At 59.9% G+C, this 57671-nt stretch carries 46 protein-coding genes, 1 tRNA gene, 2 rRNA genes and 2 pseudogenes; 25 read left to right on the top strand and 26 right to left on the bottom strand.

Features of this window, described 5'->3' with window-relative positions; all coding sequences use genetic code 11:
* Window positions 1-172: 172 nt before the first annotated feature.
* A complete protein-coding gene (locus tag V8P86_RS15290) occupies window positions 173-1531 on the bottom strand; it encodes a dihydroorotase (protein WP_336328153.1) in 1359 nt (452 codons plus the stop codon).
* A gap of 49 nt (window positions 1532-1580) precedes the next feature.
* Window positions 1581-2252, bottom strand: coding sequence for a lipoyl protein ligase domain-containing protein (locus V8P86_RS15285; RefSeq protein ID WP_336328152.1), 672 nt, complete (start codon window positions 2250-2252; stop codon window positions 1581-1583).
* Between the two features lie 108 nt (window positions 2253-2360).
* Here V8P86_RS15285 and pan2 point away from each other — a divergent pair, with 108 nt between their 5' ends.
* The 9 genes from pan2 to V8P86_RS15240 all read left to right on the top strand — a co-directional run bounded on the left by pan2 (window position 2361) and on the right by V8P86_RS15240 (window position 14038).
* A complete protein-coding gene (pan2, locus tag V8P86_RS15280; protein ID WP_336328151.1) occupies window positions 2361-3581 on the top strand; it encodes a proteasome-activating nucleotidase Pan2 in 1221 nt (406 codons plus the stop codon).
* A gap of 87 nt (window positions 3582-3668) precedes the next feature.
* On the top strand, window positions 3669-4166 hold the full coding sequence (locus V8P86_RS15275) for a ubiD operon protein (RefSeq protein WP_336328150.1): 498 nt from the start codon (window positions 3669-3671) through the stop codon (window positions 4164-4166).
* Window positions 4163-5653 carry a UbiD family decarboxylase gene (locus V8P86_RS15270; protein WP_336328149.1) on the top strand — a complete coding sequence of 497 codons (1491 nt, stop codon included), beginning with the start codon at window positions 4163-4165 and terminating at the stop codon, window positions 5651-5653. The genes V8P86_RS15275 and V8P86_RS15270 overlap by 4 nt, the downstream gene beginning before the upstream one ends.
* On the top strand, window positions 5650-7014 hold the full coding sequence (locus V8P86_RS15265; protein ID WP_336328148.1) for a UbiD family decarboxylase domain-containing protein: 1365 nt from the start codon (window positions 5650-5652) through the stop codon (window positions 7012-7014). The genes V8P86_RS15270 and V8P86_RS15265 overlap by 4 nt, the downstream gene beginning before the upstream one ends.
* Before the next feature lie 216 nt (window positions 7015-7230).
* Complete coding sequence (locus V8P86_RS15260) at window positions 7231-8901, top strand: acetate--CoA ligase (protein ID WP_336328147.1); 1671 nt, start codon at window positions 7231-7233, stop codon at window positions 8899-8901.
* A gap of 27 nt (window positions 8902-8928) precedes the next feature.
* Entirely contained in the window at window positions 8929-10095 is a 1167-nt protein-coding gene (locus V8P86_RS15255; RefSeq protein ID WP_336328146.1) for an acyl-CoA dehydrogenase family protein, read from the top strand.
* A 2-nt stretch (window positions 10096-10097) separates the two neighbouring features.
* Entirely contained in the window at window positions 10098-11873 is a 1776-nt protein-coding gene (locus V8P86_RS15250; protein ID WP_336328145.1) for an acetyl/propionyl/methylcrotonyl-CoA carboxylase subunit alpha, read from the top strand.
* 6 nt (window positions 11874-11879) lie between these two features.
* Window positions 11880-13577: an acyl-CoA carboxylase subunit beta gene (locus tag V8P86_RS15245; RefSeq protein WP_336328144.1), complete on the top strand. Its 1698-nt coding sequence runs from the start codon at window positions 11880-11882 to the stop codon at window positions 13575-13577.
* Window positions 13574-14038: a MaoC family dehydratase gene (locus V8P86_RS15240; protein WP_336328143.1), complete on the top strand. Its 465-nt coding sequence runs from the start codon at window positions 13574-13576 to the stop codon at window positions 14036-14038. Before V8P86_RS15245 ends, V8P86_RS15240 begins: the two co-directional genes overlap by 4 nt.
* Before the next feature lie 26 nt (window positions 14039-14064).
* On the opposite strand, the gene V8P86_RS15235 is transcribed toward V8P86_RS15240, so the two are convergent.
* Entirely contained in the window at window positions 14065-14787 is a 723-nt protein-coding gene (locus tag V8P86_RS15235; protein WP_336328142.1) for a class I SAM-dependent methyltransferase, read from the bottom strand.
* An 85-nt stretch (window positions 14788-14872) separates the two neighbouring features.
* On the opposite strand from V8P86_RS15235, the gene V8P86_RS15230 reads away from it, so the two are divergent.
* From V8P86_RS15230 to V8P86_RS15215, 4 genes are all read left to right on the top strand, one after another.
* The gene (locus tag V8P86_RS15230; protein WP_336328141.1) at window positions 14873-16936 is read left to right on the top strand and encodes an AMP-binding protein; all 2064 of its coding nucleotides are present in this window, start codon (window positions 14873-14875) and stop codon (window positions 16934-16936) included.
* 190 nt (window positions 16937-17126) lie between these two features.
* Entirely contained in the window at window positions 17127-17456 is a 330-nt protein-coding gene (locus tag V8P86_RS15225) for a hypothetical protein (protein ID WP_336328140.1), read from the top strand.
* 416 nt (window positions 17457-17872) lie between these two features.
* The gene (locus tag V8P86_RS15220) at window positions 17873-18784 is read left to right on the top strand and encodes a serine/threonine-protein kinase RIO2 (RefSeq protein ID WP_336328139.1); all 912 of its coding nucleotides are present in this window, start codon (window positions 17873-17875) and stop codon (window positions 18782-18784) included.
* A 180-nt stretch (window positions 18785-18964) separates the two neighbouring features.
* Window positions 18965-20005: an NAD(P)/FAD-dependent oxidoreductase gene (locus V8P86_RS15215; RefSeq protein WP_336328138.1), complete on the top strand. Its 1041-nt coding sequence runs from the start codon at window positions 18965-18967 to the stop codon at window positions 20003-20005.
* Window positions 20006-20143: 138 nt separating this feature from the next.
* Here the strand turns inward: V8P86_RS15215 and V8P86_RS15210 are convergent, their stop codons facing one another.
* Window positions 20144-20587, bottom strand: a complete 444-nt coding sequence (locus V8P86_RS15210) for a universal stress protein (protein WP_336328137.1) — start codon at window positions 20585-20587, stop codon at window positions 20144-20146.
* Between the two features lie 86 nt (window positions 20588-20673).
* On the bottom strand, window positions 20674-22008 hold the full coding sequence (locus tag V8P86_RS15205) for a 5'-deoxyadenosine deaminase (protein WP_336328136.1): 1335 nt from the start codon (window positions 22006-22008) through the stop codon (window positions 20674-20676).
* Between the two features lie 97 nt (window positions 22009-22105).
* On the opposite strand from V8P86_RS15205, the gene hpt reads away from it, so the two are divergent.
* Window positions 22106-22678 (top strand): hypoxanthine/guanine phosphoribosyltransferase, encoded by a 573-nt coding sequence (gene hpt, locus V8P86_RS15200; protein ID WP_336328135.1) that lies wholly within the window; start codon window positions 22106-22108, stop codon window positions 22676-22678.
* Between the two features lie 92 nt (window positions 22679-22770).
* Here hpt and V8P86_RS15195 read toward each other — a convergent pair whose 3' ends face one another.
* Genes V8P86_RS15195 through V8P86_RS15185 form a run of 3 tightly spaced genes read right to left on the bottom strand, consistent with a single transcriptional unit; the run spans window position 22771 to window position 26551 of the window.
* On the bottom strand, window positions 22771-23763 hold the full coding sequence (locus V8P86_RS15195) for an ABC transporter permease (RefSeq protein ID WP_336328134.1): 993 nt from the start codon (window positions 23761-23763) through the stop codon (window positions 22771-22773).
* Window positions 23763-24869 carry an ABC transporter permease gene (locus V8P86_RS15190; RefSeq protein ID WP_336328133.1) on the bottom strand — a complete coding sequence of 369 codons (1107 nt, stop codon included), beginning with the start codon at window positions 24867-24869 and terminating at the stop codon, window positions 23763-23765. The genes V8P86_RS15195 and V8P86_RS15190 overlap by 1 nt, the downstream gene beginning before the upstream one ends.
* Window positions 24869-26551: an ABC transporter ATP-binding protein gene (locus V8P86_RS15185; RefSeq protein WP_336328132.1), complete on the bottom strand. Its 1683-nt coding sequence runs from the start codon at window positions 26549-26551 to the stop codon at window positions 24869-24871. Before V8P86_RS15185 ends, V8P86_RS15190 begins: the two co-directional genes overlap by 1 nt.
* 405 nt (window positions 26552-26956) lie before the next feature.
* Here V8P86_RS15185 and V8P86_RS15180 point away from each other — a divergent pair, with 405 nt between their 5' ends.
* Window positions 26957-28018: a BMP family ABC transporter substrate-binding protein gene (locus V8P86_RS15180; RefSeq protein WP_336328131.1), complete on the top strand. Its 1062-nt coding sequence runs from the start codon at window positions 26957-26959 to the stop codon at window positions 28016-28018.
* 350 nt (window positions 28019-28368) lie between these two features.
* Here the strand turns inward: V8P86_RS15180 and V8P86_RS15175 are convergent.
* Window positions 28369-28710: pseudogene (locus V8P86_RS15175) on the bottom strand (molybdopterin cofactor-binding domain-containing protein).
* A gap of 59 nt (window positions 28711-28769) precedes the next feature.
* Here V8P86_RS15175 and V8P86_RS15170 point away from each other — a divergent pair.
* Complete coding sequence (locus tag V8P86_RS15170; RefSeq protein ID WP_336328130.1) at window positions 28770-28964, top strand: hypothetical protein; 195 nt, start codon at window positions 28770-28772, stop codon at window positions 28962-28964.
* A gap of 146 nt (window positions 28965-29110) precedes the next feature.
* Window positions 29111-31060, top strand: coding sequence for an archaea-specific SMC-related protein (locus tag V8P86_RS15165; protein WP_336328129.1), 1950 nt, complete (start codon window positions 29111-29113; stop codon window positions 31058-31060).
* 28 nt (window positions 31061-31088) lie between these two features.
* Here V8P86_RS15165 and rdfA (V8P86_RS15160) read toward each other — a convergent pair whose 3' ends face one another.
* Window positions 31089-31721 carry a rod-determining factor RdfA gene (gene rdfA / locus V8P86_RS15160; RefSeq protein ID WP_336328128.1) on the bottom strand — a complete coding sequence of 211 codons (633 nt, stop codon included), beginning with the start codon at window positions 31719-31721 and terminating at the stop codon, window positions 31089-31091.
* Between the two features lie 651 nt (window positions 31722-32372).
* Between rdfA (V8P86_RS15160) and V8P86_RS15155 the strand changes: the two genes are divergently transcribed.
* Both V8P86_RS15155 and V8P86_RS15150 read left to right on the top strand, forming a co-directional pair.
* A complete protein-coding gene (locus tag V8P86_RS15155) occupies window positions 32373-33506 on the top strand; it encodes a thiolase family protein (RefSeq protein ID WP_336328127.1) in 1134 nt (377 codons plus the stop codon).
* Window positions 33507-33584: 78 nt separating this feature from the next.
* Window positions 33585-35459 (top strand): methyl-accepting chemotaxis protein, encoded by a 1875-nt coding sequence (locus V8P86_RS15150; RefSeq protein ID WP_336328126.1) that lies wholly within the window; start codon window positions 33585-33587, stop codon window positions 35457-35459.
* 17 nt (window positions 35460-35476) lie between these two features.
* On the opposite strand, the gene V8P86_RS15145 is transcribed toward V8P86_RS15150, so the two are convergent.
* The 5 genes from V8P86_RS15145 to V8P86_RS15125 all read right to left on the bottom strand — a co-directional run bounded on the left by V8P86_RS15145 (window position 35477) and on the right by V8P86_RS15125 (window position 42133).
* Window positions 35477-37036: a long-chain-fatty-acid--CoA ligase gene (locus V8P86_RS15145; RefSeq protein ID WP_336328125.1), complete on the bottom strand. Its 1560-nt coding sequence runs from the start codon at window positions 37034-37036 to the stop codon at window positions 35477-35479.
* A 61-nt stretch (window positions 37037-37097) separates the two neighbouring features.
* Window positions 37098-37433, bottom strand: a complete 336-nt coding sequence (locus tag V8P86_RS15140) for a hypothetical protein (protein WP_336328124.1) — start codon at window positions 37431-37433, stop codon at window positions 37098-37100.
* 97 nt (window positions 37434-37530) lie between these two features.
* Complete coding sequence (locus V8P86_RS15135) at window positions 37531-39879, bottom strand: TRAP transporter permease (RefSeq protein ID WP_336328123.1); 2349 nt, start codon at window positions 39877-39879, stop codon at window positions 37531-37533.
* Window positions 39880-39938: 59 nt separating this feature from the next.
* Window positions 39939-40991, bottom strand: coding sequence for a TAXI family TRAP transporter solute-binding subunit (locus V8P86_RS15130; RefSeq protein ID WP_336328122.1), 1053 nt, complete (start codon window positions 40989-40991; stop codon window positions 39939-39941).
* Between the two features lie 152 nt (window positions 40992-41143).
* Window positions 41144-42133: an esterase/lipase family protein gene (locus tag V8P86_RS15125; protein ID WP_336328121.1), complete on the bottom strand. Its 990-nt coding sequence runs from the start codon at window positions 42131-42133 to the stop codon at window positions 41144-41146.
* A gap of 331 nt (window positions 42134-42464) precedes the next feature.
* Here V8P86_RS15125 and V8P86_RS15120 point away from each other — a divergent pair, with 331 nt between their 5' ends.
* Window positions 42465-43628: an acyl-CoA dehydrogenase family protein gene (locus tag V8P86_RS15120; RefSeq protein WP_336328120.1), complete on the top strand. Its 1164-nt coding sequence runs from the start codon at window positions 42465-42467 to the stop codon at window positions 43626-43628.
* 12 nt (window positions 43629-43640) lie between these two features.
* On the opposite strand, the pseudogene V8P86_RS18965 reads toward V8P86_RS15120, so the two are convergent.
* Window positions 43641-44812 (bottom strand): annotated as a pseudogene (locus tag V8P86_RS18965) (MFS transporter).
* 188 nt (window positions 44813-45000) lie between these two features.
* Here V8P86_RS18965 and V8P86_RS15105 point away from each other — a divergent pair.
* Window positions 45001-45759: an IclR family transcriptional regulator gene (locus tag V8P86_RS15105; protein ID WP_336328119.1), complete on the top strand. Its 759-nt coding sequence runs from the start codon at window positions 45001-45003 to the stop codon at window positions 45757-45759.
* Between the two features lie 235 nt (window positions 45760-45994).
* Here the strand turns inward: V8P86_RS15105 and V8P86_RS15100 are convergent, their stop codons facing one another.
* From V8P86_RS15100 to V8P86_RS15090, 3 genes are all read right to left on the bottom strand, one after another.
* Entirely contained in the window at window positions 45995-47914 is a 1920-nt protein-coding gene (locus V8P86_RS15100) for an archaea-specific SMC-related protein (protein ID WP_336328118.1), read from the bottom strand.
* A gap of 45 nt (window positions 47915-47959) precedes the next feature.
* Window positions 47960-48559: a rod-determining factor RdfA gene (gene rdfA, locus V8P86_RS15095; RefSeq protein WP_336328117.1), complete on the bottom strand. Its 600-nt coding sequence runs from the start codon at window positions 48557-48559 to the stop codon at window positions 47960-47962.
* Window positions 48560-48717: 158 nt separating this feature from the next.
* Window positions 48718-49920 (bottom strand): acyl-CoA dehydrogenase family protein, encoded by a 1203-nt coding sequence (locus tag V8P86_RS15090; RefSeq protein ID WP_336328116.1) that lies wholly within the window; start codon window positions 49918-49920, stop codon window positions 48718-48720.
* Between the two features lie 116 nt (window positions 49921-50036).
* Here V8P86_RS15090 and V8P86_RS15085 point away from each other — a divergent pair, with 116 nt between their 5' ends.
* Together V8P86_RS15085 and V8P86_RS15080 are read left to right on the top strand one after the other, a co-directional pair.
* A complete protein-coding gene (locus tag V8P86_RS15085) occupies window positions 50037-50486 on the top strand; it encodes a MaoC family dehydratase (RefSeq protein WP_336328115.1) in 450 nt (149 codons plus the stop codon).
* A 237-nt stretch (window positions 50487-50723) separates the two neighbouring features.
* Complete coding sequence (locus tag V8P86_RS15080; protein ID WP_336328114.1) at window positions 50724-51038, top strand: hypothetical protein; 315 nt, start codon at window positions 50724-50726, stop codon at window positions 51036-51038.
* Between the two features lie 17 nt (window positions 51039-51055).
* On the opposite strand, the gene V8P86_RS15075 is transcribed toward V8P86_RS15080, so the two are convergent.
* On the bottom strand, window positions 51056-51892 hold the full coding sequence (locus V8P86_RS15075; protein ID WP_336328113.1) for a phosphatase PAP2 family protein: 837 nt from the start codon (window positions 51890-51892) through the stop codon (window positions 51056-51058).
* A 155-nt stretch (window positions 51893-52047) separates the two neighbouring features.
* A tRNA-Cys gene (locus V8P86_RS15070) sits at window positions 52048-52123 on the bottom strand.
* Window positions 52124-52706: 583 nt separating this feature from the next.
* Here V8P86_RS15070 and V8P86_RS15065 point away from each other — a divergent pair.
* The gene (locus tag V8P86_RS15065) at window positions 52707-53030 is read left to right on the top strand and encodes a hypothetical protein (RefSeq protein ID WP_336328112.1); all 324 of its coding nucleotides are present in this window, start codon (window positions 52707-52709) and stop codon (window positions 53028-53030) included.
* Window positions 53031-53072: 42 nt separating this feature from the next.
* Here V8P86_RS15065 and V8P86_RS15060 read toward each other — a convergent pair whose 3' ends face one another.
* Window positions 53073-53993, bottom strand: a complete 921-nt coding sequence (locus V8P86_RS15060) for a response regulator (protein WP_336328111.1) — start codon at window positions 53991-53993, stop codon at window positions 53073-53075.
* A gap of 303 nt (window positions 53994-54296) precedes the next feature.
* Between V8P86_RS15060 and V8P86_RS18960 the strand changes: the two genes are divergently transcribed.
* Window positions 54297-54431: a DUF7503 family protein gene (locus V8P86_RS18960; RefSeq protein ID WP_442909411.1), complete on the top strand. Its 135-nt coding sequence runs from the start codon at window positions 54297-54299 to the stop codon at window positions 54429-54431.
* A gap of 9 nt (window positions 54432-54440) precedes the next feature.
* Here V8P86_RS18960 and V8P86_RS15055 read toward each other — a convergent pair whose 3' ends face one another.
* The 4 genes from V8P86_RS15055 to V8P86_RS15045 all read right to left on the bottom strand — a co-directional run.
* Window positions 54441-56564, bottom strand: coding sequence for a hypothetical protein (locus tag V8P86_RS15055; protein WP_336328110.1), 2124 nt, complete (start codon window positions 56562-56564; stop codon window positions 54441-54443).
* Between the two features lie 117 nt (window positions 56565-56681).
* Window positions 56682-56903, bottom strand: coding sequence for a DUF7987 family protein (locus tag V8P86_RS19100; protein WP_503629732.1), 222 nt, complete (start codon window positions 56901-56903; stop codon window positions 56682-56684).
* Window positions 56904-57093: 190 nt separating this feature from the next.
* Window positions 57094-57216, bottom strand: a 5S ribosomal RNA gene (gene rrf / locus V8P86_RS15050).
* A 117-nt stretch (window positions 57217-57333) separates the two neighbouring features.
* Window positions 57334-57671 (bottom strand): 23S ribosomal RNA (locus V8P86_RS15045); the annotation flags it as partial.

The following is a 57671-nucleotide window of genomic DNA, read 5'->3' as shown; positions in this document are numbered from 1 at the left end:
TCGAGGTGCTATACGGGTACAAAGAAAGGAGATTGCACTCCCTGAACACCCGATTTCGAATAAACAGTCAGCACGTTTTTATGATACTGAGCCGTAACTTTAGCTGGCGTGTCTGGGCACGCGCCGCTGTCGTCGTCTCGATACGCAACGGCGGAATTCGCCGTTGCGATTTTTATTCAGAACCGCCTGTGTCTGGATCGGCAGCTGCCGAGTCAGTCTCGTTCGACTGGCCAGTCGCCTGGTCTGCTCTATCAGCCGAGCGGACGTTCTGACCGCGAGCCTCGCCGAAGGAGTCGTCGGCGCGTTCGTAGGCCATCTCACCGCGGAGCATCGTCCACTCGGGGAAGATGCCGTCCCAGCCCTCGAACGGTGTCCACTCGCATTTGGAGTGAAGATCCTCGGCTCGGATCGGTTCGATGTCGTCGGGGTCGACCAGTACGAGGTCGGCATAGTTGCCGGCCTCGACACGCCCACGATCCGGGAGGTCGAACACGTCCGCAGGACTCGTCGCGGTCAGATCACGAACGCGCTCGAAACTGAGTCGACCCTCGGCGGCCTCGACCAGAAGAAGCGGGAGGACCGTCTCGACACCGGGGACGCCACTGGGTGCCGACCAGATATCGGCATCCTTCTCGGCGGCCGTATGCGGGGCGTGATCGGTCGCGATCATATCGACCGTGCCGTCGGCAACTCGGTCGTAGACCTGCTGGCGGCGGCGCTCTCGACGGAGCGGCGGGTTCATCCGGCCGTGGGTTCCCAGGTCGTCGAGGTCGCTGCGAGAGAGAAAGAGATGATGCGGCGTGACTTCACAGGTCATCCCGGTCTCGGCTGCGATATCGATCCCCTCCGGCGTGCTGGTGTGAGCGATATGGATCTGTGCGTCTCGCTGCTCGGCCAGCGCACAGGCCCGGCGGACCGCCTCCTCCTCGGCGCGGGCGGTCCGGTAGGCGCTCCACGCGTCCGCATCAGTTCGGTCGCGGGCGCTGTCGTTGAACAGCGTCGCGTCCTCGGCGTGGACCGTCACGGTCGTGTCCGCGTCGATGGCGCGTTCGAGCGCGTCGGTGAACAGTTGGCCGTCGATTCCCATATCGCCCGTCGAGTCCGCGAGAAAGACCTCACCCAGTGCGAACAGGTCGCGCTCGAAGAGGTCGTCCGGCTTCCACTCGGCCGTGACGCCGCCGTTGATGCCGTAATCGACCAGCGACTGGTCGGCGTATTCGGCCTTCTCGTCGTATCCCGGGCCGTCGACCGTCGGTGGATCGGTGTTTGGCTGGTCGACGACGGTCGTCACCCCGCCCGCAGCGGCGCTTTTGCTCCCGGTCGTCCACGTCTCCTTGTGGCTGAACCCAGGTTCCCGAAAGTGGACGTGCACGTCGATCATCCCGGGCAGGAGTCGCTTGCCAGCGGCGTCGATACGCTCCTCGTCGTCGGAGTCGAGTGTGCCGGCCTCCGCGACGGCGTCGATCCGTTCGCCGCTGATCCGGACATCGCAGCGACGCCCGTCGGCGAGGGTCGCGTCTTCGATGAGCATACCAGTCGTCTACACGCCCGCCCTCGTAAGTCTCCCGGACCGCCCCGACTCACACCTCCTCGACCGTCACGTCACCCGCAGCGAAGTGCTCCTCGATGACGGTAACAACTGTTTCCGAATCGCTGACGCCGCCGGCGCGGGCGATGCTGCCAGTCGCATCCGACTCGAAGGGGATGTCGAGGGCGTCGTAGATCGGACCGAGCACATCGGCAATCTCCTCGTGATCGCTGACGACGACAATCCCAGCAACGACGGCCACGTTACGACGAACGCGCTGGGCGAGTCCGACAATCTTGCCATTCGCAGAGAGCGAGTGCGTCCCTGGACAGAAGGAGCCGTCAGGTTCGCCCTCGGCGGCATCGACGCTGAGGTCGGCGAGCGCTCGCTTGAAGCGCTCGGTCGTTCGCTCGTAGCGCTCGGTGATCCCCGACCGCGCGTCGTCGATGGGTGTCGCGAGGACGAACGACACCGTCGTTCCGGTGAAATAGACCGCGTGGCCGCCTGTCGTCCGTTCGATGGTCGGAATGTCTCTGGAGCGGGCGTGCTCGCGGGCGCGGTCGTAGCCCGACTTCGAGCTGTCGCGGCGGCCGAAGGCGACGTGTCTCGGCGGCCGCCAGACCCGGAGGTGTCGACTCGACCGGTCAGCCGCCAGTTCGAGCAGACTGCGCGAGCGCTCGCGGTCCTCCTTCGGATTCCCAGCACGGCCCCGGACGACGTACACACGTGTGAATTGTCCACGAGTAACAAAAATCCCGGTGCGACGCGGGTGGTGGTTCTTCCCGGTGCCGAAGAACCTATATTTACCGGCTTCCAAAGTCCAGACATCCAAATGTCTCGCAGTCCGTCACTTCCTGAGCGCCCGCGCCTTGATCTCGACCCGGACATGTCGCCGGACGAGCGACTCGAAGCGCTTCGGAGTCACTTCGAAGACGTCTTAGAAGTTCACGAACAGCTCGAAACGCAGCTCGACCGGGCGAATACGCGTCGGGAGAATCTCACCGGGAAAGTCGACCGACTCGAACGCGAAAACGAGACGCTGAAATCCTCCTCGCTGTACATCGCGACCGCCGAGGAGATGCTCGACGATGGCGTCATCGTCAAACAGCACGGTAACAATCAGGAGGTGTTGACCGAGGTTTCGCCGGGGATCCGCCAGGAACTCGAAGCCGGCGACCGCGTCGCGATCAACGACTCCTTCGCGGTCCAGTCGGTGCTCGATCCGGAGACGGACGCGCGGGCGCAGGCGATGCAGGTCGACGGCAGTCCGGACGTGACCTACGACGACATCGGCGGCCTCGAAGAACAGATTCAGGAGGTCCGCGAAGCCGTCGAGCAACCGCTGGTCAACGCCGAACAGTTCCGCTCGGTCGGCATCGAACCGCCCAGCGGCGTCCTCCTGCACGGTCCGCCGGGAACCGGGAAGACGATGCTCGCCAAAGCGGTCGCCAACGAGACCGACGCCACCTTCATCAAGATGGCCGGCTCGGAGTTGGTTCAGAAGTTCATCGGCGAGGGCGCGCGACTCGTCCGGGATCTGTTCGAACTCGCGAGCGAAAACGAACCCGCCGTCATCTTCATCGACGAAATCGACGCTATCGCCTCGAAACGGACGGAGTCGAAAACGTCCGGCGACGCCGAGGTCCAGCGGACGATGATGCAACTGCTCAGCGAGATGGACGGCTTCGACGACCGCGGGGAGATTCGGATCATCGCCGCGACCAACCGCTTCGATATGCTCGACCGCGCGATTCTCCGCCCCGGCCGGTTCGATCGACTCATCGAGGTTCCCAAACCCAACTGGGACGGCCGCGAACGGATCCTCGATATCCACACCGAGGGCATGAATCTCGCCGACGACGTGGACCTGAAAGCACTCGCCTCCGATACGGAGGGCTTCTCCGGGGCTGAACTTGCCTCCCTGGCGACCGAATCCGGGATGTTCGCCATCCGTGACGAGCGGACGGAGATCAGATACGAAGACTTCGAGAACGCACTCGAGAAGGTCCAAGAAGACGAGGAAGCCGCCGGAACGCCCATCGCATTCGCCTGAGCGGCCCGCAGTCTCTATTTTGTAACGACACCAGCAACTGTTATACCACTTGCCGGTAAAGTTCCGAGAGAGAACAGTACTGCAGAGATGTCGAGTCATTATATTACGGCAGAGGAACACCTCCCGACAACCGTCCCGGCCGAGACGAGCCTCCAGATCACCGATGCGCAGACGAAACGCATCTTCGAGGCGCAGGTCCGGATTGCGCAAGATCCCGATGCGCTGGTCAATCCGGAGCCGCTGACGGTCGTGACGGGGCCACACGAGAGCGATAGCGAAACGTGGTACGTCCAGTTACTCGACGACGTTGAACTCGGCATCGACGAGCCCTTGCTGCGCTCGCTCGCGGACGAACAGGAGTCGAACTCGAACATCGTCAACACGCGGTCGGACGACCTCAAGGTCCTCCTACGATATCTCGTCGAATCGGGTGAGTACGGATCGACGGCAGAAGCGCTTCGGACAATCGTCTTCGAGCGTCTCGCCGAGGAGCAATCCGACTTGCTGCGGGCGTACGAAGAGATCCGAACCGAATTCGAGACCGACCCATTACGTGACTGCCTGCCGGACCGAGAGGAGTCATGAGCGCCCAGTCGTTCCGTGAGTATCTCGGCCGCCTCGAAACACGTAGTGTCGAGCAGTCGGTCTCCTGGGATCTCGAAGCGAGTGCGATAACGATGCTGGCGAACCACGACGATGGACCGGTCCCCATCTTCGAGTCGGTCGGGTCGTCGACCGACGCGATGCTGGTGGGCGACCCGTACCGTGGTTCGCGAACCCGCCCCTGGGATCGGCCCGCGATGGGAGTCGGACTCCCGACAGGGCTATCCGGTCAGTCCTACTACGACCGCGTGATCGACCGCCTCGAACGGCCTCGGGAACCACAGGTGATCGACCCGGCGGATGCTGGCTGCAAAGAACACGTCTGGACGGGGCAGGAGTTGAATTTATTGTCGTTTCCCTGGCCGTACATCCACCAGGGCGACGGCGGGCGGTACTCGAATTTGCACACCGTCATCGCACCGGACCCGGACACGGATTGGGGGAGTTGGTCTCGGCACCGCATGATGATTCACGACGAGGGACAGGCGAGCCTGTTGTTGTCGGCCGGCGAGCAGGTCCCGAATCGCTACTATTACGAGTATGAACCGCGCGACGAACCGATGCCGGTCGCCGTCGCCATCGGTGCCGAGCCAGCGGTCGAGTGTAGCGCAGACATGTGGATTCCAGCGGGCAAAAGCGAAGCCGCTTTCGCGGGCGGGCTGGCAGAGCGGCCGGTCGAGTTAGTGCCGTGTGAGACCAGCGAGCTATCCGTCCCAGCGAGTGCAGAACTCGTCATCGAGGGTCACGTTCGGCCGAACGACCGCCTCGACGAGGGACCCTTCGGCGATTACTTCGGCTACGTCAACGGCCCGCGGCGGTCGATGCCGGTGTTCGATGTCGAGGCGATCACCCACCGACACCGGCCGCGAATCCCTTTCTGTGTGGAAGGAACCGGCGTCGGCTACGGCCGAAATTCGACCAGTACGCTCCAGCTCGCCGCGGCCGGCCCCGATGCGACGCTCGGTCTCCGCGCCGCCGGATTCGACGTGACGATGGCCGCTCCCTGGCGGTTCACCTCCCGCATGGTCTGGGTCATCTCGACGGACTGTCCGTACCCGGGCTATCTCCACGAACTGGCGAATTTCGTCTTTACGACCTGGGGGATGCTGCACATCGACTGTTTCGTCTTCGTCGACGAAGACGTGAATCCACTCGATCCGCAAGCGGTGATGAGCGCCATTGCACTCGACGCTGACCCCGAGACTGACTTCCACCAGTTCGGTGTCGAACGCATGCCCAAGGTCCCGCTCAACATCTACCAGACACCCGACGAGAAAGGAAGCGCCGAAGTCGGGACCTCGAAAACGAAGACGGCCAAAACCTACATCGACGCACGGAGCGAGCAAGGACCGAGACGGCGGCGCCCAGACAGAGAGCGACGCGAGCAGGCCCAGCAGACACTCCTCGACGCAGGGATGTCCGCGGAGTTGCTCGGCCTCGTCGACGAACGGGGAGGTGACGCCGAGTGATCCCCTTCGGACAGTACGTCCGCGGACTCGCACGCGACGACAAACTCCTGACCGTCCCGGAAACCGCGGACGATCCCGTCGATATCATCGCCGGAGAAGCGCTCCGCGCCAGCGGTCCGGCACTTCGATTCGAGCGCGAGAGCGGAGTCGACCTCGCCAGTGGCGTCTTCAGCGGCCCGAATCTGATGCGACGCCGGGAGAGCAAGCCCTGGACGCGGCTCTCGCTGGGACTCGGTTTCGATTCGGATGCGGAGTTCGTCGACCTCCTCGAAACGATCGCACACCTCGGACCCGCGGGGTCGGCTGCGGGCTCGACGTACACGAGTCAGTCAGCCTCGCCATCGGACGCCGACATACAGGATCTGCAGTTTCCACAGGAAACGGACGGGATGTGGCCGTCGGTCACGCTCGGACTCGCAGCAGTCGGGACCGGCGAGGGGTCACACTGGGCTCCAGCACACGGCTCGGTCGTGAGTACCGATACACTCAGGGTTCGCCTGCCGGAGTCAGTCACCGAACTGATCGACGATAACGCGACGATTACGATTGCACTGGGCGTGCCGCCGGCCGCGATCACGGCCGCGACGGCACTCGCGGTCACCGGTCAACTCGACGCGCCGGTTCGATCCTGCGGCGTCAGTGAGGACGTGCCAGCCGTGCCGACCAACGGCGGCAGTGTCCCCGCCGCGAGTGAGGTCGTCATCGAGACGACCGTGCAGGATCGAACTCCCGAAGATCGCACCGCCCGCCGTGAGGCCTGGGAGTTCGTGACCAGCAGTACCGCGCTCTCGCTGTCGGTCGAGCGCGTGTTGACGACCGACAATCCAGTCGTCCCGTTTACCCCACTTGGCTACCCGATGGCTGACGACACCCAGCTAACCGGACTGGCGGTCGCGGCGTCGCTGTACCACCGTGTCAACAACTACTGGGCGATCTCGCCGGTGGAGTGGATCATGTTGCCGGCCGAAGCCGAACTCGGCATCTGCGTGGTGTCGAGTGATATCCTCTATCCCGGCTTCGAGTGGCAGTTGGCGAACATTCTCTTTTCGTTCTCGTCGCTGTTCGATACAGTCGTCATCGTCGACGACGATGTCCCGCCGACTGACTTCGGGCGTGTCCTCAGCGACATCTGGGTGAAAGCGAACCCCGCACAGGACTGGGTGTTCGGCGACTCGAACGCACCGGCGGCCAGGCGGCCACACTACCGACAGGACGGCACGACTGGATCGCGACTGTACGTGAACGCGGCCTGGGACCCACGCTGGGAATCGACGTACATCGCACCGCGTGTCACCTTCGAGGAGTCCTTTCCCCGTTCGATCCGCGACACTGCACGAGCAGTCTGGAACGAAAATCGGTGACTCGGCACCGCAGACGGGCGTAAAATCGGACTCGACGACTAGTCGTTGAGGTCACAGATTCACATCATAAATATTATGTATTGTAAACAGATCTGTTTACGCAATACTGGACGGTTTTAAATCCGTTGTAGGAAATGGAACAAAGTATATTCTGACAATTTCTGCTGCCGAATTAACCAGTATCGTTATATATGATGCCGAAATGCGCGGCAGTGTATGGTGGGAAGCCACAACCTGACGGACTACGAAGCGAAGCGCGAGGAGTTCTCGTGGGACGAGATTTACGCGGAAGCAGATAGAGCCGCACCGAGAGAACTGAATATCGGACACGAAGTCGCCGACCGGCACGCGACCGACCGGGGGAAGGTTGCACTCTACCAGGTCGGCACCGACGGCGAGTTGACGACGATGACCTTCTGGGAACTGGCCGACCGGTCGAGCCAGTTTGCGAACCTCCTCGAAGAACTCGGCGTCGAGGAGGGCGAGCGGGTCTTCTCGTATATGCCCCGCATCCCGGAACACTACGTCGCGATGGTCGGGACGCTCAAACGCGGCGCAGTCTGGGGGAGCGTCAACGAGCGGTTCGGCCCGGACGGCATCTCCTACCGCCTCGACGACTGTGACACGAAAGTTGTCGTCACGACGAGCGACAACCGCGAGACGGTTGCAGAGGCGCTGAAATCGGTACCGTCGGTCGAACACGTCATCACTGTCGACCGCGGAAGCGGTGCGCCTCCGGAGGACGTGGTGTTCAACACGGCGCTCGACGACGCGAGCACGGAGTACGAGGCCGCCGACACCAGCGCCGACGACGACGCGATGCTGTACTACACGTCGGGAACGACCGGACTGGCCAAAGGTGTCCTCCACAAACAGCGCTGGGTGGCCGGCGTCGCAGCAACTCAGAAGTACGCTGTCGACCTCCAGCCAGGAGATATCTACTGGAGTACGGGCGACCTCGGCTGGCTGACAGGCGCGATCAACACACTCGGTGCCTGGTTCTGGGGGGCGTCGCTCTTCACCTACGAAGGCGAGTTCGACCCCGAGGAGTGGGCGGACCTGCTCGATCAGTACCCAATCACGGTCCTGTTCTCGGTGCCGACGGCCTACCGGATGCTCCGGGAGAACGAGGAGGTACTCGACGACGCCGACCTCGACCTGCGACACGCGCTGTCGATCGGCGAACCGCTGAGTGCGAGCGTCGTCGAATGGGGCCAGGACAACCTCGGTGTCACGATCCTCGACACCTACGGGCAGACCGAGACGGGCAACATGATTATCAACAACTACCCGACGATGGAACTCCGACCGGGGTCGATGGGCCGGCCGCTCCCGGGCATCGAGGCCGAAATTGTCGATCCCGACTCGGGTGAGGTCCTCGAACCCGGCGAGACGGGTGAGATCGCACAGCGCGGCGAGTACCCGTGTTTCTTCGCGGAGTACTGGAACAAGCCCGAAAAGACAGAGAACTGTTTCGTCGATGGGCCAGACGGCGAGTGGTATCTCTCCGGTGACCTCGCACACAAAGATGAAGACGGCTACTTCTGGTTCGAGGGGCGGGCCGACGACGTGATCCTCTCCTCGGGCTATCGCATCGGTCCCTTCGAGGTCGAGAGTTCGCTGGGTGAACACGAGGCCGTCGCCGAGTCCGCGGTCGTTCCCAAACCACACCGCGAGCGCGGGAACATTGTCAAGGCCTTCGTCGTCCCCAGTGAGGATGTCGAGCCGAGCGAGGGGCTCAAAGAGGAGATCAAAAACCACGTCAAAGAAGAGCTGTCGGCACACGAGTACCCCCGGGAGATCGAGTTCCGCGAGGAACTGCCCAAGACGGTGACGGGCAAGATCCGACGGAACGAACTCCGGGACGAAGTCGACGAAGAGGCATAACGAGCCACGGAATTTCTTTCGAGAAAAATGAACTTCGAGTCAACGCAAGAACGGTCGATGATCCGCTCGACTGCCGAAGAACTGGCAGGCGAGTACGGTCCGGAGTACTGGCGCGAGAAAGAACAGGCTGGCGAGTTCGCTGCCGATTTCTGGGACGAACTCGCAGCCGCTGGCTTCCACGGCCTGCTCGTCCCCGAGGAGTACGGCGGTGCCGGCATGGGGATGCAGGAGATGGGACTGGCGATGGAGACCCTCTGTGCAGAAGGCTGTGGAATGGCCGGCACCTGGTATCTCGTCTTGACCGGCGGGATGGCGGCGGTCGGCATCCGGGAGAACGGCACCGACGCCCAGAAAGAGAAATACCTCCCGGACATCGCCAACGGAGAACGGAACTTCTCGATCGGGATCACCGAACCCGAGGCCGGGACGAACACCCTCAACGTCGCCACCCGAGCGGAGAAAGACGGCGACGAGTACGTCCTCAACGGCAACAAAGCCTGGATCACCTTCTCCGACCGGGCGGACAACATGATCCTCGTCACGCGCACGACGCCGAAGTCGGAGGTCGAGCGAGGCACCGACGGGATCAGCCTGTTCATCGTCGACATGGATGACCCGGGGATAGACGCGTCACCGATCCCCAAACACGGGATCAACTACTCGAAATCCTGCGAGGTGTTCATCGAGGATGTCCGCGTCCCCGAGGCAGATCTTCTCGGGGACGAAGACGACGGCTGGGGAGCGCTGGTCGACATGCTCAACCCCGAGCGCATCGGCTTCGCCGCCGCCGGGACGGGCATCGGCAAACTGGCCGCGGAGACGGCAATCGACTACGCCAACGAGCGGGAGGTGTTCGACGCACCGATCGGCAGCCATCAGGCGGTTTCGTTCCCGATCACGAAAGCCTACACGCAGATGGAAACGGCAGCGCTGATGCGCGAGAAGGCATCGTGGCTGTACGACCAGGGCAAAGAGTGTGGCTACGAGACGAATGTGGCCAAGGCAACCGCCGTCGAGGCCGGCATCGAAGCAGTCAAGCAATCGATGCAGGCCTTCGGCGGGTGGGGTTACGCCAAGGAGTACGACGTCGAGCGGTGGTGGCGCGAGATCAACCTCACTCGACTCGCACCGGTCTCCCAGCAGATGGCGTACAACCACGCGAGCCAGCAACTTGGGTTCCCCAAGTCGTACTGACCATGTTCGAGAAAGTACTCGTCGCCAACCGCGGTGAAATCGCTGTCCGCGTCATGGCAGCGTGTGAGGAGTTGGGTATCGAGACAGTTGCGATCTACAGCGATGCCGACAGAGACGGCGGCCACGTCGCCTATGCCGACGAGGCTTACAACGTCGGCCCCGCCCCCGCGAGCGACTCCTATCTCGATCAAGAGACGATCATCGAGGTCGCAGAGCGAGCCGGGGCCGACGCGATTCATCCCGGCTACGGCTTCCTCGCGGAGAACGCCGAGTTTGCCCGTCGCGTCGAATCGACCGACGGCATCACGTGGGTCGGCCCATCGAGTGATGCGATGGAGACGCTGGGCGAGAAGACTGCGGCCCGGTCGGTGATGGAGTCCGCCGATGTTCCGGTCGTTCCCGGCACGACCGAGCCAGTCGACGACGCCGAGGAGGTGCGCGAACTGGGCGAGGAGTACGGCTATCCGATCGCCATCAAAGCCGAGGGCGGCGGTGGCGGCCGAGGGATGAAAATCGTCCACAGCGACGCCGAAGTCGACGACGCCCTCGAAAGTGCAAAGCGGGAGGGCGAGGCCTACTTCGGCAACGACTCGGTCTACGTCGAGAAGTACCTCGACGCGCCCAAACACATCGAGGTGCAGGTTCTCGCCGATCAGCACGGCAACGTCCGCCACCTCGGCGAGCGTGACTGCTCGCTACAGCGACGCCACCAGAAGGTCATCGAAGAAGCCCCGAGTCCGATCCTCGACGCCGACCTCCGGGCGGAGATCGGCGATGCCGCCCGCCGGGGCGTCCGTGAGGCCGACTACACCAACGCCGGGACCGTCGAATTCCTCGTCGAAGATGGAGAGTTCTATTTCATGGAGGTGAACACCCGGATTCAGGTCGAACACACCGTCACCGAGGAAGTGACCGGGATCGACATCGTCCGCTGGCAGTTGCGAGTCGCCGCCGGCGAGGAACTCGGCTTCGAGCAGGACGACGTGACCATCGAGGGACACGCGGCCGAATACCGCATCAATGCGGAGAATCCGGCCGAGGAGTTCGCCCCCACGCCGGGAACGCTTGAGACCTATAGACCTCCAGCGAGCATCGGGGTTCGACTCGATCACGCGGTCGGGCAGGGCGACGAGATCGGTGGCGATTACGACTCGATGATCGGGAAACTCATCGTCACCGGCGAGGACCGCGAGCACTGTCTCGACCGCTCGAAACGCGCGCTCGAACACTTCGAGATAGAGGGCCTGCATACGACGATTCCGTTTCACCGATTGATGCTGGACGACGAGACCTTCGTCTCCGGCGAGCACACCACGAAATATCTCGACAGCGAACTCGATGCAACGGACCTCGACGCGGCAGTCGAGCAGTGGGGCCCCGACCAGACCGACAGCGACAGCGCAGGGGCGTCGGCGACAGAACTGGCCGTCGAAGTCGACGGCAAGCGGTTCGATGTCGTCGTCGAAGACGGCCTGCAACAGGTTCCGAGCGGCGGATCAAGCGGGGGGAGTGACAGTTCCGGTGGCGTCTCTGGCGGTTCCAGCGGGGGCCAGCAGACAGCGGCCGCTGGCGCTGTCACCGCAGAGATGCAGGGGACGATCCTCTCTGTCGAGGTAGCAGAGGGAGAGCAGATCGCACAGGGAGAGGTGATCTGTGTCCTCGAAGCGATGAAGATGGAAAACGACGTTGTCGCTTCGACGAGCGGGACGGTCGCGTCTGTACCCGTCTCGGAGGGCGACTCCGTCGATATGGGCGATACCCTGATCGTACTGGAGTGATCACAGATGCGAATCAAAGTATCAGATGACACTGACGAGACGGAAGCGAGCGCAATTGCCGAAGCACTCTCGGAGCACTTCCGGGACGACGTTGTCGTCGTCACCGACGGCGGCGACGAGGTCGGCACCGCCGACTTCGACGACGACTCACCGGCGGACGACCTCGGCCCGACCGAACGCGAGGAGCGACTGCGCGAAGAGATCGACGAAATCCTCGACGGCGGCCCCGAGAAGTACAAGTCACAGCTCTCGGAGGAGGGCAAACTGTTCGTCCGGGATCGGCTGGATCTCTGGTTCGGAGACGACTGTCTGTTCGAGGACGGCAAGTTCGCCGAGTTCGACGCCGACGACCAGCTTCCGGCGGACGGCCTCATCACCGGCGCAGCGGAGTTCGAGGGCCGGGATCTGCATTTCATGGCCAACGACTACACGGTCAAACGCGGGAGCATGGCCGCGAAGGGCGTCGAAAAGTTCCTGCGGATGCAACAGCGCGCGCTCAAGACCGGTCAGCCGGTGCTCTACCTGATGGACTCCTCCGGCGGTCGGATCGACCAGCAGACCGGCTTTTTCGCCAACCGCGAGGGCATCGGGAAGTACTACTACAACCACTCGATGCTCTCCGGGCGGGTCCCGCAGATCTGCGTCCTCTACGGCCCCTGTATCGCGGGTGCAGCGTACACACCCGTGTTTGCTGACTTTACCGTCATGGTCAGGGACATGAGTGCGATGGCCATCGCCTCGCCACGGATGGTTGAGATGGTCACCGGCGAAGAGATCAGCCTCGACGAGTTGGGCGGTCCCGATATCCATGCACAGTACTCTGGCAGCGCTGACCTCGTCGCCGACGACGAAGAACACGCGCGGGAACTCGTCGCCAAACTCGTCGGCTACCTGCCGAACAATGCCGACGAGGACCCACCACACACCGAGGGGACGGCCCCGGCAATCTCACCGGAAGGGATCGATTCGATCGTCCCCCAGGAACCGAACAAGGGCTACGATATGTTCGACGTGATCGAGCGGGTCGTCGACGCCGACTCGGTGCTCGAACTGCGACCCCAGTACGGCAAGGAGATCATCACCGCCTTCGCCCGCATCGACGGCCGGCCGGTCGGAATCGTCGCCAATCAGCCCGACCACCGCGCTGGGGCGATTTTCCCCGATGCGGCAGAGAAGGCAGCAGAGTTCATCTGGACCGCCGACGCCTACAACATTCCGCTACTCTACCTCTGTGACACGCCAGGCTTCATGGCCGGCTCTTCCGTCGAGAAGGAGGGGATTCTCGAACAGGGCAAGAAGATGATCTACGCCACCTCCTCGGCGACGGTCCCCAAACAGTCGGTGGTCGTCAGGAAGGCCTACGGCGCAGGAATCTACGCAATGTCGGGCCCGGCCTACGACCCCGAATCGGTCATCGGCCTCCCCTCCGGAGAGATTGCGATCATGGGACCGGAAGCGGCAATCAACGCCGTCTACGCCCGCAAACTCTCTGAGATCGACGACCCCGAGGAGCGCGCCCAGAAAGAACAGGAACTCCGTGAGGAGTACCGGGAAGATATCGATATCCACCGGATGGCGAGTGAAGTCGTCATCGACGAAATCGTTCCGCCGAGTGATCTCCGGACGGAGTTGACGAACCGCTTCGCGTTCTACGAGGACGTCGAGAAAGATATTCCTGACAAGAAACACGGCACCATCCTATGACAGGACGATACTACGAGGAGTTCGAGGTCGGAGAGACCATCGAACACGAGAAACGCCGGACGATCAGCGAAGCCGACAACCAGGCGTTTTGCGACATGACGATGAACCAGCAGCCGTTGCACCTCGACAGCGAATTCGCCGAGGAGACCGACTTCGGCCAACGTCTGGTCAACGGGCTATACACGATGAGCCTAGCTGTCGGGCTGACAATTCCCGACACGACCGACGGAACCATCGTCGCCAACCTCAGTTACGACAACGTCGAACATCCAAACCCCGTTTTCCACGGCGATACGATTCGCGTCCAGTCCACGGTGACCGAAAAGCGCGAGACCAGCGACGGCGAGCGCGGAATCGTCACCATGCACGTCGAGGTGTTCAAAGTAAACGACCCGGAGGAACCGCTCGTCTGTGAGTTCGACCGGACCGCGCTCTCACTGAAACGCGACAACGCCGAGTGACGATGACACAGCGAGTGGCGAGTGGACTACTCGGCGACGCCGACGATCCACCGCCACTGCTGCTCGTAGGTACCTTCGAGGGAACCAAGGAGGTCGACGGCTTTCTCGACGCGTTCCTCAGCGGTGAGTTTCGGATAGAGCCGAGCGGCCATCGCCGGAATGGCGTGAAAGAGCCTGATCTCCTCGGCGGTCGTCGCGAACCGCCACGTCCCCGTCGTGACATCGAACTCCCCTTCGAGGGCAGCTTCGACCTCGTCCGCGCCGGTCGGCGACCGGGATTGGCGGTCGAGGTCGGCGAAGATGGAGCGCTGTTCGTCGGTGACCCAGCCAATCGGCGCAACGGCACCGACGACGCCGCCGGGCCGAAGGACACGGGCAGCCTCTCGGACTGCGACCGACGGATCGGGAACCAGAAAGAGCGAGGCCGTGAACGCGACTCCAGAGAAGGAGTTCGCGGCGAAGGGGAGATGGTCGAAATCGCCCTCGACTCGCGGCGAAGCGTCGACTTCCCGCAGCATCTCGCGGCTGATGTCCAGAGCGACGGTTCGGTCAGACTCCGCGGCGAACACCCGCGTACTCGTCCCCGTTCCCGCCCCGGCGTCGAGGACGATGTCGCTGACAGACCCACTGCGTGCGGCCATCTCGGCGAACAGCAACCGCGCCAGCGTGCTGAACCGACCGGTCCGTCGCTCGTAGTCGGTGTAGGCGTCGACACTGACATCGAAGTTCGCCCGGACGACGTCTTTCATATCCGCGGAGACGGCCGGGGTGGGAATACGTGTTTCCGTCGAGTTCGCATCGCTCGCTAACCGACCCGCAACACAACTGACAACCATGGCAAACCAGCAAGCAGAAACAGAACGGATCGTGCACGAACCGAGTCAGGAGTTTGTCGAGTCGACCAACGTCTGGGAGTTTATGCAAACCTACGACATCGACGACTACGACGAACTCGTTGAGCGAACGACGACCGATATCGAGGGCGTCTCCGACTCCGGCGTCGACTGGTTCTGGGACGAACTCGTCGACTATCTGGACATCGAGTTCTACGAGGACTACGAGAGGGTCCGGGACGACAGCGGGGCGCAACGCGGCCCGGAGAATGCGAGCGGTGCAACCGCGAGCCGTGACGGCCCGCAGTTCACCGAGTGGTATCCCGATGGCGAACTCAACATCGCTCACAACGTCCTCGACCGGCACGCTGATCCGGACGCAGAGAGGCGGAACAAGGTCGCCTGCATCTGGGAAGGCGAAGACGGAGCAGTTAGAAACGTGACGTTCCACGAACTGCACCGGCGGGCCAATCAGGTCGCCAACGCGCTCGAACAGCGAGAAATTGGGACTGGCGACACCGTCGGACTGTACATGCCGATGGTCCCCGAGGTGATCGCAATCCTCTATGGCTGTTTCAAGGCCGGAGCGATTGCTGTCCCGATCTTTTCAGGGTTCGGCGTCGACGCGACAGCGACCCGAATCGAGGATCCCGAGTGTTCGGTGTTGTTCACCGGCGACGGCTTCCTGCGCCGCGGTAGCGAGGTGACGCTGAAAGAAACGGCCGACGAAGCCATCGAGCAAGCAGACACCGACGTGGAGTCGGTGATCGTCTACGACCGACTTGGGGCCAGCGATCCCGAAACCGAACTCTCGGTTCCGATGACCGAGGGCCGCGACGAGTGGTGGACGGACGCCGTCGAGGGCTGTGCGGACAGCTACGAGACGAAGTCGCTGCCCGCTGACCAGGAGTCGATGCTGCTGTACTCCTCGGGGACGACCGGCAAACCCAAAGGAATCGTCCACACCCACGCGGGCGTCCAGATGCAGTGTGCCAAGGAACTGTACTTCGGGTTCGATCTCAAACCCTCGGATCGCTTCTTCTGGGTGTCGGACATCGGCTGGATGATGGGGCCGTGGACGCTGATCGGCAACCACACCTTCGGCGGCACGGTCTTCATGTACGAGGGCGCGCCGGACTACCCCGAACCGGACAGGTTCTGGGAAATGATCGACCGCCACGACCTCACGCAGTTCGGCGTCTCGCCCACAGCGATCCGGGCACTGCGCAAACACGGGGACGAGTGGCTGGACGGTCACGACCTCTCCAGTCTCCGCCTGCTCGGATCGACAGGAGAACCGTGGGATCCCGAGTCCTGGCTGTGGTTCCACGAGCACGTCGGCGGCGGCGACACGCCGATTATCAACATCTCCGGGGGCACCGAGATCTGTGGCTGCTTCCTGATGCCCATGCCGATCAACGACCTCAAACCCTGCACGCTGGGCGGGCCCGGTCTCGGGATGGATATCGACATCGTCGACGCTGACGGCGAGTCGATCGCAGAACACAACGAGCGCGGCTATCTCGTCGCCCGGGACTCGTGTCCATCGATGACGAAATCGCTGTGGAGCGGCGACGAGCGGTATCTGGCGGAGTACTGGTCGACCTGGGAGAACCTATGGGACCACGGCGACTGGGCACAGAAAGACGAGGACGGCTTCTGGTTTCTGCACGGCCGGGCGGACGACGCCCTCAACGTCGCGGGGCGGAAAGTCGGCCCCGCAGAGGTCGAAGGCGCGGCGATGGATCACGACGGCGTCAACCAGGCCGCCGCGATCGGCGTCGACGACGACACGACCGGTACCGCGGTGGTCCTGTACGTCGTCGTCGAACCCGACCACGAGGAGACCGACGACCTGCGCGAAGCCATCCGCGAACGGGTCGGCGACGAACTCGGGAAGCCCTTCCGCCCCCGAGACGTGCTGTTCGTCGACGAACTTCCGAAAACCCAGTCAGGAAAGATTATCCGCCGGGCCGTCGAGGCAACCCACGCTGGCGAGCAGTTGGGAGACATGTCCTCGATAGAGAATCCCGGCGCGCTCGACGAACTCGAACGGCCGCGCTGAGGTGGCCGAAAATCGCCCGCATACACGGGTCAGATCCACTCTTGGCGACGGAAGTGAAACCTCGTTCAAGTCCTCCAGAATGTCGGAATCCGGACCAGCCAGAATCCGCTTTTCGACCGCTTCGAGATCGAAGACGATATCGAGGGTACCCAGCACCGGACTTACCATGCTTGAGACACAGCCTCGATATATGGTTCTTGACTCTGGCGTCAAGACCTCCGACTCACTGCATACCAGTCTCACTACGGCAATCGAGCGGGCACTCACACTGGAGACATGGGTGTCCAGTTCCCGCGAGCGAATCGCCTCGGACGACTTCATCCGTCGCCGTACACAGTTCGACTCAGTGGACGGGTTCTGTGCGGCCTGTCCGTGTGACGATGATACACTCGGAGGCGTACAGCGTCTCTCTCCGGACGAGCGTGATGGGTTTGTGACGCGGACAACCGACTTTGAGACGTGGGAGGAGATGAAACAGACCGCAGCAGTCGAAGATCTCGTCACACTCCAGAACGTCTGACTACCCAAGTCCGTAGAGCAGCAAGTGCGCGAGAAAGTGGAATCTGACCGCGGCCACTACCGCACATCGAGGCTGTCCATGTCCAGACCGTAAACCCAGTTTTTACAGTAGACACTCCCTCAGAGTTCGACGACCCGCCGACCAGTCCAGCCCCGACGGTACTGGCGATCATTACCTTGCTGAACGAGATGGAACGCCGAGAGCGATTGCAGCCTGAGCGACGAGAAACCCCCGGAGGGAGCGAACAGTACTCCAGCAGAAACTCGAACGCACAGTCTCGGTAGCCGCCGTATTCAAGAAGTCGTCTACCGAAGTTGTGTAGTAGACGGGACCGTTCTATATATCGGTATATGATTTATAATGGAAATCACTCGAACGCGCTGGTCTTATACGAATCCGGCGATTAGCGGCCGGTAATGGTCGAAAACGTGGCGGCGGAGATGGCGGATCTCGAGGACGAGGATTTCTATCTGCTCTCGGGCCTCGAACAGGGGATGCGCTTCTCGGAGTGGGTCGCCCGCCCCAAGTTGCCGGAGTACGCCCGGCTCACCGACGAGGAAGTCGATTACCGGTTGGATCGGTGCGAGCGTCGCGGCCTGGTCGAGCGCAAGACCATCCAGTACGAGGGCTTTCGGCTGACCTTCGAGGGCTACGACGCGCTGGCGTTACACACCTTCGCCGAGCGTGAGACCATCGAAGGCGTCGGGGCACCGCTTGGCGTGGGCAAAGAGAGCGATGTCTACGAAGTCCGTTCGTACAAGCCGCTCGCGCTGAAGTTCCACCGCGAGGGCTACACCGAGTTCCGCGAAGTCAACAAAGAGCGAGAGTACACCGCCGATCACGAGCACGTCTCCTGGATGTACACTGCCCGCAAGGCTGCCGAGCGGGAGTACGAGACGCTGGAAGCGCTGTACCCGACAGTGTCGGTTCCACAGCCCATCGGTCACAGCCGACACGCGATCATCATGGAGCGAATCGACGGGATCGAGTTGGCGCGGTCGAAACTGGAACCCGAACAGGTCCGCCCGGTGATCGATCTCGTCTTCGAGGAGATAACCACCGCCTACCGCGAGGGATACGTCCACGCCGACATGAGCGAGTACAACATCTTCATCGCCGAAGACGGCGTGACCGTCTTCGACTGGCCGCAGGCAGTCCCGACCGAACACGAAAACGCGAGAGAACTCCTTCGCCGGGACGTGGAGAACACGCTCGGGTACTTCCAGCGGAAATATCCGAGCGATGTCGGCGACGCTGATATCGACGCACTCGTCGACGCAGTCGCTGCCGACGAGTTCGATCAGATCGGCCAATTTCTGGACTCCTGAGTCTTAAGCGACCCCTATTCTCCCCCCAGTGGCGGGGTTCGACAGCCGCCAAATAAACCAGTCTTCGGTATAGCAAACTGCGCCAGTCGGTGAGTGAGCCAGCGGCTGTGCGCATGTGCATCTTCCGTGCACAGCAATTACAGGAGTCTTAAGGCCTGAGTCCCAATACTACGATAGCCAATGAGTTCGGAGACGGCGGACGAATCAGGAGCACCAGACCAGTACGAAGTTGTCGTCGTCGGAGGCGGCCCCGGTGGGCTAACAACGGCGCTGTACACGACCCGACTGAACCACGACACCGCGCTGATCGACCGCGGTGGTGGCCGGGCGGCGATGATGGTGGACACTCACAACGTCATCGGCGTGCCGGAGGAAACTTCGGGCAACGAGTTCCTCTCGACGGCCAAAGACCAACTCGACTACTACGGGACGGACCTCTACCAGGACTTCGTGACGAACGTCGAAGCCAGTGACAAGGCCGGCGTCCGATTCGAGGTCGAAACCGCGAGTGGCGAGCGGTTCCGCACCGAATCGGTCGTGTTCTCGACGGGATTCAGCGACAAGCGCGCCGATCCTCCCCTGCCGCGAACCGGCAAGGGCCTGCATTACTGCCTGCACTGTGACGCGTACATGTTCCGCGACGAATCGGTGTACGTGATGGGTCACGACGAGGGTGCGGCCCACGTCGCGATGATCATGTTGAATTTCACCGACGACGTGGATCTCCTCCTCCGAGGCGAGGAGCCGCAGTGGAGCGAGGAAACCGACAAACTCGTCGAAGCCCACCCGATCGACGTGATCGACACCGAAATCGAGAGCATGTTCAAGGAAGGAAACTCCCAGTGGCTCGGCGGGTTCGAGTTCGAGGACACCGTGGAACTACGTTCCACGAGCAACCGGACGGAGTCCGGTGACGGCACCGTCCGGGAGTACAAGGGCGGCTTCGCCATGTACGGCTCGGAGTACAACAACGACCTGGCCGAGAACCTGGGCTGTGAACTGAACGACGACGGCACGGTTGCAGTCGACGAGGACGGCAAGACCAGCGTCGACGGCGTCTACGCGGTCGGCGACATCACGCAGGGCAACAACCAGATCCCGATTGCGATGGGGAAAGGCGCGAAAGCCGGAATCTCACTGCACATGGAACTACGAGAGTTCCCCAAATCGCTGGACGAACTCGAAGACGCCCCGACGGCAGCCGCTGCGGACGACGACTGATCGGATTTCGGCACTTTTCGAACCGACTACGATGTTGCTGTGACCGTGGTATGTTCGCCCTATAAATTACATAACGCGATATAGAATTAGCTCGATGGGCCGATCCACCAGTCGAGCGAAAAGGGTGAAAAACGGCCGCTACTCGTCGAGAACGGTCGTTACCGGACGGTCGGCGCTGAGCAGCACCGACTGGACTGTGCTGCCGAACAGCACCTTGCCGGCCGGACTGCGCTTTCGGCCGCTCATGACGATGTTGTCTGCATCGAGTTCTTGGGCGACGGAGAGAATTGTCTCGGCAGGGTCGCCTTCGACCTGGCGGCGCTCGGTAGTGATTCCGGCGTCTTCGAGCGCGTCGACGGCTGCGTCTACGCTGTCGGGGAACTCACCGGATTCATAGAGATCCTCCGTCTCGACCATGCCGCCTTCGTCGGTGCCCTGGAACGGTTCGACGACGTGTAACACGACAGCCGTCACCTCGCCGTGGTCACCCGGCAGGTTGGTCACAGCAGCCGCGGCTCGGTCGGCCCGGTTCGACTCTCTATCGACGGGAAGCAACACAGTGTAGGAACTGTCGGAACCCATACAGGGAGTTACGGAGGGCGCGTAATCAGCGTGCCGGCCATTACTGGTCGATGAGAAATCGTCCGGTGAGACCGGAACAGAGTCGGCTACGGTTTTAGCTTCTGTGCGTTTTCGCGTGCGTCTTCGAGATCCAGTGACTCTGCAATGTCGTGGGCCTGCTCGCGGATCGAATCTGCATCAGCGACGGTCACTTCGCCGTCTTCGACGAGTACGTTGCCGTCGACCATCGTGAATGTCACGTCGTCGCTTCTGGCGGCGAAGACGAGATGTGAGAGCGGGTCGTACAGCGGCGTTGCCCGCGTGGTGTCGGTCGACAAGCCAACGATATCGGCGCGCCAGCCTTCTTGGAGTTTGCCGAGGCGGTCGAAGCCGGCGGCCTGTGCGCCGTTGATTGTCGCCATCTCGAAGATGGTTTCGGCAGGTGTAGCCGTCGGGTCGAGTTGGTCGACTTTCTGTAGTGTACTGGCCTGTTTCATCTCCGTGAACGGGTCGAGGGTGTTGTTACACGGCGGGCCATCGTTGCCCAACGCGACGTTGATATCCCGGTCGAGATAGTCGACGACGGGCGCGATCCCGCTTGCGAGTTTCATATTCGACGAGGGACAGTGGGTGACGTGAGTCCCCGTCTCGGCGAGGAGTTCGCGCTCGTCGTCGTCGGTCCAGACGCAGTGTGCGAGCACGACATCCTCGCCGGTGAGCCCCACCTCGTCGAGCCAGCGGATGTTTCGCATCCCGGTGTCGTCCTCGACAGTCTCGATTTCACCCTGGTTCTCGCTGGCGTGGGTGTGGATACGCACCCCATCGTAGCGATCAGCCAACTCGCGACAGCCGCGCAGGCATTGTTCCGAACAGGAGACGGCAAACCGCGGCGTGACCGCGTACCGGATTCGATCATCGAAACTGCCGTGATACTCGTTGATCAGCCGTTCAGAGTCTGCGAGTGCCTCCTCCGTGTCTTCGAGGAGACCGTCCGGCGAACGACGGTCCATCAGCACCTTCCCGAGCAGTCCACGAATACCCATCTCGCCGGCAGCCTCGAAAGCCCGGTCGGCATGAGCAACCGACAGATGATCGATGACGGTCGTGGTCCCGCTTTCGATCAGTTCGAGATAGCCCAGTTTCGCCGCGACCTCCATCTCGTCGGCCGTCAGCGTCGCCTCCATAGGGAGGATATAATCGAACAGCCAATCCAGCAACTCGCGGTCGTCCGAAATCCCCCGGCCAAGACTCTGAACAGAGTGAATGTGGCCGCCAACCATCCCAGGGGCAACGATATCGACGGTCAGTTCCCGGTGGTCAGGATACTGCTCGCTGACCGCTGTGCGCTCGCCAACGGCAGTAATTCGATCTTCGTCTACAACCACACAGCCGTCTTCGATGACCGTAGATGCATCTACGATAACAGTACCGGTGATTTTCATTCCGACCGTATTTCTTGAACAATGCTAATAAATGTGTTGGTCGTGCGAGAGAGACACAACAGAAACGGTTTTTACTTCGATAGGGTCTACGGCGGATATGGAACGACTTCTCGAATCTTTACACACTGCTCCGATCGTGGACAAAGACGGATACGAATACCTGGTTCACCCGATCACCAACGGCGTTCCGATGCTCGATCCAGCGTTGTTACGCGAGGTCGTCGTGGAGATTCTCCGCCATATCGACGTGCACGTCGACAAACTCGTCGTACCAGAAGCGATGGGAATCCACATCGGCGCTGCCGTCTCACTACAGACAGATATCCCGCTGGTTGTGATCCGGAAACGCCCCTACGGACTCGAAGGCGAGCAACGCCTGTTCAAGGAAACGGGCTACTCTCACTCGGAGATGTACGTCAACGATATCGATGCCGACGACAGAATCGTGATTCTCGACGACCTGCTCTCGACAGGCGGGACGCTGGCGGCGATCTGTGAAACGCTCGACGAGATTGGCTGTGACATCGCCGATATCGTCGTCGTGATGCGGAAGGTCGGTGGCGAGTCTGCCTTCGAAGAGGTCGATCACGACGTGACGAGTCTCGTCGATATCAGCGTTGCCGACGACGAGGTGACGATCCATCGCTCTGTCGTCGACGAGTCGGACTGAGCCGCCCCTGGTTCGTATCAGCTGATCAGCACTAAACCGTCGGTGCCAAACTCGGCGGAAAACGTCGCAGTCGATCCGTCTGGCGAACAGTATCAATCAGTTTCGCGACTGTAAGACTGCAACAGTGCAGAGGGGACCGCCAGCCGGTCGTTTTTCGTCCTGATGACCACGTACGAGAGAACGAGAATCGTCGCTAAGTACGGATAGGTGGACATGATCTGTGCGTTCATCAGGAAATCGATCACCGAATTGATCGGCCCTGCCAGTGGGGTGTCGGCACCGACCGAGAACGAAAGCCCCTGAGAACGCAATTCGAGCGCATTGAGCATTCCGAAGAGATAGGCCCCGATGAGCATCCTGCTGGCCCGCCACTGTGCAAAGATGACCAGAGCAACGGCGATCCAGCCGCGGCCAGCAGTCATTCCGTTCGACCAATTGCCGACGAAGGCAAGCGACAGGTGTGCGCCAGCGGCGCCGGCAAAGCCACCGCCGATGATCACGGCCAGATAGCGGAGTTTGAACACCGGGACACCCATCGTGTCTGCCATTTCAGGGTCTTCGCCGACCGAGATCAGTTCCAGTCCGATGTTCGACCGGTTGAGGAAGTACCAGGTGATCGGTACGAGCGCGAGAGCGATGTAATCGGTCGGCGTGTTGCGAAACAGCGCTTCGCCGAGAACGGGAATCTCGACGAGATACTGCCCGATCAACGGCAGCGGAACCTCGGAGAAGCCGTCGATACTGTTTTCGACCCAGTTCGTCCCGTAAAACGTCGTCAGACCAGTCCCCAGCAGTGTCAGCATGACCCCGCTGATCACCTGGTTGGCTTTCAGCGTGATACAGAGGAAGGCGTGGATCAGTGCGAGAGCCATCCCGACGAGGACGCCCGCGCCGAGTCCAAGCCACGGGCTGCCGGTGATAACGGTGATGATGAATCCGCCGAGCGCGCCGCCGAGCATCATCCCTTCGACACCGAGATTGAGGACCCCGGCACGCTCGGTGATGAGTTCACCGAGGCCGGCGAGGATGAACACCGTCGCCGCGGCCACGGTTGCATTGAGCAGTCCAGCGAGGAATCCCGCCATCAGGCATCACCTCGCGCGCGTTCTGCCGGCGTCGGCGCTGGATCCTCACCGATCGAAAAGTCGATCCGATAGCTCTTGAAGAACTCACCAGTGATCAGAAAGAGGATGATGAGTGCCTGGACGACTTCGACCAGCGCTGCAGGGATGCCGAGGAAAATCTCCATGTTGGTCCCGCCGGTAAACAGCAGCGCAAAGAACAGGCTTGCAAGCAGTACCTTGACCGCACTGTTACGCCCCAGCAGCGCAATCGGAATTGCGGTAAAGCCGTACCCTGGCTCGAAGCCCGCCCGCAGGCGGCCCTGGACGCCGGCAACCTCGCTGATCCCGCCGATCCCGGCAAAAGCACCACCGAGGACGAACACGAGCAGATACACTTTGTATTTGCTCATCCCTGCCTGTGTCGCAGCCTCGTCGTTGGAGCCGATGAACGTAATCTCGAAGCCGAGTCGCGTCCGCGTCATCAACACGTAGGTAACAGCAACCAGCACCAGCGCAACGAGCAGTCCAGCGTGTACACGGTCGAACGCGGGAAGAACGGGAATAGTCGCGGCATCAGAGAAGCGGGCCGTCTGCGGGAAGTTGCCGGAATCGCCCTTCATCGGGCCGCGAACCATGTAGCTGAGGATCTGGAGCGCAACGAACGAGAGGAGCAACGACGTGATAATCTCGTTGATGTCGTACTTCGCACGGAGCCAGGCGGGGATCACGGCGAGGGCACCGCCAGCTATCCCCCCTGCCAGAAACATCACTGTAACCAGGAGCGGCCCCGGAAGCGAGACGTTGAGTCCGACCCACGTGCCCGCGAGTGCGCCGAACACGAGTTGGCCTTCTGCACCAATATTGAACAGGCCGGCTTTCAGCGGGAGATAGACGGCGAGTCCCGCGAGCACCAACGGCACCGCGGCGATGAGTGTCTGTTCCTGGCCAAGTCGACTCGTCAGTGTCTCGACGAACATGAACGAGTACGCGTCGATGGGATTGATATCGATCACCAGCATAGCGAGACCACCGACAGCCAGAGCAGCCAGTACAGTAAACGCAGGTGCCGCGTATGCCAGCCACGTCGGAGTGGTCTCACGCGCACTGACGTCGATGTCGATATTCATTAGAGATCACCCTCCTGGCCGGAGTGCACCGGTGTCGGAGACTGTCGGTCGTCCACTTCGACAGAATCTGCCTCCGCTAGGTTGCCGCCGCCAGTCATTTCCAGGCCGATACGGTCGCGGTCTGCGTCTGCTGGCGTCGTTTCGTAGACGAATTCCCCTTCGTAGATGACGAGTATTCTGTCGCTCAGATCCGTGATTTCGTCGAGGTCCTCCGAGAGCAGGATGATGCCGGTGCCCTGTTTGCGTTGTTCGAGCAACGTCTCCCGGATAAACTCGATGGCACCGACATCGACTCCCCGAGTAGGCTGGTTGGCGATGAGCAGATCTGGGTCCCGGGAGATCTCTCGGGCGAGAATGAGTTTCTGGAGATTGCCACCCGAGAGGTCGCCGGCGTTCGTTTCGGTGACATCCTCGACACCGCGGACGTCGAACTCTTCGACCAGACGTTCGGCGTACGTCGCCAGTTTCTCGTAGTCGAGTCCGGTGAGTCCGCCGAACTCGCTGTTTGTGAACTCTTTCATCGTCGCGTTATGCATGACAGACAGCTCCTCGGCACAGCCATACTGCAATCGGTCCTCGGGAACGAAGGAGATTCCGTTGTCGACGAACTGTTTGATCTTGGCGCCGGTGAGGTCTGTCTCGCCGAGTCTGATCGTGCCGGCTGTGACATCGCGAATCCCGGCTGCGACCTCCGCGAGTTCTTTCTGCCCGTTACCGCTGACTCCGGCAATGCCAATCACTTCACCTTCGCGCACCGTGAGATCGATCCCCGACAGTGCCTCGATTCCTCTGTCGTTGTCGGCATGGATATTCTGCAGTTGGAGAACCGGCTCACCGATGTCGATCCCTTCTTTCTCGAGTTGGAAGAGCACCTCGCGCCCGACCATCATCTCCGCGAGATCAGCCCGACTCACCTCTGAGACGGTAGCAGTGCCGACGTTTTTGCCCTCGCGGAGGATGGTCACGTTATCCACGATAGATTTGACTTCGTCGAGTTTGTGCGTAATGAAGATGATCGAGAGCCCTTCCTCGGTCAGACGGCGGAGTGACTCGAACAGCCGTTCGGCTTCGGTCGGAGTGAGAACGGCAGTTGGCTCGTCGAGGATGAGAAGGTCGACGTCACGGTACAAAGCCTTGAGAATCTCGACGCGTTGTTGCTGACCCACGTCCAGTTCCCAGATTTTTGTACTGGCGTCGATATCGAACCCGTACTGGTCGGCTAACTGCTGGATCTGTCGTGTCGGAACATCGAGACCCAGCGAGAACTGCCGCGCAAGAGACTGAACGAATCGATTCGAGCGCACCGACTCGGGCAGTGGGCTCTCCGAATCGGGCCCCGGCCGAAAGATCGTCGCTGGCTCTCGTTCGCCCAAGACGATATTTTCGGCCACAGAGAGTCGCGGAATCAGCTGAAAATGTTGATGGACCATCCCGATACCGGCATCGATGGCATCCTGTGGTGAGTCCAGAGAGAGGCGATTCCCATCGAGATAAATCTCACCCTCGTCCTGGGTGTACAGTCCGTATAAAATCTTCATCAACGTGCTCTTTCCAGCACCGTTTTCGCCGAGTAACCCGTGGATTTCCCCACGTTCGACACTGAGATCAACGTGATCGTTGGCCACCACACCGGGGAACTCTTTCAAGATATCGTTCATTTCCAGAAATGCAGACTCAGCCATGATGCCTTCTCACAGCCTACTATCAAGAATGGTCGGAGATAACGCTTTCTACTGCAATCGATGTGCAATTGTGTTGCTCACCCGTCCAATTGTTGAGTCCTTGTAATTCAACATCTGACATTTGTCGCCGTAGCAACACGGTATTCGAAGGGTCTCCCCCGAACGACAGTGGCTGTTCGTGAGTGGAGGTTGTTGTGAATAACTGAAGATTTGTTATAAATCAAATCGTATACCGCTAACCCCTGTCGAGATGTGAACCTCTTTGCGAAGATTATATTATATTATATTTTGTCTGAATTTTCACGCAATACCTCCATCGATGGGCAGATTTATAACCAATTAGCAAAAGTATGGGGTAGAACGAACGCAGTCCGTGAAGAATTGACGATCAACACGACACAAACAATGACAGAGCATATTTCACGACGAAACGTACTCGCAGGAATTGGCGCGACAACTGCACTCGGTGTAGCCGGGTGTTCCGATGATCTCGGGTCCAGTGACGCCGAGGTGACCGCAGCATGGGTGTACAACTCGGAAGTCGGCGACCTCGGCTGGTCGTGGGCCCACAACGAGGGGCGGAAGGCGGTTGCAGAAGAGTACGACTGGCTGGAGACACAGCATACCGAGGCCGTGGCACCAGAAGATTCGGAACAGGTCTTCCGGCAGTATGCCGACAGCGGCGTCGACATCATTTTCGGGTGTACGTTCGGCTATCAGGATCCGATGAAAACCGTCGCTCAAGAGTATCCGGATGTCTACTTCGAGCACAACACGGGCTATACGACCCGAGAGAACATGGGACGATATATGGGCCGGATCTACGAGGCGCGGTATCTCGCCGGCCAGGCCGCGGGAATGCTCACGGAGACGGACACACTCGGATACGTCGCTGCGTTCCCGATCCCGGAGGTTGTCCGGGGAATCAACGCGTACACGGAGGGTGCAGCGTCGGTCAACGACTCCGTGACGACAAAAGTTCGCTGGACTCAGAGCTGGTTCGATCCGCCGAGCGAGAGCGAGGCCGCCGGTGCGCTGCTCGACGAGAACGTCGACGTGATGGCCCAACACCAGGATTCGCCGGCGGCGCTCACGGAGGCCGCCGACTCCGGTATCTGGGCGACAGGCTACGATGCGCCGATGCAAGAACAGGCCGGAGAGAACTATCTCACGTCACCGATCTGGAACTGGGAGGAGTTCTACGGACCGACCGTCGAGGCAGTCAACGACGGAAACTGGGAGTCTGACGCCTACTGGGAAGGAATTGACTCTGGGATCTGTGACATCGACGACTGGGGACCAGAGGTCCCACAGGAGGTCAAAGACGAGGTGGCCGCAACCAGAGAGGAGATTGTCGATGGATCGCTGGACATCTGGGCTGGCACGAAATTCGAGAGCGAAAGCGACGAGTTCCTCTTCCAGGAGATGAACAGCTACGTCGAAAACGTCGACGGTGAGGTGCCCTGAACCGCTCGGTAAGGGACTGCTCGGATTCTCCAAATACCCCCCAAATCGAACAGAGAGTGACCGTCCGCTCACTCCGAACGACGCTGTCGCAGCAATTTCTTATTACTAAGATCGAATTACGTGTCGAAAATTACCATAGATACAAAACTAAAGGCTATTTATACAACCTTGCAGGGAATTATAAAGCATTATTAATGGAGGATATAAAGTTTGATATAATCAAAAATTCTTACGCGAGTCATAGACGTGTGTAATACGGAATGAGGGCTGAGCCGTCCGAAAGCGATCGAAAGGTGATAGTACGATGCCATCACTCCGCAGAGGGAGTGATATAACAATCCTTGAGGCGATTATCTCGGCGGTACCAATTCCCTCGCACATGCTCGATACTGAGCACACTGGGAGCCGTGTAGATCCTCTTTTCGGCTGTTTTTCAGCCGAACTTTCTGGCCGATTTCCAGCGCGAGCGCCGCGCTGATGAACTGGTTTGGAACGGTGTCCTGTCTGACGCCGAAACCGCCCCCGACGCAGGGTTTGATCACCTACACATCAGTTCGGTTGAGATCGAAGGCGCAAGCGATCTTGTCCCGGCAGATGTGAGGCACCTGCGTCGTCGTCCGCAAGACTAGCCGTTCGCGGTCATCGATCCAGGCGATTGTCGTATTCACCTCCATCGGCATCTGCTGGACGATCTGGCTCTCGTAGTCGCCTTCGACAATCGTCTCCGCCTCCTCAGCGGTCGCCTCGGTCTGTGCTGCGACGGCCGCGACCGTCTGGCTGTCTCGACAGCGCCAAACTCGACTGTCGGCTCGATATCAGCACAGAGCGCGTCGCCATCGACCGAAAGTCGGGACATTACAGTGTCCCCATCGACGAGCGTGGACTGCCAGCACAGATGGATAACACGATCACGGACGCCACCAGCCTGTTCGAGGAACTCAAATAACAAACGTACATCTGTTATATTATGCCGTTAGCCGTGACGCAGCAGTTCGGCCAGTCCAGAACCACCAGCGTCTGGAGAGATCCGTGGCACGTTCCGGAGGCGACCCGATAGCTACTTATTTATTCGGTTGTCGTGATTTTGCGGATATGTCGAGTGTCGATTCGTCCGCATCCCCTGTAACGATTCATGCAGAGAATATTGGAGGGATTACAGAGACACACATCGAGATCCCGCCGGGTGTGACGGTGTTGACCGGCCGCAACGCGACAAACCGGACCTCGTTTCTCCAGTCGATCATGGCCGTGCTGGGAAGCAGAGACGTGACGCTCAAAGGGGATACCGACGAGGGTCGTGTCGAGTTAACGATCAATGGGGAGAATTACCACCGACAGCTTCGCCGAGTGAACGGATCGGTCAGCTTCGAGGGAGAACCATATCTCGGCGAACCGACACTCGCCGAACTATTTGCATTCTTGTTGGAATCGAACGAAGCACGGCAGGCTGTCGTCCAGCAGCGCGATCTGCGCGAACTGATCATGGAGCCGGTCGACACGGAAGAGGTTCAGGCGGAAATTGAGGCGCTCGAAGCCGAGCGAAACAAAATCGACGAGCAACTCGACGAACTGGCCACACTCAAAGAAAAGCTCCCTGGACTCAAGCAACGCAAGCACGAACTCGAAGGCGAAATCGAAGCACATCGGGAAGAACTCACCGCACTGGAGACAGATCTCGAATCGATGGAAGCGGACGTTGACGAGAGCCGTGAAGAGAAAGAGGAACTCGAATCAAAATTGCAGGAGCTTCGAGAGCTTCGTGGCGAACTCGAAACCGTGCGGTCGGATATCGATATTCAGCAGGAGAGTATCGAATCGCTCAGACGTGATCTCGCGGAACTCAGAACCGAACGCGAGGAGTTACCTGAGGCACCGATGGGTGAACGAGAGGAAATCGACCAACGGCTCACTCGACGCCGCGAACGCAAACAGCGGCTCGAATCCGAGGTCAGCGACCTCCAAGATATCATCCAGTTCAACAGGCGGATGCTCGACGGTGAAGAGACAGCAGTCAGTGATGCACTTGGATCAGACGACACCTCGACAGGAGACCTCACAGAGCAACTAGTCGACGACGAATCGACCATCTGTTGGACCTGTGGGAGTGAGGTCAGCCGCAAGCGCATCGAGGAGACCGTCGAGACCATTCGAGACGTTCGGCAGGAACAGACGAGTGAGATTCGTGAGATCGAAAGTGATATCGACGAGTTACGTGCCGAGAAAGGTGAGCGGGAGAGCCAACAGCGTCGCCGAGAATCACTCGAAGACGAGATCGGCGAGATCGAAGCCGAAGTTGACCGACGAGAGTCCCGTCTCGAAAGCCTCCGGGAGCAACGCGATCAACTCAACGACGAGGTCGCAGCGGTCGAAGCCGAAGTCGATGCACTCGAATCCGAGGATTTCTCCGACGTGCTGGATCTACACAGAGAGGCGAATCAACTGGAGTTCGAGTTGGGAAAACTCGAATCGGATCACGAGGACATTTCTGAGCGGATTACGAGAATCGAACGACGGTTAGATGCCGAAGACGAACTCACAGAGCGGCGCGAGCAGATCACAGAGGAACTCGAAGCTCAGCGAACTCGTATCGACCGGATCGAGCGCCAGGCAATCGAGGAGTTCAACGCTCGAATGGACGAGATTTTAGAGATGCTATCGTACGACAATCTCGCGCGAATCTGGATCGAGCGCGTACAGGAGACGGACACTAGCGGACAGCAATCGGACGAACGGACAGTTTTCGAGTTGCACGTCGTCCGGACGACCGAATCCGGAGCAACCTACGAGGATACCATCGCACATCTCTCCGAAAGCGAGCGTGAAGTCACTGGGCTCACCTTCGCTCTGGCCGGGTATCTCGTCCACGATGTCCACGAAACGGTTCCGTTCATGTTGCTCGATTCGCTCGAGGCCATCGACTCGAACCGTCTCGCCGACCTCGTCGCGTATTTCGCACAGTACAGCCAGTATCTCGTGGTTGCGCTCCTTCCAGAGGACGCTCAGGCACTCTCAGGGGAGTATACTCGAATCACGGAGATCTGAAAAGCGGCGGTCAGCCAACGACCGGAAATCACTCAGTGTGGCAGTCACAGCCGCCGCGCTTGAGCAGTTCGACAACCTCGTACTGAGTATCACACTCCTCGCAGAGAACACTAATATCGACGAACAACCGGAACTCACCCAGTGTGAGTCGATCAGTCCCCCGAAGTTGGTCGAGGCTATCCGCCGTCACAGAGTGTGCTCGGGATTTCAGCCGCTGAATCGTCTGGACGACGCGTTCGGTTCGTGTCGTCCCAGTGTCGTCGTCGTATTCTGCGCCGCGATACTCCTTGAGGTAGGACCGGATCGCTTGGTACGTGACAAAATCGGTTTCGAGTTGCTCGACATCGACGCCGGTTGTTTCGAGTCGCCGCCGTGCTTCCGTCCGATTACCCGAACTCACCTCGTCCTCTGTCAACAGGCGGTACATATTGTCCACATCGCCGTCGACTGTCGCCAGCCCTGCATCAGTCATCGCAGTTTCGAGCAAGCGCTTGTTGAATCGATCTGCGAGTGCCCGGAGACTCTCGCGTCGGTCGCCTTCCGCGGTCCAGCGTTCCTCTAACTGGTCGCCGTATTGCTGCCCGAGTCCGTACGTCTCGATGAGCCTGGCGACTTTGCTCTGGACACTCCGCTCCGAGTTCGCATCTTCGTCCGGGGCCATTACTACCCAGTCGTTGGAGGAACCGAACAATAAATCTGCAGGGACCCAGCCTCGAACTGGTATACAACGGCGCACAATCGGGCTGAATGAACGGTTGAAAACGGCGGTCCGAGCGTGTGCCACCCCCGTGGGCGCCAGAAATTAACAGATTTTTTATTACAGCCGAATCATACCAATATTATTGTAACTATATGAGCCGCCGATCCCGCGAATTCGTACTGTCTGTACGCCCGATTTTTTATTAAAGGGAATAGAGAATTTATCCATATAGAGTTGGAAAATAGGAATAATAATGGCCATTTTTATTGGAAGTTATAGATTATTGTAGGGATCATATTGTACGTACACTGCTGTCGGAGCCAGCACTCACATACACAGTATTACCTCACATTATGTACAGAATTTGGATCATTTTTCAATATTTATATCAAATATCGGTATTTAGTCGTCGTATAAGCATCTATTCACATATATCGTAATCGTGCATCGACTCTGGAGTATTGGACTCAATTAACAGTAAACTTTTATACTACAGAATATTATATTAATTTCGTTCTGTGGGGGTATTGGTGAGCCTGGTCGAAATTACAAGTTCGGGATATCGAGAGAAAAACCGGGACGGTTAACCTCCGGGCAACTGTAGCACCGGGCATGAGTGAGCGACAGCCAGTCGTCGTTGGCGCAGTCAGGACACCACAGGGAAAGCAGGGCGGCGTCTTCGCCGAGACCGGAAGCGAGAAGTTGTCTGTCCCGCTGGTCGAAAAACTGATCGAGCAGACAGGAATTGACCCAACGACGGTCGACGACGTTCGCTGGGGCTGTGCGAAGCAGGTCAACGAACAGAGTAACAACATCGCCCGCGTAATCGCGTTGCTCGCGCTCGACGAATCCGTGCCGGGAACCACAATCGACCGCCTCTGTGCCTCCTCGGCCGAGGCGATCATGACCGCCGCCGACCAGATCCGGGCGGGAACCCGAGACGTGATCGTCGCCGGCGGCGTCGAAAACATGTCACGCAACGAGCGACGGAAAGGAATCGGCTCCTACGAAGGAATTGCCGAGCAGTACGACGTAGAGGGACTGGCGATGGGCCAGACCGCAGAGAAGGTCGCTCAGAAGTTCGACATCCCGCGGGAGCGCCAAGACGAATACGGCGCCCGAAGCCAGCAACGGGCCTGTGCAGCGACCGAGGACGGAAAATTCGACGAGGAAATCGTGCCGATCGAGACCGACGACGGCCTCGTCGAGGAGGATGAAGGTCTTCGGCCTGGGACAACCGCCGAGGGAATCAGTAAGCTCCCACCTGCCTTCGAGGAAGACGGATCGGTGACCGCCGCAAACGCCTCACAGATTTCCGACGGGGCGGCCAGTCTCATGATCACCTCCCGGGAGTTCGCAGAGGAGCAAGGACTGGAGATCATGGCGGCTATCGAGGGACACAACGTCGCTGGCGTCGATCCGACGATCATGGGCATCGGCCCGGTCCCGGCAGTTCGAGGGTTGTGGGAAGAGAACGGTCGCACCGCCGACGATTACGATCTGGTTGAACTCAACGAGGCCTTCGCGAGTCAGACGCTGTACTGCCAAGACGAACTCGGCTTCGGCGACGACAGGTACAACGTTAACGGCGGCGCAATCGCCATCGGCCACCCACTCGGAGCGAGTGGCGCGCGTCTGCCCGTCACGCTGATCCACGAGCTACAGCGACAGGGCGGCGGCCTCGGACTTTCGACGATGTGTGTCGGCTACGGACAGGGCGCAGCCATCGAGTTCAGCGTCGAGTGAGGAGTCGCTGGCAATCTCATTACTGATAGCGAAGGCATGGAATTAATATTGGTTGAGGAGATTTACTCAGATATTACAATGTTCAATCCAGTCCAGCGACTTCTTGGCAGAGATGACTCCGAGTCAGGATCCTCGGGCCAGAGGTCCGGTACATCGCCGGAGCCGGACGGCGGAGCGGTCGTCGAACGGATCTCTCGCGGCGATCTCGACGCCCGATACGGCGGTGGGCTCGACGACGACCTGATGGCCGAGCACCGCAGCCAGTTAGCACGAGTCGTCCGGGGAGAAGCCACACCAGAAGAGCTAACGGCAACCGCTCGGGAGCAAGCGGCCGAAGGCGTCGACCCGTCGACCTACGCGGGGAGTTACGAACTCGCAGTGGAGGCGGCGCTCGACCGCGCCTTCGACGAGATCGAATCGGGTACGTCCGTCGCACAAGCACGCGAGCAGGCCAAGGCAGATATCGAGTCGACCATGGAGAATCTCCAGCGGGGACTCTCCGCGTTCGACGACGAGACTGTTGTCTCCGTCGAGGAAGTCGTCAAAGCCTTCCCGTCGTCCTGCATCCTGATCGGAGCGGATCACAGCGTTATCGCCTACACCGGACGGTTGATGGGACTGGACGACAGCCACTCGGAGTTCCTGGGAAAGGACTGTCGAGAGACGATTGCCGTGGCAACCTATTCCGATAAATCCCGGGCGAACACGCTCGCCGACAAGGTTGCCGAGAACCCCCGCGCCGCCCAGGACCACTGGGATGTCGAGCGAACCGACGAGGAGAACTCGCTGGTCGACTTCCCGGTCTACCGCGACACCAGTGTCTCGAAAAATCAAGACGGAGTCGAGACGCACATCGAGTTCGTCGCGGTCCCGATATTCGACGACGATGGCGATCTGAAGGCTGTCTTCGAGTTGATCGAGGATCGATCCGAGGAAGTCGCGCGCGAGCGAGAGATGGTCGAGTTGATCGAGGAGGTGAGTTCGACGCTCGATGCCATCGGCGGGGGCGACCTGAGCGCGCGCGTCGAGTACGAGGACACCAACGACCACATCGATTCCGGGCTGACGGGACTCACCGACGATGTCAACGAGATGGCCGATTCCTTCGAGGGACTGATTCGGCGGGTGACCGAGGAGACCGGCGAACTGGAGGCTTCCATCGACAGTCTGACCGAGGCCGCGGGCCGGATCGACGGGAAAGTCGACGAACAGAACAGTTCACTCGACGAGATCGGACGGGAAATCGAGAACATCTCGGCGACGATGGAGGAAGTTGCGGCCAACGCAAGCGAGGTCACCGAGGCCGCCCAGCGCGTCAGAGAAACGACCGAGCAAGGCGTCGAAGCAGGCGAAGACGCCCGTGAGGCCACCAAAGAGGTTCGGGAGACAACCGGCGAACTCGTCGAGACAGTCGAGGAACTCGGCGAGAAGATGAACGAAATCAGCGAGGTCGTCGAGATCATCGGTGACATCGCCGAACAGACCAACATGCTCGCGCTGAACGCCAACATCGAGGCCGCCCGCGCCGACAAGAGCGGCGACGGATTCGCTGTCGTCGCTGACGAGGTAAAGACACTGGCGACCGAGACCCAGCAACACGCAGACGACATCGCCGCCCGCGTTGAGGAAATCGAGGCCCACTCCGAGCGAACCATCGAAGGCGCGGAGAACTCCTACGAACACGTCGATTCCGCCGCAGAGCAGATCGACGACGTACTCGACTCACTGCAGGCCATCGCCCGCGAGGTCGACGATGCGGTGACAGGTATCTCCGAAGTCGCCGATGCGAACGACGATCAGGCCGCCCGTGTCGAGGAAGTCACGGCGACGGTCGAACAAGTACAAGATCGGGCCGACGAGGTTGCCGAATCGACCGAAGAGGTCGTCGATGCCGTCGAGAATCAGAAAGAAGTCGCCGAAGATCTCACGGAAACCGTCGACGAACTACGCTAAAAAACGACGCAGACGGACTACTCGTCTTCTTCGCGAATCTTGAACTTCTGGACCTTGCCGGTCGTCGTCCGCGGCAGTTCTTCGACGAACTCGACCTGGCGGGGGTGTTTGTACTCTGCGAGGTTCTCTAGACAGTATTCTTTGATGTCTTCCGGCGTCGCCTCGGCATCGGGTGTCGGGACGACGTAGGCGACGGGGATCTCACCACGCCGGTCGTCCGGGATGCCCACGACGGCGGCGTCGGCGATCTCCGGGTGCTCGAAGAGGAGTTCTTCGACTTCTCGCGGATAGACGTTGTAGCCCCCAGTGACGATCATGTGTTTCTCCCGGTCGACGACGAAGAAGAAGTCATCCTCGTCCCAGTAGCAGACGTCGCCGGTGTGGAACCACGTCGTGCCGTCCTCCTCGGTGAAGGCTTGCTCGTTGGCCTCCGGGAGACCAGCGTAGCCTTTCATCACGTTCGGGCCGGAGACGACGAGTTCGCCCGTGATCTCGTCGAGGTCGGCTTCCTCCTCGTCGATGGGACCCTCCTCGACGCGGGGCATCGTCTCGAAGTTCGGGCCGACAACTTTCGCTTTGACGCCGTCGAGTGGCTGCCCGATCGAGCCCTTCCGGCGGGAATCGGGCGTGTTGGCGTGGGTGACCGGCGACGTTTCGGTGAGGCCGTACCCCTCGTTGAGTTGCTCGCCGTAGAGAGCCTCGAACCGTTCGAGCACCTCGATCGGGAGGCTGGAGCCGCCGGAGTTGACGAACCGCAGCGAATCGAAGGAATACTCGTCGGCGTCAGGCTGGTTGATCATGTCGTTAAACATGGCCGGAACACCGAACATGATCGTGAGTTTCTCGTTCTCGATGAGATCCATCACCATCGGGGCATCCCACTCGGGGATGGGGTAGTAGGTTCCGCCGGCGTACATCGAGCCGTTCATCACGACGCTCATGCCGTAGATGTGGAACAGTGGGAGGACACCGAGCAGTTTGTCGTCGGGCTGGATCTCGCCGGGAACCACGCCGGAGTTCGCCCGGGTGGTCCAGCCGAGATTGTGATGGGTCAGGAGAACGCCTTTCGGCGTGCCCGTGGTGCCGGAGGTGTACGGCTGGACGGCGATATCGTCGTCCGCTCGCTCGACAATATCGACCGTGTCCTCGGCGAGGAAGTCGTCGAACTCCGTCGCGCCCTCGACATCGGCCCCGACACTGATGACCTCGTGAACGTCCGTATCGTCGAGTACGTCGAGCACTTCCGGGACGTTGTCAGCCAGCGAGACGACGGCTTCGGCCCCGCTGTCGTCGAGCAGGTGGCTGATCTCGCGGGCCTTGTACTGCGGATTCATCGGGACGACGACGCCGCCGGCCCGGAGCGTGCCGTAGAAAGCAGTCACGAACTGCGGGAGGTTCGGGAGGTAGATCCCCACCCGGTCGCCCTCCTCAATCCCGCTGTCGTGGAGCGCTTTGGCAAACTGGCCTGCGCGTGTCCAGAACTGGTCGTAGGTGAGTTCCTCGCCGTTGTAGACGATAGCTGGCGAGTCCGGATTGGACTCGACAGTTTCGCCCACGTCTGTTACCAGATTCGTCATACGGTCGTGTGATCGTTACAAACCGGCAAAAGAATTGCGTCTTGGAGTTTCCAGCGGAAACTCAGTTCCCTGCGGGCGCGTTCTCCGCACGCTCGACATCGTAGCCGACGACGTACCGTGCTCGGAGGAGCAGTCCAGCGATGGCAACCGCCGCCACGACCTGCAACAGGTTGCCGATCGGTTGCGGACCGAGCGAGCCGAACATCGCGACCGATCCGACCGACAGGAACAGCAGACGCATCGGTGTGGAGAGGTCATCAGCCCCATCGAATTCGAGCTGGGCGAGACGGTCGCTCGCATTTCGAGGACTCGTCCCCGGATTGCCGAATACGTGTTCGACGTTATACTGTTCCAGCGCGTCGGCGAAGAGGTCCGCTCCAGTGTACCCGTCTGTCATGTGGTTACACTCCCTCGGACGGCCACCCTGAAAATAGTTAACCCATTACGTGTCCGCCATCCGTCGATTCCCCGGATGCGGCCGGGAAAGGCGGCCGTTACTCCTTGGTCTGCGCGGCGGGTGCGATCGCGGCGGGGAGCCGGTCAATCTGAGTCAGGCCCAGGCCCGCGAGCGCGAGCACGGCCGCAGCCACCTGAAGCATTATCGCCATGCTGTCCCCGACAGCGTAGGACATCGCCGGCGCGTACATCGCGGTAAAGGAGAGCACGAGGTACGCGAACCGGTGGGGCAGTCCCAGCACGGTCCGGCCGTCGAACCCGATAGTGGCCGCCGTGAGCGCGATAACGCCCACGAAGACGGAGAACGTCGCGACGGGCGTGGCCGTCAGCGACCAGTTCACCAGGCTATCGTTGGCGACCAGCGCGAACGGGATGAGGAACCCGGCCGCCCCGATGCGCAGGGCCTGCTTGGCCGAGCCCATGAAGTTACTGTCCGCGATACGCGACCCGACGGCCACCGCCACCGCGACGGGGGGCGTGATGGCCGACAGCATCGCGAAGTAGAACACGAACAGGTGCGCGGTGATTTCGGTGACACCGAGGTCCTGGAGCGGCGCGGTCAGCAGCGTCGCCACCAGGATGTACGCCGCCGGCGTCGGCATCCCCAGGCCGAAGAGGATGCTCGTAATCATCGCCAGCAGTAGGACGACGACGAGGACGCCGCCGCCCAGCGACACCATCCGGACGCTAATCTCGGAGGTCAGGCCCGTCTGGGTTAACATCGAGATGATGACGCCCATGGCGGCCAGTACGCCCACCAGCGGCGCCATGTCGAGTGCGCCCTGGCGGAAGCCCTTGAGCGTCGTGTAGACGGTTCGGCCGAGCGTCACTACCCCTTCCATCAGGTAACTCGACGCCCGTTCGCCCATGCTCCGCTTGGTGTCGGGTTTGGCCGTTGGGCCGCGGATCAGCTGATCGCGGACGATCATCGTCCCGACGAGCGTCATGACGGTGTAGAGGCCGGCCGACATCGGCGAGAGCTGCATGATGACCAGCGTGTACAGCAGGACGGCCATCGGGATGCCGAAGTGGCCGCCCTCGAAGAACCGCTGCAGCGATCCGATGAAATCACCCATCGGGGTTTCGTCGGCTGGACTCAGCAGGACTGCCTGGACCAGCCGGGCGAGGAACAGCGTCGCACCGGCCGCGACCGCCGACCAGACCAGACCCAGCGACGCCACGGTGCGGGCGGCGTAGAACGACCCGAGCAGCAGGCCGAAGTAGACAACCGTCACCAGCGTCTGGACGCTGAACAGCTTCCCGAGCAGGCTTCCTTCGTTGACCTTGTCGGTTGTCCAGCCGTAGCGCAGCACCGCGAACTGCACGGCGACGCCGGCGCTGAAGTAGAACAGCATCGCCGGGATGAGGGCGGCCCGGATGATCTCGACGTAGGAGACGCCGATGATGTCGGCCATCAGGAACGCGGCCACGCCCATGACCGGCGGCATGATCTGGCCCCCGGAGGAGGCGACGCTCTCGATGGCAGCCGCGTAGTCACCACGGACCCCCTGGCGTTTCATCATCGGGATGGTGAACGAGCCAGTGGTGGCGGTGTTCGCGGCGGCACTCCCCGTGATCGACCCCATCGCCATGCTGGAGATGACGGCGACGTGGACGACACCGCTTTTGAGGTTCTGGCCGATCTTCTGACCGAGGCCCAGGATGAAATCGAGCGCGCCGTAGGCCCGGGCCAGCCCCGCGAACATGATGAAGATGGCGACCCAGGTGGCCCCGACCTCCATGATGAAACTGAACGCCCCGGAGATACGCATCGCCCCGAAGGTCACCACGTCCTCGAGCGAGAAGCCGGGATGTGAGAGGAAGCCGGGCATCGCCTCGCCGAAGAGCGCGTACAGGACCGACGCCAACGCGACCAGCGAGATGGACCAGCCGTACGCCCGGCGGGTCGCGTCGATGGTCAGCGCCAGCACGATGAGCCCGACGTAGAGGTCCATCGCACGGAAGCCGAAGACGATGGCCCGCCGCGAGAGGAAGAAGAACTCGGTGTACACGTAGTACCCCACACCGAGGCCCGCGGCGGCCGAGAGGAGACAGACGACGGCGTCGACTCGTCTGACCAGCGCGAACACGCGGTCGCTCATCCAGCGAGTCAGCGCGGAGCGTGCGCTTTCGTCGGTCGGGTTCTCGATGAGTGTGAGGGCCTGCGACAGGTAGTACAGTGCGGTACCGACGCCGAAGAAGGCGACGGCGAATTTGGTCCGGACGATGGGCCGTGCGTACGCGAAGTACAACGTTGCGGCGGTCAGGGCGATTCCCATGACCGTGATGATGCCGAAAAGGACCTGCTCGATGGTAGGCCGACTCCGGAACTCGGCGAACGCCTGCCGCGGGTGTGGTACTTCCGTATCGGTCGAAGTTTCGTTCATGGTGTGATGGAATTGTGGGTGATTCGGTTATTGAACGGTGCCTGCGGCAGGAAATCGGCTTACTGGCCGCCGATCTCGTAGTCGTCGTTCCAGACGCCCTTCTCCTGGTAGAACTCGGCGGCGGCCGGGTGGAACGGCAGCGTCGTGTAGCCGTTCTCCATCCAGAACTCCCCATCAGCCATCGGCCCCAGGAGGGCGTTAGACTCGCCGAGGCCCTCGCGCTGCTCCCAGAGGGTGTTGAGGAACGACTTGAGCGTCTCGCCGCTGAAGTCACCACGGACGACGAAGTTGTACGAGAGGCCCGGCGTGTTCAGCGTGTCCGGGGCGTACTCGTAGTTGTCGAATCCGCTCGTGTCGACGGAGTTCATGATGATGGCCGGGTCCTCCTCGAGTTCGGCGACAGTGTCCTCGGGCCACTGGAGCAGGCGCAGGCCGACCGTCCCCTTCATCTGCTGGAGCCACCCGGGCTCGACGCTGCCGTTGATGAACGTGCCGGCCCCGGCGTCGAGGCGGCCCTCGCTCATGGCGCCGCCCTGGCTACCGTAGTCGATGCTGACGCGCTCGTAGTCATCGGTGATGAAACTCAGCGCGTACTCGAGCATCTCGGCGGTCCCCGAACCGCGCGGGGTCGGCGAGATTCGGTCGCCCGACCCGATGTCGGCGACACTCGTCCAGTCGTCGTTGGCGGTGCAGAGGAACCAGGCCAGGTCGTACAGGTGGAACGCCTGCATTGGCGTGTAGTTGAGGTTTCCGAAGGGTTCCTCCTCGTTGGCGACCTTGCTGGCGGTCCAGTTCTGGATGTAGGAGATGTCGGACTCGTCGCGGCCCAGGCGGCCGATGTTGGCGTTCGTCCCCTCGCTCGGACGTGCCTGAACTTCCAGGTCGGAGTTCTGGGAGACCGAGTTGGCGATGACCTGGCTCATGGAGTACGCCGCTGTCGTTTCCGTCGAGGTGGTCATAATCATCTCGCCGTCGGCACCCGGGGTGTTTTCCGGGCCGCTGTTTTCGCTATCGAAACAACCGGCGAGTCCGGCTGTCGCTGCGCCCCCCATTGCTGCCAGAACGGTCCGGCGAGTCTGTCGACTAATCGTGTGACTAGGCTTGTCTGCCATACGCGACAGAAGATAGTCGTTGTATATAATTGCATCGGTTTACTCGAACGAAATTGCTGTGAACGAGTGAATCAGTTTACACTGGCTCGTTATGTAACGAGGAAACTACCGATGCAAACCCTTCTCGGCAGTCCTGCGCGGAAGGGAGCCATCTACGGGTTTTGATCGCCCCAGACCGCCGATTCGACGCGACCGGGTGCGCCCTCGGATTTGAAGTACTGGCAGTGGTTGCTGACTCCCGCGCTCACGTCGACGGTGGTGAGGTTGTCGGGTGCGTTCGAGCAGGAGACTCCGTCCGCGCCGAGACCCTCACCGTCGGGCGTCCACCAGAGCAGATCCGCCCAGAGTTCGTGCAGCGTGCCGACGGCTTCATCAGAACTCGAATAGAACGCGTACGCGTTGTCGGGGACTGACTGGATCCCGTCGTAGTAGTGATAGATGCGGTCACCGGATTCCCAGCGGTCACAGACGAAGCGCTGGTGGTCGGCCGGGCCGACGGTGACGACGTTGCCGACCCGGTCGTACTCCCACCACGGGAGTTCCTCGTGGAGGCGGTTGAGCATGTTGAACGAGGCCCGGCCGCCCAGTGAGTGACCGACGACGTTGACTTTCGTCCAGCCGTTCTGTGGCCAGAGTTCGTCGATCAGCCAGTCGGCGAGTTTCCGACCGTACTCGGCGGCCCGATCCCACGCCTGCGTGTACGTCGGCGTGACCGAGGGCCACTTCGCCGAGAGGAAATCGCCGTCGAAGTAGATGTTGTTCGCAAGCGTCTCGCCCTGTTCGGCGGCGAGCCCCGCCGCCCCGAAGCCGTGGACGTAGATACAGATTTCGTCGGAGAGCCTCCCCACGTCGAAGTTCGGGTCGTAGTCGCCCCACCACGGGTCGAGATCGACGACGTTGAACCCGTCACCACTGGCCCACCCGAAGCCGCACTCGGCCAGTTCGAGGTAATCACCGATCTCTTTGTCCTCTTCTGCCTCGTCGTAGGCCGCCGCCGACCCGGTGGCGGCTTTGACGCCAGCGGCCCCCACCGCTGCCGTTGCCGAGGATTTCAACAGGTTCCGGCGAGAGAGATGTCCCCCGTCGTCTGTGTTCTGGTTTGCGTCACTCTGTCCCCCACGCTTGTCATTGTTTCCCACCATGACGTTTACCGGAACCGAGCAATTGGTAATAAAGTTTTATGAATAATCGTGTATTTTCGCCATTGATAATTCCAAAATACGGAATTAAATCGCAGTCAGTCCTATTTGTGTAAAAATTTCACAGCTCCAGCCAGTGAATACTGGTGGAGTAACGCCGTCGAGATAGTGGATTCCCCAACCCCCCCTATCGTGTCATTAGTATGAGTTAGATCCGTACATTCCGCGTCAAAGCCGTTGTACATAAATTAAATGGTTAGCAACTCGTCACGAGTTGGCAACATCATTCGTCAGCAAGACGAGCATATTTGTATCTGCACTCTAATGAACTACTATGCTGGATTTCGTCCAACTCGAGGAGGACCTGGACCAGGAAGAGCGGATGATCCGGGACACAGCCCGTGATTTCGTCGAAGAGCACGTCAAACCGGACATTGGCGACCACTACGAACAGGGAACGTTCCCGAAGGAAGTCATCACGGAGATGGGAGAGCTCGGCTTTTACGCGCCGAATCTGGAAGGATACGGCTCGCCGAACGTCTCCGAGACGGCCTACGGCATCCTGATGCAGGAACTGGAGGCCTGTGACTCGGGACTGCGCTCGATGGCTTCGGTGCAGGGGGCGCTCGTCATGTACCCGATTCACGCCTACGGTAGCGAGGAACAGAAAGAGGAGTGGCTACCGAAACTCGGTGAAGGCGAAGCTGTCGGTTGTTTCGGCCTGACCGAACCCGAACACGGTTCGAATCCCTCCGCGATGGAGACTCGGGCGGAGCGGACCGAGTCGGGCTACGTGCTGAACGGCTCGAAGACGTGGATCACGAACTCACCGATTGCGGATGTCGCGGTCGTCTGGGCGCGTGACACGTCCGCCGACGACAACCCAGTGCGTGGGTTCCTCGTCGAGACCGACCGCGACGGCGTGACGACAAACAAGATCGAGGACAAACTCTCGCTGCGGGCGTCGGTCACCGGCGAAATCGGCCTGAACGACGTCGAGATTCCGGAAGAGAACGTCCTGCCGGGCGTCTCCGGCATGAAGGGGCCGCTGGGTTGTCTCACGCAGGCCCGCTACGGTATCGCCTGGGGCGCAGTCGGTGCGGCGCGGGACTGTTTCGAGGTCGCTCGCCAGTACGCGACCGACCGCGAGCAGTTCGACACACCGATTGCTAGCTTCCAGATGCAGCAGGACAAACTCGCAGAGATGGCCACCCAGATCAGCCTCGCACAGTTACTCGCCTACCGCCTGGCCGAACTCAAAGAAGAGGGTCGGATGACGCCGCCGCACGTCTCGATGGCCAAACGCAACAACGTGCGCATGGCGCGCAACCAGTCCCGCATCGCCCGTGAGATGCTCGGCGGCAACGGTATCACGACGGACTACTCGCCGATGCGGCACATGCAGAACCTGGAGACGGTCTACACCTACGAGGGTACCCACGACATCCACACCCTCATCCTCGGCGAAGAGCTGACTGGCTTCCAGGCGTACTTCTAACCTCCCTCTTTTTTAGTAGCCGAGTCGGAACAAGTGGTTTGCGAGAATGGCGACCAGCCCGACGGCCATGATCCCAGCGAGTGAGCCGAAGGCGACCGGCCAGCCGAACTGATCGGCCATCACTCCGATTGCGACGCTCCCGAGGGCACCGATGAGCATGTAGACTGTCCGAACGAGCCCGAAGCCTGCGCCCTGTTCGGCCTCGGTCAGCGCGTCGATGAATCGAGACTGCAGCGGCGCGCCCCACGTCATCGCCACGCCGATGGCGACGGTGGCTACGACCAGCAGCGCGAAGGAGTCGACGACCACCAGCGCCCCGTAGCCACAGATACCGATCCCCATCGTGAGTGCGACGATTCCGTCCCGTGAAAAACGGTCCGACAGCGAGCCCATCAGCGGCTGGAGAATCCCGTGGATGAAGAAGTACACCGAGAATAGCACTCCCGCGGTTGTCCGAGAGAGGCCGTGGTTCGCTTCGAGAAAGGCGGGGAGAAAGGAGGCCGTCGCCTGCCATGTGAACGCGCCGAGTACGGACAGCCCCGTTGTATACAGGATAGGCCCCCTGCTGAGCAGTTCGTAATCGGACCGATTTCGAGGCGGTCACGCATCGGCCGGTCGGGAAAGCGAGCGGGCTCGAGTTCGACGAACCAGAAAAACAGGGCGAACGTCGGGACGGCCACCACAGTGCCGATCAGCACGGCCGCCCGCCAACCGTATCGGGTGGCAACCACCGCAGCCACGGCTGGGGAGACAAGTCCGGCCAGCGGCGCACCCGTTACGTGAAATCCGATTGCTCGACCAGTCTGCTCGAAGTTCCGGGTCAACAGCGAGGTTGCGACGATGTAGTGCAATCCGGCAGCGATGCCGAGACAGAAGACGAGGACGGCGAAGATCGGAAACGTCGGTGACAGAGCCAACAGCCCGCTGGCAGCGGCAGTCAATCCGACCGCCGCGAGAATCGTCCGGCGCTCGCCGAACCGATCACCGAGAATGCCACTCGGAAACTGTGTCAGCGCGTATGCGGCCCACATCCCGGAGAGTGCGAGTCCGACCGCGCTGTTGCTCACGCCGAAACTGTCCACGATATCCGGGACGACCGGACTCACGACTAGTCGGGCCGTGACGACCGCAAAGAAGGCAGCAGTGCAGCAGACGAGAACGGTATTCCGGTACGGCCAGTTCACACCCCGAGTTGATGAACCGCATCAAAATGGATTTCGTTCTGTTCTGAACAGCGCTCGTTTCGTACAGTGAAAGCAATGCTGTGTAGAAGAGAAACTATCCGGTAGATTGCGAGCGCCCCGTTGCACGATACAGAGCTATCATTTCACTATTCGAAATATTCATGACGGTTCGACGTGAGAGAGGAAATATGGCGAACCAGGAGGACGAGAACGTCGGGGTTGCGACGACCAAAAAGACGTTTGCGATCCTCGAAACACTCCGTGAGAACGAGGGACTCTCGATTGCGGAGATTACGCGTCGGACCGATCTCACGAAGAGTACGGTGTATCGCCATCTGAAAACACTCGAAGAACTCGGCTACGTGATCGAACGCGACGGGGAGTACTACATCGGACTGGGGCTGCTCGAAATCGCCGAGCAGACCAGAAACCGCGAGCCGGGATATACGATTGCTCAACGCAAGGTCTTCGAGTTAGGACGAGAGACGGACGAACGGTCGATGTTTCTCGTCGAGGAGAACCTTGAGGGAGTCTATCTCTACCGATACGGAAGTCCTTCGAACACGATGGTCGGGGAACGCCGCCCGCTGCATGCGCTGGCCTCCGGGAAGGTGATTCTCGCGGAGTTCGACGAGGAGCGGATCGAGCGTTTCATCGAGCAAAAGGGGCTGGTCCAGCATGCAAAGAACACGATCACGGACCGTGACTCGCTAGTATCGGAACTCGAAGCGGTGCGTGAGCAGGGATACGCGCTCAACGACGAGGAGTACATGGACGGCCTGTTCGGCGTCGGCGTGCCAGTGTACACTCCCGACGACGAGTTACTCGGATCGCTCGGGCTATTCGGCCCGACGAGCAGATTTACCGACGAATATCTCCACGACGATCTCGTCAATCGGCTCTGGGACAAGGCCGGTGAAATCAAAGTTACCCTCGCCTACGGGTAATTCGATGGATGAAACGTGTCGTCGCGATCACCGGCACGAAATCGGAAATCTGCCAGTTAGGATCGCTCAACCGGATTCATGTTTTGCCTGCCGAACAAATTAATCCGATATACGAACGATATAATTCGTATAATGAATTAGCTATTTTACGATGTGAGAGCACCCGATCAGGGAGACGAGCAGAGCTAGCGAGAAACTGTTTACAGCCATACGTCTGTAATCTGTGAAGAGTAACTTAGACTTCCGAGACGACGTTGTGGTCGTCAGCGAGTGCCTGTGCATCCTCTTCGAGCAAGGCAACGACGAGATAGGGGACGAAGTCCTGGAAGTACTCGACGAGCGTGGCGATCCGTTCGGAGTCGATCGCTTCGAGGGAGTCGAGTAGCATGAACGGGACGGACTCGTGGAGGTCGTGCACGAGATAGCCAGCCAGCGCGAAGACCAGCCCAGTGACCTCGCGTTCGCTCTCGCTCAGGTGGTCGATCGAATCCTCGTAGGCAGTGCCGTCGGCAGTGGTGCGGACGATGCGTAGCTCGAAGGTCGTAGACTGAGCGTCGTCCGCCCGGATGCGTTCGATCCAGATCCGTTCGATGTTCTCGTAGCCGAGCAGGTCGAGCAGTGTCTCCATGTGGGTGTTGAACTGTTCGACCGCTTCGGCTTCGAGTCGGTCGATCCGGGTTCTGAGATCGGTCAACTGATCGGTGAGCTGTTCACGCTGGGTGCGGAGTTGTTCGCGTTGCTCGATCTGTCGGTTGGTCTGCTCGATTTCGGCGTCGATCTCCGCACGTTTCTGCTCTTTCGAGTCGAGTTGAACGGAGAGTTCACTGGCTCGTTTTTGTTCCGTCGCGATCTCCTCGTACTCGGCAGCATCGAGTTCGTCGACGGCGGTTTCGAGATCGTCGATCCGCTCTGAGAGGCTGTCGCGGCGGTCGAGGAGGTCGGCTTTCCGCTCCTCTCGTTGCTCGATCTCCGTTTTGAGTGTCGCGAGTCGATCTTCGAGGTCGCGGCGCTCGCGACGCGTCGATTCGATCTGATCTTTACGGTCGCGGAGGTCTGCAAGCTCCGATTCGACCGTCGAGCGTTCGTCCGCTTTCGTCCGGCGAAGCTCTCGAAGTTGATCGATGGTCTGTTCGATCCGGTCGGCCTCGACCGTCGATCCACACGTCCAGCAGGTCACCTCGCCGCCGGGCAGCAGTTCGCCGGTCACGTCACCGCCGTCGGAGAGCATCGAGTCGTCGCCATCGAGGCGGTCGCGGTTGAACTGGATCGTCTGCTGGAGTTGGCTGATCTCCGCGTCGAGCGCCGCCTTCTTCTCCTGACAGTGTTCGATGTCGCTTTCGAGCCCCGAGAGATCCACCTCAGCGTCGGTTTCGACATCGTCCAGTTGGCCGCGGATGGACTGACGTTCAGAGCGTAAGGCCTCGATACTCTCACGTTCGGTCTCGATCCGATCGCGAACCTGTTCGATCTCCGATCGGGCCTCCTGCAGGGCATCGAGTGTCGACTGCAACTCCGCTCGTCGCTTTTCGCCTTCGGCCGGGTCGATCTCCGCCTCGGCCAGATTCGCTCTGGCGTCGGACAGGTCGGCCCGGAGTTGCTCGATCTCGTCGGCCAGTTGCTGTTTGGTCTGTTCCAACTCGGGCAGTCGCTGTTCGAGGCTCTCCAGTTCGGAGAGTCGGTCGTCGAGATCGCGTTTTTCCGATTCCAGCCGAGCAATTTCGTCGTTGATCGCGGCGGTATCGACCGGGCGCATGATCAGTTCGCGGAGATCCTCACCGCGGGTGACCGCCTGTCTGGCCTCGTTCGATTCCAGCAGGAAGGCGAACAGATCCGCGAGTTCGGGGTCGTCGAGATACGGCTGGCCGTCGTACTGGACGGTGTCGTGCTGGCGTTCGAGTCGCCCTGTGTAGCTATCATCGGCCTCGAGCGTTGCCGTCCCCAACGTCTCGTCGGCTTTGAGACTCGCACGTTCGCTGCCGAGCGCGGCCATTAATCCCTGCAAAAGCGAGGTCCGGTTCGTCGCGTTCCGCCCCGAGAGCACCGTGACGCCCTCTCTCAGCGAGACGGTCGTCTCGTCGATACCGCCGATATTCGAGACCGAAAGCTCGACACACTCAGGGAGATGTGGGTGTGTCTGGTCGAGGTTTGCAGACATTTCGTTGTCTTCTGATTTTCCCTACCGTCGTGTTATCCTTTTCGTTTACCGAGTACAGTGACACCCGCCCCGATCGAGGAGTTCTCGCACAGAGTACTGGTGGTTACACTCCCGGCAGGCGACCTGAACGGAGACGAGTACGTCGATTGAACCGATATCGAGCGCGTCGTGACTCGCCAGCCGCGTAATCGTGTCGTCAGTGACCGCCTCCGTCCTGCTCTGGAGTTGTCCGAGTGTCGTCTCGGCATCGTCGATCCGCTCCGATAGAGTCGGCTCGGAGAGGGAGGCCTCCAGACACTCAGTCAGGTGCGTGTGGATCGTCTGATGAGAGACGAACCGCTCGTCGAGGGTGTCGACGGAGACGCCGCGTTGTTCCAGTTCCCGCCGGGTTTCGATCCGGTCACCGCTCGAAACTGCATCGTCGGTGAGCAGTCGGTAGTAGTTGTCCACCTCGCCGTCCTTGGTCGGAATGCCGGCCGCCGTGAGTTCCGCGGCGAGCAGTTTCCGATTGAACCAGTCGGCGAGTTCGCGCGTGCTCTGTCGGTCCTCCCCGGTCCAGCGGTCGGCGAGTTCCCGGTCGACATCGATTCCGACGACCTCGGCGACCCGGCCGACCTTACAGCAACTGATCTCGGATTCTGTCACACTGCATCGTAGGCACGAGCCGACACAAAAGCCACACGATACTTTACAACTGTATGTCCGTAAATATTGTTTGATTGGTGCCGGGGTGGACCGGGAGAGTTCCGGTGGTGTTCAGAGTATAATCATACGATACCTTATAATAATTTATTCCATATACGTCAGTACGACCGAGGCAGATCGAGTGTGTGTTCGGCGATGTGGTTGCGCATCATCTCTGTGGACCCGGGTGCGACGCGGCCGAGACGGGTTCCTTTCCACATCTCGATGACGCCGTAGTCTTTGCTGAACCCGTTGCCTCCGTGGACCTGGACGGCGACATCTGTGGCTTCGTGAGCGGCTTCTGAGGCCCGCAGTTTCGCCATGTTCGAGATCTCGGCGACTTCCTTGGGGTCGGCGTTGGTGTCCATCATCCACGCGGCCTTGCGAACCAGCATGTTCGCCGCCTCCAGTTTCGAGTACGACTCCGCAATCGGGTGCTGGACGGCCTGATGGGCCCCGATTGGCTGGCCAAACACCTCCCGGTCGCGGGCGTAGTCGACAGCCCGTTCCAGCGCGGCGTATCCCGTCCCGACAGCGCCGGCCCCACCAATGAGTCGCTCGGGATTCACTGTATCAAATAACTGGTATAAACCCATACCTTTCGTTCCAATTATGTCTTCGTCGGTCGCCTCGTAGCCGTCGAGTGAGAGTTCGAACTGTCGCTCCGGCGTCGGGATCCCCGTGTCGAGTTCGCGGAGTTCGATGGCGTCGTCTCCCGGGTCGGCGAGAAACAGCGTGATGCCAGAGGTGCGTTTTTCGACTTCGTCGACGGGAGTCGTTCGGGCGACCAGCAACATTCTGTCCGCGCGGTCCGCGCCGCTGATCCACTGTTTGCTGCCCGTGATTTCGTAGGCCCCGTCGTCAGTCTCCTCGGCGTACGTATCCATGTTCGGGGCGTTGTGGCCGGCGTTCGGTTCGGTCAGCGCCATGCAGAAGTTCAGGTCGCCGTTCGCGAGCGGTTCCAGATACTCCGCCTTCTGTTCCTCGGAGCCGTGTTCGGTCAGCGTCACCGCGCCGAAGACGATGTTGACGACGAAGAGCATCTCCGAGCCGAAACAGCCGTTTCGGGTGAGTTCCTCGACGATAGCCGAAAGTTCGGTGATCCCCAGTCCCTCACCGCCGTACTCCTGTGGAATCGTCGCGCCGAGAAAGCCCGCATCGGCACACTCCTGCCAGAACTCGGTCGGCTCGCGTTTTTCCGGCCCGGTCACCGCACGCCAGTAGTCGTCGTCGTAGCCGGCCGCAACTTCGCGGGCCGTCTCGCGGATCATTCGTTCTGTTTCCCCTTCCCCAAACGCAGGTGTGTCTTGTGACACCGTCATACATACTTCACAGGCGCCAATCGATATAAAAGCCCCAGTGCGCGAATTGAATATTTCAGCGCCCGTTCACGGACGAGTCCGCAGTTTTATTATTCGACGGGCGCGGTTGAGTACGCATGCCAACGTACTACGAAGATTACGAGGTCGGAGACACGGAGGAATTTGGTGAGCGGACCGTCACGAAAGAGGAAATCATCGAATTCGCCGAGAAGTACGACCCACAGCCGTTTCACACCGACGAAGAGGCCGCAAAGGAGACGATGTTCGGTGGACTCGCGGCCAGCGGCTGGCACACGGCCGCCATTTGTATGCGGATGTACGTCGACCACATGATCGACGAGGCCTCACAGGGTGCCCGCGGCGTCGACGAACTCCGCTGGATCAAACCGCTCCGACCGGGCGATACGCTCACCGCCGAGGTGGAAGTCGTCGATAAGTATCCCGACGAAAACAACCCTCACATCGGCTACGTGGACACGAAACTGACGGCGTACAACCAGGACGACGAGGCCGTCATTAGCTGGATCGGCCTCGGCATCATCGACCGGAAGTCGACAGCGGAGTAGTTCGTGCCGATGGTTCAGATCGTTGGTGGTGTGATCCACCGACAGTTCCACCCACTCGAAGAAATTAGTGAGGGTCCCGATACCAGCGGAGACGTAGGAAGCGAGCAGGTTCACACGTCAACCACGAATTCACGGCGGACCTGATTGGATTTCGGGCTGTCGAAGCGGCGAACTGGTCGGAGAATCCAAGTCACAAAGATCAAACGAGGTGTCGACGAAAGAGGAGTACAGCCAGCTATGGACGAGACTGAAGGCCACTCCGCTGTTCGAACCTACAGCATGCTGTCCTGGTTCGGAGCGATTGGGGTCTGTACGTCGTTACACGTTGCCGGGCGGTATTTCGAGCACTGGTTCATGCGGAACGATCCCGACGAGCATCCGCTCGTGAAGGAGTTCATCCGACAGCCAGTACGGATGGTGACCGAAACGCCGGCAGTGATGGCAACAAAACCCATCCTCAGTGTCGTGCTGTCGGGCGTGCTTCTCGCCACGCTCTGCTACAGGTTGTTTCTGTTCGCCGTCGGGCAGTGGTACCTTCTCTGCTGGACGTAGCGTCGCACCCGCAACGACTACACCGGTTCTGTCTCCTTGGACTGGCGGTTACTCAGCCGGCCCTCTGTGATCTCGACGATCTGTTCAGCAAGGAAGACACAGCCAGCCGCCAGAATGATCCCTGCAACAACGTCGATAGCCCAGTGGATGCCGAGGATCATCGTCGCGAGGACGATGCCACTGGAAACGATTGCCGTGATCTGGAGCCAACGCGGCTGAATGTGGCGGGTTCGCCACGCAAACAGTAACACGATCACCGACAGCGACGTGTGCAACGACGGGAACACGTCGGTGTTCTCCGAGACAACACTGGTCACGTCGGCCGTCTGCGGGTAGAACTGGTACATGAGCCCGTCGACGTGTTCGGTGACGTAAATTCGCGGACCGACCGCCACGAAGAACGTATAGAAAAGTGCGCCGGCAGCGTAGTTGAGGATATACGCCACCAGCAGTTCCTTCAGCGGCCGCAGCGCCGGCGTGAACAGGTAAACCACGATCGGTGTAACGAGCAGGAACGCGAATCCGAACATGTAGAATCCCGAGAACACGGGGATAAGTGCCTCCGGCGTCGCGTTCTGGAGATGGGCAACGACCAATCCCTCGACACGGTAAATGGATTTGGTGATCTCAATCCCAACCTCTCGGGAGAGCCGCTGGCTCGGCCCCTGTGTGAATCGCCGGATGACGAAAAACACACCTGCCAGAATGAGGTACGGTGCGAGATCGGAGAGTCGGCTATCGAGACTGCCGAGTGTCTCTCTGATCTGAGCAGGTGTGAGACAGACCGTACAGGTTGCAACGATTCCGGTGACGACAACCGCGCCGATGATCAGCGATACCGATAGAAATGACATGTGATGGGTTCGTTATTTCTGATGAGATAGTATCAGACATAAATCCATTGATGAAACGTCGTATATAAGTTAGAGAGAAGAACACCGTCCGGCAATCGGCCGGGACAAACGTTGCTCGAATTCAGCAGTAAGTACTATTGAATCCGGAACAGAAAAGCCAGGGGCCGGATTTGAACCGGCGATGATCCGCTCTGCAGGCGGACGCGTTCGGCCAGACTCTGCCACCCTGGCACACTCATAAATCTGCGTCGAACTCGTTTAAGCCCGTCGGATACCCACCGGCATGAGTGTGTGACTCACACTCCGAGTAATTTTAATACCAATCCCATCATCAGAGTGAACTGAACACAGAGGTGCCACAAATGACCGCCATCCCATCCATTCACCGGGTTGCTATCGCAAATAGCGCCGGGTGTGCATTCTCTCCAGGGTGGCCGGTCGTCGGAGTGATGGCACTCGCTGCCGGCCTGCTACCGGCCTGATGCCCGAATAACCGTCACCTGGCTGGAGTACCCAGCCGGGGTGGTGAACGCGGGCCGTTCTCGACTTACCGGGCACTCGGGAGCAATGCTGCAGTCGATCCGGGCTATCGTCTCTCACGCCCAGTTGCAGCACTGGCCAGCGACGCCTGTCTGGTTCGTCACCAGCGCTGGCCGTTATGTTCGATATCAGATTCTACCGGAGATCCCGGAAGAACGCACAGAAGTACAAAGACCGCCGCGAGTGGGAGAGTTCCCGCCACGCGCGGTATCGACGATAACGCGAGCGGTGTGGACCGACATCGGGCGTTCGACTCGCCCCTCGCGTCCTGCAGATGACAGCACGCAATCCACCTGATACGGCAACGTCGGGCACGGCGACGAGACGATGGACAGTCCGCGCGACAGTTCGTGTGCCTCGCGGGGGTGGCGCCGACCTCGCGAGTGACGCGTCCAGACGACTCGAATCACCACCCCACGTGGACAGCGTCGAGGTCGACGATATCCGTGGCCTCGAACCCGCACTCGCAGCGACCGCCGTCGGACTCGAACTGACGGTCGTAATGAACCAGACGGCCCCTGTCGAGACAGTCAGGGCCGAACTGAATACAGCGCCAGGGACCGAGCGAGTCGAACAAGTAACACCCGCCGAGCGGTGAGCGCATGTCGCCCGTCCAGGAAGGGGAGACTAGAGTGGGAGGTTAGGCGTCAGCCATCCGCCAGAGGATCCCGATACACGCGGGGTCGTCACCGTAACGGATCGATCCGCCGTGGACTTCGACTGCGACTTCGGACCCGTCGGCACACTCTCCGGTGAACGTCCGGTTGAACGTGTGACTCTGGTCGTCGATAGACTCCAATAACTCGGAGAGTACCGCTTCGTCTGCTTGCGTACTCGCGATGGCGAGTGGCGACTCGCCGAGAAGTTCTGATCGCATGTATCCCAGAATATCTGCCAGTTGTTCGTTCACGTAGACGAACTCGCCATTCTGGACGATAAATACGCCGGCGATATCCTGCTCGACGAGTTGGTGGTACCACGAGAGTGCGTCCCAGAACCGTTGCTGGGAGCGATAGCGCTCGACTGCATTCCGGATCCGGTTGGCGAGTACCTCGTACTGTTCGGTACCCGTCTCCTTCTGCATGTACTCCGTCACACCTGCGGAAATTGCTTCGCTGGCAACCTCTTCGCTGCCTTTTGCCGTATAGAGAACGAACGGGAGGTCGGGATACTGTTCGCGAACGATGGCGAGGAATTCGAGCCCGTCGGTGTGGGGCATGTCGTAATCGCTGACGATACAGTGTATCTCCTCGTCCTGAAGTCTGTTGATCGCTTCGACGGCTGATGTCTCGCCGACAATCGAGAACTGCTCGTCGGTTCGTTCGAGCAGTTCAGCGGTCAACTCCAGGATCTGCGGGTCGTCGTCGACGTGGAGAATTCTGATATCGGTTGACTCATCGACCGTTGACACCGACATTGGCATGTCGAACGGTTCGCCGTCGAACGGACTCGACGTGCCGTTCCGGAGCAACGGCGGTTGCTCTCGTGTCACCCGCCGGCATCCCCGTAGCGCCGAGCGAGAGAGTGTCGTTGATGACAGACTGTCTCTCTCGTGGCTCATTTGTACCCCTCCGGTTCTGTACTCGGCAGGTTTGTGAACGAACAGACTGGATTGCACCCACACATTGGAACGTAATGTAACGAATGCGGGCCAAAATTATAATAATTTCCCGTAGTGATACCATCTGATAATGCCAGTTTATTAGTATAGATATATTTCCCGATGTAGGTGAGCATGGAAAGATAATCGACACGATATTGTCCGATTATAAATACTATCCATCTGAGGGTTAAACTAACTGACTAAATATATAGAATTATAAGATAAATTTAATTCAATTGGCACCGGAATCAGTATTGTACCATGTCAGACTCAACCACTGCGGAATTCCTCAAGGAACATCCGCGACTGCTGGCTGCACTGTTCGGAATGACCATACTGATGGCCCAAGTCGGGCCTGTTGCTGCTGGAAATAGCGTTTCGATTAGCGGCCCTTAAGATAGATAGTCAGTCGAATTTTAGATCTCGTTCGGTCACGGAGTCACTCCATATGATCTGATCAGAATTTAGTCTAACGGGAACACCTTCGGCATTCAAGAATTTCATGACCTGGTCAATTGGAGCAGTAAATGTGTTCAGGGGACCTGATGAAAGGTAGTATCTGTCATCCCCTACTAGAAGTGGAGCAGTCATCGTTCCAAGATCGGCATTATTTGTCGGATAAGTATTCATTTTTATAGAATATTTATTACCTTGAGGGTGAATTTCTAACAGATTTGGTGTCCTACTTGAAGATTGGGTCACAGTCGCAGTCCCATCACCAACGACGATGTATTGCCCGCCCAAGATACTCTCCTCGCGCGCAATCGACAGAGCGACTCCGAGTGGGAACCCAGTATTGAGAAGTTTTGCGATCAGTTCTCCGATAGACACGGCCTCGTTGCTGATGATATCAGTAAGTGTGACGATCCCTCCAATAGCACCGGCCTCGATCAGATTGACTCCTTGATGATACGAGCTACAAGCGTTCAGTAAGAAGGCGTCAACGCTAGTCGACGCAAGATCATCTGCATCGAGTTTCCCGTCCGGACATTCGAAGCCGTCTGCGTCTGCATGACCAATATAGTGGAGGAAGTCACAGTCTGTTTCGAGAACTTCGTGGAGTTCATCGACAGACAGGTTCCGGTGAACAGTCACGTCAAACGGGAGATCTGATCGCTGGCCATATGCTGCATCGACGAGGTCGCGTTCTTCGTCCATCCGAGTATCGTTCTGGATGATCGTAATCGAAATATCACCAGCACCGACCTCCCGATCGAACCGGTTCTGGAAAGCTTCTGTTAGGAGTTTATTGGCCCCAATTGGGACACCGTCACCGATCCAGCCCTGTTCGAGTGCATCCGTCGGCTCAAACTGGATGTACGGCTGCTCTGGAGTCGAGTCCTGTGTAGGTGAAGAGCGGATGTCAGGCTCGGGACTTGCAGAACGAGTCAGGGCTTCCGATCCCCTCGCACTTCTGGAGTTGTCCGCTGCAACGGCTGGCTCCGCTGGCGTCGGACTGTCCGCTGCTCGAATCACCGCGAGGTCGTCGACGACGAAGGGTATCTGTTGGATGGACTCTGCCACTGGCTCAACGTGGGCAAGAAATCGCCACGTGGGGATCTGGTCTGCAATGCTGTCGTAGGAAACCCTTAGATAGGTTTCGAGACGCTGGCCGATCGGCTGGTCGTACAAGGATGCCCAGTCGAGATCGAGAGTCTCATCGAGGACACGGCGTTCGTGCAGCGACACATCATAAAATCCCTCGGTCCGGGTGAGACAATCCAGAAAGAAAACCTGCTTGAGCGTTCGTTCGATCTGACCTTCGAACGCCGCAGCATCGAACTGTTGGACAATCCCTGTCTCCGTGCGTAATGCTGGCTGGTCCCCTGGGACGACGCGCGCGCCTAAGTAGTACGCCAACGGTGCAACTGGATAGACATACTCCAACATTGGCGGGACTACAAGAGAGATTCCAGTCTCCGGCACTGCAAGGCTCGACGGGACATGGAGTTCATCACCGAGTTCGACGCGTGGCGGGTGGCCACGAAGCGTCGGGAAGGAGTGTTCCGGGCTGGTCGATTTGAGCGCCGATCCAAAATGGCTGATGGCTTTCATCAACCCCTCTGGCTCTGGTGGGGCAGTGATCGTCGTCGCTGGGCGTGTGTGCCGGGACCGAAATCCAATATCGACGGTTGTCGGCTCGCTGAATTCGAATTGCATTTCCACGAGGTCGGCAGTAATCTCGACGGGACCGGAAACTTGCATGTAGGTTTTGATCTGGGTACTCAAATCCAGAATGTATGACCCAGGTTCAAGTGTACGGCTATCTAGATGCTCGACCTCTGCAGCCATATTCCCTGCCGTATCTCGAACGATCACACTAGCGGGATTTGGGAGCGTGACCGCTTCAGTTGTAATTCGGAGTCCTTTGCCGACGGGAAACAGAAACTGCTCGGGTGAGACCAGTTCTGGAAAAACGGGTTGGGGCGTCTGAATCTGATACCGGAGTTGTTCGAGGCGATCGATAATCTCGATTCCTGGTGGCTCAGAAAGCGTGTCGAATGCAAGAATCCCCCCGTCGTCTTCCATTCTGTCCCTAATCGTCCGTACTGAGGGAATGTGTCACTAAAAAGGTACCGTACACAGAGCGTGTCATAGAAAACGTCTCACGGTTCTACAATAGTGTGTGTCGGATTCGTAATCCGATTAGTTACGCCATTCGTTGATGAATGTCGGGGCGATGACGCCAACGCCGAGGAGCACGGCAAAGTGAACCCATTGCTTATCAGTTACAGCTGTTGTGCCGTACACCGATACGAGAGCGAGTGTGACGAAGACTGCTGTAATCTTGGTTTCTGTGCTGACCAGACTATTCGACCTTGTGGAGGGCTGTTCTGACACGTTCAATCGTTCAGTTGCATAATCCATATACTTTTTCTACAATTTCAGAGCCAGCAACTACCGCTGACCGAGCCCAGAGCAAGAACCAAAACCGTCTACTGAGCAACTGCGAACGATTCTATGACACGCTCTACACATGCAAAAAACCCCCCGACCAGCGTTGTCACTGGTCGAGGGGTGATGAAGTGGGTCCAAAATGAGGACCCAAAGTATGAATGGGAGGCGGCGAACCGAGTTTCCCAGAGACTCTCGTACTCCAGTACTCACCGGAACGCTGGCGGGCTTAACTTCCGTGTTCGGGATGGGTACGGGTGTAAACCCCGCCGCTATGGCCGCCTTAACGCCGACTTGCGGTGTCGAACCGCGTCTTGCCTGTAGCCGGTGTCGGCCGATGTGCAATCCGTGTATACGTGCGATCCAGTTAGCGCCTGGACTCGTTCGTCGAGTCAATGCGGTATGAATGGTGGCTTCGATCTGTTAGTACTCGTGGGCTGAACGTCTCGTTGCCTCGACGCGTACACCCCAAGTCTATCGATCTCGTCTTAGACGAGTGATCTCAGCGGTGCCTCTTTTCCAGGTGGGTTTCGAGCTTAGATGCGTTCAGCTCTTACCCCGTGTGGCGTAGCTTCCCAGCAACACTCTCTCGAATGACTGGTACACCAGTGGCCACCAACCGTAGTTCCTCTCGTACTATACGGTCGTTCCCGTCAGGCACCAAACACCCCCAATAGATAGCAGCCGACCTGTCTCACGACGGTCTAAACCCAGCTCACGACCTCCTTTAATAGGCGAACA

Origin of the sequence: Halovenus anhuiensis (assembly GCF_037080055.1) — an archaeon.
Taxonomy (GTDB): domain Archaea; phylum Halobacteriota; class Halobacteria; order Halobacteriales; family Haloarculaceae; genus Halovenus.
The sequence above is the reverse complement of the archived record's forward strand: the minus strand, read 5'-3'. Positions and strand labels throughout refer to the sequence as shown.

Excerpts from the sequence above, each read along its gene's own strand:
- V8P86_RS15090 (WP_336328116.1), bottom strand. The coding sequence starts at position 49,920 with ATGACGGTGTCACAAGACACACCTGCGTTTGGGGAAGGGGAAACAGAA.
- V8P86_RS15245 (WP_336328144.1), top strand. The coding sequence starts at position 11,880 with ATGCGAATCAAAGTATCAGATGACACTGACGAGACGGAAGCGAGCGCA.
- V8P86_RS15120 (WP_336328120.1), top strand. The coding sequence starts at position 42,465 with ATGCTGGATTTCGTCCAACTCGAGGAGGACCTGGACCAGGAAGAGCGG.
- V8P86_RS15150 (WP_336328126.1), top strand. The coding sequence starts at position 33,585 with ATGTTCAATCCAGTCCAGCGACTTCTTGGCAGAGATGACTCCGAGTCA.
- V8P86_RS15055 (WP_336328110.1), bottom strand. The coding sequence starts at position 56,564 with ATGGAAGACGACGGGGGGATTCTTGCATTCGACACGCTTTCTGAGCCA.
- V8P86_RS15135 (WP_336328123.1), bottom strand. The coding sequence starts at position 39,879 with ATGAACGAAACTTCGACCGATACGGAAGTACCACACCCGCGGCAGGCG.
- V8P86_RS15190 (WP_336328133.1), bottom strand. The coding sequence starts at position 24,869 with ATGAATATCGACATCGACGTCAGTGCGCGTGAGACCACTCCGACGTGG.
- pan2 (WP_336328151.1), top strand. The coding sequence starts at position 2,361 with ATGTCTCGCAGTCCGTCACTTCCTGAGCGCCCGCGCCTTGATCTCGAC.
- hpt (WP_336328135.1), top strand. The coding sequence starts at position 22,106 with ATGGAACGACTTCTCGAATCTTTACACACTGCTCCGATCGTGGACAAA.
- V8P86_RS15290 (WP_336328153.1), bottom strand. The coding sequence starts at position 1,531 with ATGCTCATCGAAGACGCGACCCTCGCCGACGGGCGTCGCTGCGATGTC.
- V8P86_RS15100 (WP_336328118.1), bottom strand. The coding sequence starts at position 47,914 with ATGTCTGCAAACCTCGACCAGACACACCCACATCTCCCTGAGTGTGTC.
- V8P86_RS15155 (WP_336328127.1), top strand. The coding sequence starts at position 32,373 with ATGAGTGAGCGACAGCCAGTCGTCGTTGGCGCAGTCAGGACACCACAG.
- V8P86_RS15270 (WP_336328149.1), top strand. The coding sequence starts at position 4,163 with ATGAGCGCCCAGTCGTTCCGTGAGTATCTCGGCCGCCTCGAAACACGT.
- V8P86_RS15185 (WP_336328132.1), bottom strand. The coding sequence starts at position 26,551 with ATGGCTGAGTCTGCATTTCTGGAAATGAACGATATCTTGAAAGAGTTC.
- V8P86_RS15205 (WP_336328136.1), bottom strand. The coding sequence starts at position 22,008 with ATGAAAATCACCGGTACTGTTATCGTAGATGCATCTACGGTCATCGAA.
- V8P86_RS15075 (WP_336328113.1), bottom strand. The coding sequence starts at position 51,892 with ATGTCATTTCTATCGGTATCGCTGATCATCGGCGCGGTTGTCGTCACC.
- V8P86_RS15275 (WP_336328150.1), top strand. The coding sequence starts at position 3,669 with ATGTCGAGTCATTATATTACGGCAGAGGAACACCTCCCGACAACCGTC.
- V8P86_RS15130 (WP_336328122.1), bottom strand. The coding sequence starts at position 40,991 with ATGGCAGACAAGCCTAGTCACACGATTAGTCGACAGACTCGCCGGACC.
- V8P86_RS15235 (WP_336328142.1), bottom strand. The coding sequence starts at position 14,787 with ATGAAAGACGTCGTCCGGGCGAACTTCGATGTCAGTGTCGACGCCTAC.
- V8P86_RS15080 (WP_336328114.1), top strand. The coding sequence starts at position 50,724 with ATGGACGAGACTGAAGGCCACTCCGCTGTTCGAACCTACAGCATGCTG.
- V8P86_RS15140 (WP_336328124.1), bottom strand. The coding sequence starts at position 37,433 with ATGACAGACGGGTACACTGGAGCGGACCTCTTCGCCGACGCGCTGGAA.
- V8P86_RS15240 (WP_336328143.1), top strand. The coding sequence starts at position 13,574 with ATGACAGGACGATACTACGAGGAGTTCGAGGTCGGAGAGACCATCGAA.
- V8P86_RS15220 (WP_336328139.1), top strand. The coding sequence starts at position 17,873 with ATGGTCGAAAACGTGGCGGCGGAGATGGCGGATCTCGAGGACGAGGAT.
- V8P86_RS15145 (WP_336328125.1), bottom strand. The coding sequence starts at position 37,036 with ATGACGAATCTGGTAACAGACGTGGGCGAAACTGTCGAGTCCAATCCG.
- V8P86_RS18960 (WP_442909411.1), top strand. The coding sequence starts at position 54,297 with ATGTCAGACTCAACCACTGCGGAATTCCTCAAGGAACATCCGCGACTG.
- V8P86_RS15060 (WP_336328111.1), bottom strand. The coding sequence starts at position 53,993 with ATGAGCCACGAGAGAGACAGTCTGTCATCAACGACACTCTCTCGCTCG.
- V8P86_RS19100 (WP_503629732.1), bottom strand. The coding sequence starts at position 56,903 with ATGGATTATGCAACTGAACGATTGAACGTGTCAGAACAGCCCTCCACA.
- V8P86_RS15260 (WP_336328147.1), top strand. The coding sequence starts at position 7,231 with ATGGTGGGAAGCCACAACCTGACGGACTACGAAGCGAAGCGCGAGGAG.
- V8P86_RS15210 (WP_336328137.1), bottom strand. The coding sequence starts at position 20,587 with ATGGGTTCCGACAGTTCCTACACTGTGTTGCTTCCCGTCGATAGAGAG.
- V8P86_RS15255 (WP_336328146.1), top strand. The coding sequence starts at position 8,929 with ATGAACTTCGAGTCAACGCAAGAACGGTCGATGATCCGCTCGACTGCC.
- V8P86_RS15105 (WP_336328119.1), top strand. The coding sequence starts at position 45,001 with ATGGCGAACCAGGAGGACGAGAACGTCGGGGTTGCGACGACCAAAAAG.
- V8P86_RS15065 (WP_336328112.1), top strand. The coding sequence starts at position 52,707 with ATGACAGCACGCAATCCACCTGATACGGCAACGTCGGGCACGGCGACG.
- V8P86_RS15165 (WP_336328129.1), top strand. The coding sequence starts at position 29,111 with ATGTCGAGTGTCGATTCGTCCGCATCCCCTGTAACGATTCATGCAGAG.
- rdfA (WP_336328128.1), bottom strand. The coding sequence starts at position 31,721 with ATGGCCCCGGACGAAGATGCGAACTCGGAGCGGAGTGTCCAGAGCAAA.
- V8P86_RS15250 (WP_336328145.1), top strand. The coding sequence starts at position 10,098 with ATGTTCGAGAAAGTACTCGTCGCCAACCGCGGTGAAATCGCTGTCCGC.
- V8P86_RS15195 (WP_336328134.1), bottom strand. The coding sequence starts at position 23,763 with ATGGCGGGATTCCTCGCTGGACTGCTCAATGCAACCGTGGCCGCGGCG.
- V8P86_RS15230 (WP_336328141.1), top strand. The coding sequence starts at position 14,873 with ATGGCAAACCAGCAAGCAGAAACAGAACGGATCGTGCACGAACCGAGT.
- V8P86_RS15180 (WP_336328131.1), top strand. The coding sequence starts at position 26,957 with ATGACAGAGCATATTTCACGACGAAACGTACTCGCAGGAATTGGCGCG.
- V8P86_RS15215 (WP_336328138.1), top strand. The coding sequence starts at position 18,965 with ATGAGTTCGGAGACGGCGGACGAATCAGGAGCACCAGACCAGTACGAA.
- V8P86_RS15225 (WP_336328140.1), top strand. The coding sequence starts at position 17,127 with ATGGTTCTTGACTCTGGCGTCAAGACCTCCGACTCACTGCATACCAGT.
- V8P86_RS15085 (WP_336328115.1), top strand. The coding sequence starts at position 50,037 with ATGCCAACGTACTACGAAGATTACGAGGTCGGAGACACGGAGGAATTT.
- V8P86_RS15125 (WP_336328121.1), bottom strand. The coding sequence starts at position 42,133 with ATGGTGGGAAACAATGACAAGCGTGGGGGACAGAGTGACGCAAACCAG.